A 56398-nucleotide genomic window follows, 5' to 3' on the forward strand; every position below is an offset into this window, starting at 1 on the left:
CAGCTACCGGCCGGTGCACACCGAGACGCTGCTCAAGGAGGCAGACGGCGGCATCAATCCGGCCAAGATTGCGCCGAAGGCGAGAGTGTATTGACGATGGCGCTGGCGGTTGCGGGATATTCCGGCATGCCCCTTCCAGCCAAGCTCGGCCTGAAGGACGGGATGATTGCCGCCTTCGTCGCCTTGCCGGCCGAGCTGGACGACCTTGCCGAAGCCGTGGACTTTGCCGAGCTCGACCGGCTGGCTGACTGGTCGGCGATTTCGGGCGTTCATGAGAAATATGATGCCGTACACGCTTTCACCCGGCAGCGTGTCGAGATCGAGGACCGTCTTGGCGACATCGAAGCAGCGATCAAGCGGGACGGCATGGTCTGGGTCTCTTGGCCAAAAAAGGCATCGAAAGTGCCGACCGACGTCACCGAGGACGTTATCCGCACAGAGGCGCTGAAGCTCGACCTCGTCGACGTCAAGGTCGCCGCCGTGAACGAGATCTGGTCCGGGCTGAAGCTCGTCATCCGAAAGGACCTGAGGTAATGGTCGAACTGACGCTTCCGAAAAACTCGAAGATCATGGCCGGAAAAACCTGGCCGAAGCCGGAGGGTGCCACCAATCTGCGCGAATACCGCATCTACCGCTGGTCGCCGGACGATGACGAGAACCCGCGCATGGATACGTATTTCGTCGACATGGACGATTGCGGGCCGATGGTGCTCGACGCGCTGCTCTGGATCAAGAACAAGATCGACCCGACGCTGACCTTGCGCCGCTCCTGCCGCGAAGGCATTTGCGGCTCCTGCGCCATGAACATCGATGGGTCGAACACGCTGGCCTGCACCAAGGGCTGCGACGACATTGCCGGCGCGATCAAGGTCTATCCGCTGCCGCACATGCAAGTGGTCAAGGACCTGGTGCCCGACCTCACCAATTTCTACGCCCAGCATGCCTCGATCGAGCCGTGGTTGAAGACGGTGTCGCCCGAGCCGGCCAAGGAATGGCTGCAGAGCCATGAGGACCGCGAAAAGCTCGACGGGCTCTACGAGTGCATATTGTGCGCCTGCTGCTCGACCTCCTGCCCGAGCTACTGGTGGAACGGCGATCGCTATCTCGGCCCGGCGACGCTTCTGCAGGCCTATCGCTGGCTGATCGATTCCAGGGACGAGGCGACGGGCGAGCGGCTCGACAATCTCGAAGACCCGTTCCGGCTCTATCGCTGCCACACCATCATGAACTGCGCCCAGACCTGCCCCAAGGGGCTCAACCCGGCCAAGGCGATCGCCGAGATCAAGAAGATGATGGTGGAGCGACGGGTATAAGGGGGCTGGCGGCTTTGCCGATCGTGTTGTCCGTAGCGATCCTTCGCGCCCCCCTCTGTCCTGCCGGACATCTCCCCCGCAAGGGGGGAGATTGGCCGTCATCTTGGCTTTCGCTAATCTCCACCATTGCAAGAATGGACGCACAGCGTTGAAGCTGCCGATCTCCCCCCTTGCGGGGGAGATGTCCGGCAGGACAGAGGGGGGTGCTGTCCCTCCGGCCTCAGAAGGATAGCCGATCCAATGACCGACTCCGACCTTCCCATCCTCTCTCCCATCGAAGCGCGCGTCCTCGGCTGCCTGATCGAGAAGAAGGAACTGACGCCGGACGTCTATCCGCTGACGCTCAATGCAGCACATGCGGCGGCCAACCAGAAAACGGCGCGCGAGCCGCTAATGTCGGTCGAGGTTGGCGAAGTCAGACGGGCGCTTGGCCAGCTCGAGCAGAAGGGCCTCGTCAGGCAGGTGTTCGCGTCGCGCGTCGAGCGCTATGAGCATGTCGTGGCACAGCGCTTTTCCCTGACCTCGGCGCAGATCGCGCTGCTCGGCCTGTTGTTGCTGCGCGGCCCGCAGACGGCCTATGAATTGCTGGCGCGAAGCGAGCGCCTGGCGCGGCTGCCGTCGATCGACGAGCTTCGCGGCAATCTCGATCTGCTGATCGGCCGAAGGCCGCCGCTGGTGCAGCAGATCGATCGCGGCCCCGGCCAGCGCGAGGATCGCTATGTCCATCTGCTCAGCGGGCCGGTGCAGCTGTCGACTGCAGCAGCGCCCCTGCAATCGTCCTCGCCGGCCTCGGATATGGAGACGCGCGTGCAGGCCCTCGAGGAGGAGGTTGCGGCATTGCGCGCCCGCCTGGATGCGCTAACCGGCGAAGGCACTACATAGTCACTCGAATGTCGGCGGGACAGCGCCCCCCTCTGTCCTGCCGGACATCTCCCCCTCAAGGGGGGAGATTGCGCTGTCATCTCCACTTTCGCCAATCACCAAGGTTGAAGGACGAGAGCCGTCGCCAAAACTGCCAATCTCCCCCCTTGAGGGGGAGATGCCCGGCAGGGCAGAGGGGGCGCGAAGGATCGCCGACGTTCGTTTGGCGGCTCACCCGAGTCTGGCGTCGAGCGATACCTTGATGGCGCCGAGCGCCTTCGAGACCGGGCATCCGCCCTTGGCTTTTTCGGCTAGTTCCTGGAATTTGGCGGCATCGATGCCCGGTACCTTGCCGACCAGCGTGATCGCGCTGCCGGTGATGCCGGTGCCGGGGACCAGTGTCACCACGGCCTTGGCGTCGAGCTCGGTAGCCGGAGTGCCGTTCTCGGCAAGAAGATGCGCAAGTTGCATGGCAAAGCAGCCGGCATGGGCGGCGGCGATCAGCTCTTCCGGGTTGGTGCCGGATTTGCCGCTCTCGTCCTCGAAACGCATCTTGGCAGAATAGGGCGTGCCTTTCAGCGTCCCGCTCTGGGTATCGAGCGTGCCTTTGCCTTCCTTGAAACTGCCTTTCCAAACGGCGTTGGCGGTGCGGTCCATCAATTCCTCCTTGATTGTCGTGATTGAGCCCGTAGTCGGCGTCCGGTCGACTATAGCGCGCGCCGGAGCGAAGGCCACCCACGCTTTCGTATCGGCGGCAGCGTGACACATCATGTCGAGCGAAAAAAATTCGAAAAAAAACGCGTGCAAAAATGTCGACTTCCATCTGTCCCGGCCGTCCTGCGGGCGGCCATGGACTTGGTGGCCGGATGGAGGACCACATGAACAATCTGTTTTCTGCTCACCGGACAAGCACCGGCCACGGGGCCGGTGAACAACAAGCCGACTGGTCGCGCCTGCAGCCTTCCGGCTTCGGCCGACTGCTTGCGGCGATTGCCATCATCGGCATTACGGTGTCCTTTCTCGACTATGCAGCGGCCAAAGGCCCAGCTGACGTGTCCGTCGCCTCGCCCTACGGTCGAACCCAGGAATGGAGGTAAAGATGAGATACGTTTGCCTGGTCTATGGTGAAGAAAAAGATCTCTACGCAATGACGCCTGCGAGGCTGGCCAAGCTCGACGCCGATTCGCTGGCCTATGACAGGTCGGTGGCGCAAAGCGGCCGCCTGATCATCGCGCAGGCGCTGCAATCGGTGAAGACATCGAAGACCGTGCGCCGGCGCCAGGGCAAGCGGCTGGTCACTGACGGCCCCTTCGCCGAGACCAAGGAGCAGCTGCTCGGTTTCGTCATGATCGAGGCCGGGGATCTCGACGAGGCGCTGGAGATCGCCGGCGGAATCCCGCTGGCCGAAATCGGCACGATCGAGGTGCGGGCGATCTACAACGTGCCGGGGTCGTAGGGATGTCTCGATAAGATCCTTGGCAAAGTGATGGCGGCCGATGACTGGCGCAGGCTTTCGTTTTCTTCGATCGATGCAACTTTTGCGTGTTGAAGCGAAGCAATACTTCTTCTATCGTCGCCCGAGATTGGGGATCTTGGGGTATGCATATATTGATTGCTGCAATCGGCCTGCTGGGGGCAGCGGCGTTCTGGTGGTACCGGCTGAAGATCATGAACGACGCGGCGCGTGAGGTTGCCGACGTCGTTGGCCGCGTCCAAGGCAATATCCGCCGCAAGAAGCTGCGCAAGCAGGCGGCGCTCTCGCCGCTGACGGCGATCGACGATCCGGTCGTCGCCGCCGCGACGCTGATCACCGCGATTGTTTCCGAGCATGGTCCTGTGCTGCCGCAACGCGAAGCCGCCATTCGATCGGTGATCTCGGAGATCGCGGACAAAAAGCAGACCGATGAAGCCGTGATCTACGCCAAATGGGCGGCATCGCAAATCGACGACGCCACGGTCGTCATCGACAAGCTGGCACCGTTCCTGCGCGAACGGCTCGATGCAGCTGAAAGGAACGATCTGCTGCGAATGGTCAGCCGTGCGGCGGAAGCTGGTGGACAAAACCTGCCGATTCCCGACCAGCGCATGCTCCGGCTGCGCCAGAAGCTAGGCTTTGAGGTCAACTGACCGAACGCTAGTAAACGCGCGCGCTTGCCGGGCCTAGATCGCCTCGCCCTTCAACAGTTTCGGCGTGTCGCCGGACAGACCCGACGCCTGGCGGATGAAGAACCCCTTCAGCCGCGGCATGCGCTCGACAAGGCCGAGGCCGATGTCGCGCAAAGTGCGCAGCGGGCCGAAATCGTTGGAAAACAGCCGGTTCAGCACATCGGTGGTGATGCCCATCTGCACCGTGTCGAAACGCCGCCATTGCTGGTAGCGCTCAAGCACGTCCAGCGCGCCGATGTCCTGGCCGAGCCGGTCGGCCTCAACCACCACTTCGGCCAGCGCCGCCACGTCTTTGAAGCCGAGATTCAGACCCTGGCCGGCGATCGGGTGGATGCCGTGGGCGGCGTCGCCGGCCAAGGCGATGCGCGGCGCGACGAAGGCGCGCGCAATGATCAGCCCAAGCGGCCAGGCACGCGGCTTGTCGGCGATATGGATTTCGCCGAGTTTCAGGCCAAAGCGCTGCTCGAGCTCATATTCCAGGACCAGGGTGTCGCCACTGACCAGCTTGTCGGCATCCTGCGACCGTTCGACCCAGACGATCGACGAGCGGTTGGTGCCGTCCTTGCCCGGCTTGAGCGGCAGCGTGGCAAACGGGCCTGCGGGAAGGAAATGCTCTTCGGCGCGGCCGTTGTGCGGCCGCTCGTGCGCCACCGTGCAGACGATGCCGGACTGGCCATACTCCCATTTCACCGTCTTGATGCCGGCCATGTCGCGCAGCTTCGAATTGACGCCGTCGGCGGCAACCAGCAGCCGCGCCTTCAGCGTCGCGCCGTCGGCAAGATGCACGGTTATGCCGGCGCCGTTGATGTCGAAGGCGCTGACGGCGACGCCTTCGATGATGCCGATGCCGAGTTGTTCGGCGCGCCGGCGCAAGGCGCCGTTCAAATCCTTGTTGGCGACCATATGCGCGAAGGGTTCGCCGGGCGCGACCTCGCCATCGAAAGTGAGGAACACCGGGCGGACCGGATCGGATGTGCGCGAATCAGTGACGATCATTTCGGTGATCGCCTGCGCCTCCGGCGCGATCTCGTTCCAGACGCCGAGCTGGTCGAGCATGCGGCACGCGGCGGCGGCAATCGCCGAGGCGCGGCCGTCCTTCCGCCAGACCCCGGCGGGTGCTGCATCGACGACGGCAACGGCAAGGCTCGGCCGCGCCTGCTTCAGCGATACGGCGGCGGCCAGGCCGACATAGCCGGCGCCGGCGACAAGAACGTCGAGCGAATTCTTGCTGTCCACCATGGCAATTCCTTTCGCAGCCTGACCGTCGCCGGGCTTTCCGCCCTTGACTGCCCGCTGTTCCTGTCGGAAACCGCCATGGTAATTTTGCGGCGAGGTCAAGATGACGGCAGCCATGGACGAGCTTCTCGGCATTCTCGACCTCGAGCAGCTAGAACACAACCTGTATCGTGGTCGCAGCCCCAAGCTCGACTGGCAGCGCATCTTCGGCGGCCAGACCATCGCCCAGGCGCTGGTCGCCGCACAGCGAACGGTCGAGCCCGAGCGCCATGTGCACTCACTGCATGGCTATTTCATGCGGCCGGGCGACACCAAGGTGCCGATCATCTACGAGGTCGACCGCATCCGTGACGGCGGCTCCTTCACCACGCGCCGCGTCGTGGCGATCCAGCACGGCCAGGCGATCTTTTCGCTGGAAGCCTCGTTCCAGCAGGATGAAGTCGGCCTGGAACATCAGGTGCCGATGCCGCAGGACGTGCCGGCGCCCGACACGTTGCTGTCGCAACGCGAATTGCTGGGCAAGTTCGGCGAAGCGGTGCCCGAGGGCATCAAGCGCTATTGGGAGCGCGACCGGCCGATCGAGATGAAGCCGGTGATGCTGAAGCACTATACCAGCCGGGAAAAGCTCGAGCCGAAGCAGAACATCTGGATCCGCACCACCGGTCCGGTGCCGGCCGATCGCGCCACGCGGGCGGCTGTGCTCGCTTACCTCTCCGACATGACGCTGCTCGACACCTCGACCTTCGCCCATGGCCGCGCCATTTTCGATCGCGATATCCAGGCGGCGAGCCTCGACCACGCCATGTGGTTCCATCGCAGCCATCCACTCGACGACTGGATGCTGTACACGCAAGACAGCCCGTCGACGCAAGGATCACGCGGTTTTACCCGCGGCTCGCTGTTTGCCCGCGACGGCACGTTGATCGCCTCGGTTGCCCAAGAAGGACTCATCCGGCTGAAGCGACCGCCTGCGGAGTAGGCATTTTTCGAAATTTGCCTATTTTTTAATCATATGCACTGCCGCGACTGTGAACAGGCAGTCGGCAAACCTTCCCGATTTCGTTGTTTAACAACAGCTTAACACCCTGCTTCGGCAATTGGCACGGAGCTTGAATCCTAGCGGGCACTCTCCGGCTCTCATGGGGATCGGCGAAGTCGTGCAAAACGCGGGGACCCGCAACAGCAAAGGGTGAAACCTTATGAAGATCGTGATGGCAATCATAAAGCCGTTCAAGCTCGACGAGGTGCGCGAGGCGCTTACCGCAGTCGGCATCCAGGGCCTGACCGTCACCGAAGTAAAAGGCTACGGACGCCAGAAGGGGCACACGGAAATCTATCGCGGGGCGGAATACGCGGTCAGCTTCCTGCCGAAGATCAAGATCGAAGTCGCGGTCGCTGTCGACATGGTCGACAGGGCGGTCGAAGCCATCACCGCCGCGGCCAAGACCGGCCAGATCGGCGACGGCAAGATCTTCGTTTTCGGCATCGACCAGGCGGTGCGCATTCGCACCGGCGAAACAGACACCGACGCGCTTTGAGCCGCGGATACGTATTCCAATGGAGAGTTCAATGAATATTCCTTCCACCTTGAAGATAACGGGACGCGCGGCCGTTTTGGGCTCGCTCGCTCTCGCTGCACTGGGCACGGTTGCTGCGTTCGCGCAGGAAGCGGCACCGGCAGCACCGGCTGCCCCTGCGCCCGCGCTCGACACCGGCAACACCGCCTGGATGCTGACCTCGACGGCGCTGGTGCTGATGATGACCATACCGGGCCTGGCGCTGTTTTATGGCGGCATGGTGCGCAAGAAGAACGTGCTCGCCACGATCATGCAGAGCTTTGCCATCACCTGCCTGGTGACAGTGCTGTGGTTCATGTTCGGCTATTCGCTGGCCTTCTCGGATGGCGGCGGCATGAATGCCTATCTCGGCGGCTTCTCGAAGTTCTTCCACAACGGCATCACCACCTCGTCGCTGTGGCTGCCGGGCGTGGCGAACATCCCTGAGTTCGTCTTCTCGATGTTCCAGATGACCTTCGCCATCATCACGCCGGCGCTGATTGCCGGCGCCTTCGCCGAACGCATGAAGTTCTCGGCGCTGCTCATCTTCATGGGGGCGTGGCTGCTGGTGGTCTATGCCCCGATCGCGCACTGGGTGTGGGGCGGCGGCTTTCTCGGCACAGCCGGCGTTCTCGATTTCGCCGGCGGCACTGTCGTTCACATCAATGCCGGTGTTGCCGGCCTGGTCTGCGCGCTGGTTCTCGGCAAGCGTGAAGGCTACGGCACCACCAACATGGCGCCGCACAACCTCGTCTACTCCGTAATCGGTGCTTCGCTGCTGTGGGTCGGCTGGTTCGGCTTCAACGCCGGTTCGGAACTGGCCGCCGACGGCCTTGCCGGTGCCGCGATGCTGAACACCCAGGTTGCCGCTGCCGCTGCGGCGCTCGCCTGGATGTTCGCCGAATGGATCGTCGCCAAGAAGCCGAGCGTTCTCGGCATCATCTCGGGCGCCGTCGCTGGCCTCGTCGCGGTGACGCCGGCTTCCGGCTTCGTCAATCCGACCGGCGCCTTCATCGTCGGCATCGTCGCCGGCGTGCTGTGCTACGTCTCGGCCGTCAAGCTCAAGCACGCGTTCGGCTATGACGACTCGCTCGATGCATTCGGCGTGCACGGCATCGGCGGCATCATCGGTGCATTGCTGACCGGCGTGCTCGCGGATCCGGCGATCAACAGCCTCGGCTCGGGCGCCTCTGTCGGCAAGCAGCTCTACGGTATCGTCTTCACCATCCTGTGGACCGCGATCGCGAGCTTCGTGATCCTCTACATCGTCAAGGCGCTGGTCGGCCTGCGTCCTTCCATCCAGGAAGAGGTCGAAGGCCTCGACATCAGCCAGCACGGCGAAGTGGTGCCGTAAAGGCATTGGCCGGCATCGGCGTTTTGCCGGTGCCGGGAAGATCCCGTCGTGACGCTCCCGAAAGGACTCACGCCTTGAGGCCCGGAAACCTTCCGGGCCTCTTTTTTGCGCGCGGATGGCCGTGATGGCTCGATCGCGGTCGCTTGATCAAGGTGCTCGATCCGCCGGCGGCGTGAAACAGCGGCCGCGGCGGCTCCGAACTGTGGTGGCGGTCGCCCGTTCCGGTGACGCAGAATGCCCATGGTTAATGCGCCCTTAACCTTCCAGCCGCTAGTCTGACAGCCGAATCTGCCGTGTTGCGCGTCCGCGCCCGGCCGGGCAACGACAGACGAGGAAGAGCATGCGTTCAGGGGCTTCAGCACCGCTTGCGCTGGCCGATACGGGGCACGGCATCCGGGCGTTCGCAAGGCGCCAGGTCGGGCGGCTGGTCGGTGCCGGGCTGTTTGCTCTGGTTGGCTTCGGCGTCGCCGCCCTTGCCACCTGGAACGTCGCCGATCCGAGCTTTTCGCACGCCACCGATAATATCGTCACCAATGCAATGGGTTATGCGGGCGCCGTATTTTCCGACATCGCCATGCAGTTCTTCGGACTTGCGGCGGTTGCGGCGTTGGTGCCGGCGGTGATCTGGGGATTTCTGCTGTTTACCGCGCGCGGCGTCGACAGGCTGCCGAAACGGGCGCTCGCCTGGTTCGGGTTTTCGCTGCTTGGCGCAGCAATCGCCGGCTGCGTGGTGCCGCCCAAGACCTGGCCGCTGCCGACCGGCCTCGGCGGCGTATTCGGCGATATGGTGCTCAATATTCCGGGCCTCATCATCGGCGGCTATCCGACCGGCCTCGTCGCCAGCGTGCTCGCCGTGCTCCTGGCAGCGCCGGCGCTGTGGGTATTCTTGTATGGCTCGGCGCTGATTTCGCGCAAGAACGGCTTTGCCGTCCTCGAACAGCCTGCCGTGCCCGATCCGCAGGACGACCTGCTTTTCGACAATGACGAGGACGAGGGCGACGAAGGCATATTGGCGCTTGGCGCCATCACCCACTGGTGGCTGTCGCTGCGGGCCTATCTGCGCCGCCGCGCCGCGCGTCGGCGCGAGCGCGACGATTTCGAACCGGAGATGGAACCGCGCCCCAGCGCCTGGCGGCGGGCGGCCGAACGAGTCGAATCGGCCGAGTTCGCCGAGGCGCGGATGAGCCCGGGCGGGCGCGCCCGCGTCGAGCCGGAATTCTTCGCCGCCATGGTCAACGACCGCAGTGCCTCGATCGACCCCGACGATGCCGACGTCTTCGACAATGACGACATGGATTTCGCGCCCGAGCCGGCCGGCCAGCGCCGCGCCGCGCCGACGGCAAAGGTGCAGAACTTCCGCTCCGACGCGGCGACGCGCGTCGAGGCGCCGGCGCCGCGGCCGGCACCAGGCGCCCGCGTCCAGCGCGAGGCGCAGACGTCGCTGATCGGCTCGGAGAAATTCGAGATGCCGTCGCTGCATTTCCTGTCGGAACCGAAGAACGTGGTGCGCGACGCAAGCCTGTCCAAGGACGCGCTGGAGCAGAACGCCCGCCTGCTCGAGGGCGTGCTGGAGGATTTCGGCGTCAAGGGCGAAATCATCCATGTGCGTCCGGGTCCAGTCGTTACGCTCTACGAGCTGGAACCCGCGCCTGGCATCAAATCGTCGAGGGTCATCGGCCTGTCCGACGACATCGCCCGCTCGATGAGCGCCATCGCCTGCCGTGTCGCCGTGGTGCCCGGCCGCAACGCCATCGGCATCGAATTGCCGAACGCCAGGCGCGAGACCGTCTATTTGCGCGAGATCATGGCCAGCCGCGATTTCGAGACCACCAAGGCCAAGCTGGCGCTGGCGCTGGGCAAGACCATCAATGGCGAGGCGGTGATCGTCGACATCGCCAAAATGCCGCACGTGCTGGTCGCCGGCACCACCGGCTCGGGCAAGTCCGTCGCCATCAACACCATGATTCTGTCGCTGCTCTATCGGCTGACGCCGCAGGACTGCCGGCTGATCATGATCGATCCAAAGATGCTGGAGCTCTCGGTCTATGACGGCATCCCGCATCTTCTGACGCCGGTGGTCACCGATCCGAAGAAGGCGGTGGTGGCGCTGAAGTGGACCGTGCGCGAGATGGAGGACCGCTACCGCAAGATGTCGAAGGTGGGCGTGCGCAACATCGACGGCTTCAACGCGCGCGTGCAGCAGGCCGAGAAAAAGGGCGAAAGGATCTCCCGCACCGTGCAGACCGGCTTCGACCGCCAGACCGGCGAAGCGATCTACGAGACGGAGAACCTCGACCTCGAGCCGATGCCCTACATCGTCGTCATCATCGACGAGATGGCCGATTTGATGATGGTCGCCGGCAAGGACATTGAAGGCGCGGTGCAGCGCCTGGCGCAGATGGCGCGCGCCGCCGGCATCCATGTCATCATGGCGACGCAGCGGCCGTCGGTCGACGTCATCACCGGCACCATCAAGGCGAATTTCCCGACCCGTATCTCGTTCCAGGTGACATCGAAGATCGACAGCCGCACCATCCTGGGCGAGCAGGGCGCCGAACAGCTGCTCGGCATGGGCGATATGCTCTACATGGCCGGCGGCGGCCGCATCCAGCGCGTGCACGGTCCCTTCGTGTCCGACGACGAGGTGGAGAAGATCGTCGCGCATCTGAAGCTGCAGGGCGTGCCGGAATATCTCGACGCCATCACCGAGGACGACGACAAGGATGACGACGAGCCGACGGGCAAAGGCAGTGGCGGCGGCGACGGCGGTAATTTCGAGGATTCCGACGATCCCTACGACCAGGCGGTTGCGGTGGTGCTGCGCGACGGCAAGGCCTCGACCAGCTACATCCAGCGCCGGCTCGGCATCGGCTACAACCGCGCCGCCTCGATCATTGAGAGGATGGAGAAGGAAGGCATTGTCGGCCCGGCCAACCATGCCGGAAAACGCGAAATCCTGGTGCCGACGGAGGACGACAAGTTCTAGAGCGCATCCGCGCCGGCAACTTTGAACCTTTTGGCGCGTTGCAACGATGAGCGCCGTGCGGCCCGCCAAACTTAAGCCCAACTGGGGGGCCAGACCAATATAACGAGCAAGCAATCAGATGATGGTGACCGGCATGAAAAACGCAACTCTCGCCCCAAAAAGGGTTTTTGCCCCAACCCGCCGGCAGGTGCTCGGCCTCGGTCTGGTCCTGGCCGGTGCGGCGGCCGCCAATGTCGTGCCCGGCTTCCAGCTGCTGGCGTCGGCGCAAGCAGCGGTTCCGGCGACGGCGCAGAAGATCGCCGATCATTTCTCCTCGGTCAAATCGATGAGCGGCGAGTTCGTGCAGTTCGGGCCCAAGGGCGAGCAGACCGGCGGCAAGTTCTTTCTGGAACGGCCGGGCAAGATCCGCTTCAATTATGACGGCGCCTCGAACTTCAGGGTGATTTCCGACGGCAAGTCGGTGGTCATCCTCAACAAGAAACTGCGGACCTCCGACCTCTATCCGCTGTCGAAGACGCCGCTGAAGCTGCTGCTCGACGACAAGATCGATCTCTCGGGCGGACGCGTCAGAAGCGTCAAGGAAGAAAACGATCTCACCACCATCCAGCTTGCCGACAAATCAGTGTTCGGCAATTCGAAGATCACCATGATGTTCGATCCGAAATCCTATGAATTGCGGCAGTGGACCATCACCGATGCGCAAGGCAAGGACACAACGGTGATGATCTTCAACACCAAGGAGGGCGTCAGCTTCGCCCCCGACACCTTCGCCATCGATTATACGGCGAACCGCGAGCTGAACACCAAGACGCGGTAACTTTCTACTGCTGCGGGATGGCTTTTGCGCGTTGGTGCGGGCGGCTTGTTTTTGCGGTGCGCGGCTGGCAGTAGTTTCCGCGATTGACTTCCGTCGGAGCCATCCGGCGGATCTTGCGTTGTCCGGAACCCCACATGCCGTTTTCCGTCGCTACCTGGAACATCAACTCCGTTCGGCTGCGCATGCCGATCGTCGAGCCCCAGGTGGTCGAGCACGCGCCCGCACTGCTAAGCCAGCAAGAAAACAAAGTTCCGGACGAATTGTTTCCGGAGAAGGCGTTCCGCAAGCTCGGCTACGAGCACATCGCCTTCCATGGCCAGAAGGGCTATCACGGCGTTGCGACCATAGCGCGCCGGCCGATCGAGGTGGTCGAAAAGCGCCGCTTCTGCGAGATCGACGACAGCCGGCATCTGTCGGTCACCGTCAAGGCCGGCGGCAAAACGATCCTGCTGCACAATTTCTACGTTCCGGCCGGCGGCGATGAGCCCGACCCGGCCGTCAACCGAAAGTTCAAGCACAAGCTCGATTTCGTTGCCGAGATGAACGCCGTGCGGGCCGAGCATGACGAACACTCCGGCTCGATCCTGGTCGGCGACCTCAACATCGCGCCGCTCGAGCACGATGTCTGGTCGCACAAGCAACTCCTCAACGTCGTCAGCCATACGCCGGTCGAGACGGAAAATTTCGAGGCGATGCGGCTCTCCGGCGACTGGGTCGACCTGATGCGGCTCAATGTGCCTTACGAGGAGAAACTCTACACCTGGTGGAGCTATCGCGCCCAGGATTGGCAGGCCTCAAATCGTGGCCGCCGCCTCGACCATATCTGGTCGTCGCCAAACCTGGTGCCGCATTTTGCCGGCTACGAAATCCTGCGGCCGGCACGCGGCTGGGAACGGCCCTCGGACCACGTGCCGGTGATCGGGCGTTTCAACCTCGATTAGCTTTGTCTCGCCTTAACAACTCAACGAAACCTGAAGCTATCCGCGATGTAGTCGGGACGGGCGTTGAGCGCGGCGAAAACGTCGTCCAGGTCAGGCGCCCCCGCCAATATGCCCGACAGGACCAGCGTCGTCGCGATACCGACGCCGTTGCCGCCGGCGATGTCGTGCTCGACGCTGTCGCCGACGCAGACCACGCTGGCGCGCTCCGGGTGACCCACCAGTGCCAGCGCTGCCTCGAATATCTGCGGATTGGGCTTGCCGATGCGCGCCACGCTGCCGCCGAGGCTCTCATAGAGATCGGCGAGCCGGCCGGCGCCGAAGCGAGGGCCGACGGCAGTCAGCATGATCTTGTCGGGATTGGTGCAGAAGCATGGCACCCGGCGCGCCGCCGCCGGACCAAGAAGCCGGCGATAATGGTCGAGGTCGTAGCGATCGCCCTCGCTGGCGGAAATCAGCACCAGTTCTGCATCGTCGCCGTCCTTGGCCAGGACGAAGGGCAGGCCGTCGACAGCCGAACGGTCATTGTCGCGGCGGATCAGCAGGCATTTTGTCTGCGGGCGCAGGGCTCCGGATGCCGCCATTTGATGGAAGGAGCGCCACGCCACCTCGCCGGAGGAGACAAAGTGATCCCAGCTTCCCGGTTCGAAGCCGAGCTTCAATAGGCGGCGCTCATTGGGTTGCGCCCGCTTGCCGGAATTCGAGATCAGCACGATGGTCTTGCCGGCGCGCTTGAGTGCCGACAAGGCCTCGACAGCGCCTGGATAGGCGCTGGTGCCGTCGTGCAGCACACCAAATTGGTCGAGCAGGAATACCTGATAGCGCTCGGCCAGCGCGGCGATGCCGTCGAGGTGTTGAATTGCCTTGGCCGTCATAAAAGCCTCGCTGCGCTAGCGCCCATCAGCGCCAGCCGCGCCGTGCCGGCGGCGGCCTCCTCCGAAAGAGCCGGCACGAGAGCGACGCCAAGCTTGCGCTGCCGGATTGCCGTCCAGGCCGGATTGGCCGCTCCGCCGCCGACGCTCCTGACCGATGTCAGCCGGGGTGCGCCGAGTTCGGCAAGCCGGCGATAGCCGAGCGCTTCGATCGCCGCAATACCCTCGAGCATCGCTTTCAGATAATCGGCGTCGTCGGCGGGCCGCGGCTCGAGGCGCGGCGGCAGCGCCGGATCGGCTATGGGGAAGCGTTCGCCCGGCGCCGGCAGCGGGTAATAGTCGAGACCGGTCTCGGTCGCCGGGTCGATTTTTTTGCTGAGTTCGACAATGCGGGCGACGGGGAAATGCTGGGCCAGAACCTTGCCGCCGGAGTTCGAGGCGCCGCCCGCCAGATAGGTGTCACCCAGCCGATGGCTGTAGATGCCGAATTGCGGCGCCGAGATCGGCCGGTCGGAGAGAATCTTGATGGTCAGCGATGAGCCGAGCGCAGTGACGCCGTCGCCCGCCGCCGTCGCGCCGGTTGCCAGGAACGACGCACAGCCATCGGTGGTGCCGGCGACCACGACCACATCACGCGGCAGGCCGAACATTTTCGCGGCGCTGGCGGTGAGCGTACCCGTGACATCGCCCGGCCGCACGACGCCAGGCAGCAATTCCATGCGCATTCCGGTGGCCGCGATCCAGTCCGGCCAGCGGCGGGTTTCGACATCGTAGCCGGTTTTCAATGCGTTGTTTTCGTCGCTGCCATCGAAGCGGCCGGAGAACTGTCCGGCGATCCAGTCGGCCTGGTGCAGCACAGCGGCGACGCCGGGCAGGTGCTGGAAAGACAATGCCTTGGCGAGACCGGACGTCGCCCCAAGGGCAGCGCTCGTTGCCGGTGCTGCGCCGGCTATTTCACTCAGAATTGTGTGGTCAGCGACCTTGTCGTTGTACATCAGCGGTTCGGCCAGCGGCCGCCCGGCGCCGTCGACCGGCAGCAGCGTACCCGACGTACCGTCGACGGCGATCGAGCGCACTGCCGCGCGATCGATACATTTGAGCAGTTCCGCCAACGTCGCGCCGACCGCCTCCCACCAGATGGCGGGGTCGCGGCCGTTCGGCCCAAATCGCTCGAGGGCAATAGCGTAATGCGCGGCAATGGAAAAGTCCGGGCGCATGGCGACGGCGCGCGCGCCGGATGTACCGATGTCGATGCCGATGGCAAGCGGGCCAGACGAACGCGGCATGTCAGCTGCCTCCCGCATTGAGTTTCTGGCGATATTTTTCGGCGTCCCAGTTGATCAGTTCGTCATTCTCTGCCGCTGTCAGATAATTAAGCTTCGCTGCGACATCGACCCGCGCGGTCACATCGGCGAGGCAGCGCTGCATGGCGTCGGCACCGGCGCCCGCGTCGCCGCGCATCAACACGCCGAGGCCGGGAAACAGGATCGCCGCGGGTGCGGCGCCGCAGCGCTCGATGACGCGCTTCACACCCTCGGCCGGCCTCGCCACGACCGAGCCCTTGCCGAGAAAGATGACGTGGTCGGGGTAGAGGCTGCCGCCCGAAGCCATGCGGCAGCTTTCGGGGTCGATCGCCACCGCGTGCGCCTCGACATCCGCCGGCAATCTGTAGTCGCTGTCGCCGGCGCGCGCCATCAATGCCGCGGTGTCCGGCTCAGCCACCTGGCGCGGCGGCCGTGCCAACAGCCGGGTTACGCGGCGCAGCAGCATGCCTGCCTCAGCGACAGTGTCGGCTGCAACGACCAGGCCGTGGTTGCCGAGGATCAGTATGTCCACGCCTGGCCGCAGGCGCTCGGCGATGCCCTGGGCGAGCGGCAGTCCCGGCCGGCGATAGGGAACATATGCCCATTGGTGGCCGTCGAGCCGCCTGGCGGCCTCGGCCTCGCAGTCGGCCTGCACGGCCAGCGAAATGGTCTCGACACAGTGGACATGCAGAACGATGCGCTGCGGCATCAGCGCATGTACGGTGGTCTCGATCGAGGGGCGCAAGCCGCGCGGATTGAGGGCGCCGACAGCGAAGGCCTGTGGCTGTTCGGCGGTCGGGTCGCGTCGTTCGATGGCGTCGAGCAATGGCGGAATGCTGACCGGCACCATGATGTCCGCGGTGAGCGCGTCCTTCAGCCAGGTGCCGGAGGCCTTGATCCAGAGCGTGCCACCGGCTTTTAGCGAGGTGTTGCCGCCGGCGGCCTGGGTCAGATGCGGGTCGCTGCCAATCTCGGCGGAAAGCGACCGCAGCGCTGCCAATTCCTGCGCATCCGCACTGATCGTCATCGAAATTCCTCCACAAACCGGCCGCGTGGCCACGGCTTTGGACGCCCTGTTGCCGGGACGAAGACCGACGCTGGTATCGCAGATGCGAGTAAGTTACGTCAACAGTGATGTTATCGCGTCAAATCAGGCTTGCAATCCGAGGGCCGTTGAGTAAGTTGCACCAATTGCCGTGCAAAATGGCATGCCGTGCAGTGGCTTGGGAGGCAAGCACATTGGGAGGTAACGGTTGAGCGACTCCGGCCGCCAGCGTCAGATCGTCGAGCTTTTGCGGGACCGGCCTTTCGCATCGGTGCGCGAGCTGCAGGAGCGGCTTGGCGTGTCGGCGGCGACGGTGCGGCGCGACATCGACAAGATCGATGAGGCCGGCGAAGCGCGCAAGGTCTATGGCGGCATCTCGGCGCTCGATGGCGCTTCGCAAGCCGGCGTCGCCTATGCCAGGCCCTATGACGAGAACCGCGACCTCGCCGTCGAGGCCAAGCGGCAGATCGCCGCTCTCGCCGCCACCATGGTGCGCGACGGCGACGCGGTCATCGTGCATGGCGGTTCGACCTGCTTCCATCTCGGCGTCAAGCTCGCCGACCGCAATATCCGGCTTTACACCAACTCGATGCCGCTCGCGGCCTATCTCAGCGATCACGGCCATTGCAGTCTGACCGTTGCCGGCGGCGACCTTTACCGCGAGCCGGGCATCATCCATTCGCTGACGCAGACGGTGCCGTTCTACGCCTCGAAGTTTTTTCTCGGCGCGCAAGGCATCGGCCAGGAAGGCCTTCTGGAATCGCACCCGCTGCTGGTCCGCTCGATCGTCGAGCTCAGCCTCTGCGCCGACCAGATCGTCGTGCTGGCCGACAGCCGAAAACTGTCGATCCACGCGCGCAATGTGGCGCTGCCGCTGTCGCGGATCGGCACGCTGGTCACCGATGACGGCCTGTCCGAGACAGATGCCCGCATGCTCGAAGATGCCGGCGTCACGGTGAGGATCGCCGCTTCCTCGGGAGGCGCCCAGTGAACATCGCGGTCCTCGATTTCGGCAAGACCAATTCGAAGCTGTTCGTCTTCGGCCAGAACGGACAGATCCTAGACGAGCGCCGCACCCAGCCGAGCTGGATCCGCAAAGGCGGCTTCAGCGTGCTCGACGAGGCAACGCTGCACGACTGGGCGGCTCGCGCCATTGATGACGCCGTCGATACGCATGGCGTGGAAGGGCTGATGGTATCCGGCCATGGCTGCACCTTCGCGTTGATCGACGAAGCCGAGCTGACGCATCCGATCCTCGATTACGAGCAGGAACCGCCAGCTGAAATCGCCGCGCAGATCGACCGCCGCATTCCAGATTTTGCCGAGACCTTTTCACCGCGCCTGCCGCTTGGCTTCAACTACGGCCGCCACATGTTGTGGCTGAAGGAGGTGGAGCCCGGTGCCTTCGCCACAGCGACGTCGATCCTCGGCTACCCCCAATATTGGAGCTGGCGATTTGGCGGCCGGCCGGTGTCGGAGGTCTCCTATCTCGGCTGCCATTCGCATCTATGGGCGCCGCGCAAACGCGATTTCAGCTCGCTGGTCGATGCCGAGGGCTGGCGCGGCCAGATGCCCGCCTTCGAGCGTGCCGGCGCGGTGATCGGCGAGCAGCGCTTCAGCCGGGCCGCCAAGCCGGTCGCCGTCCACAACGGCGTCCATGACAGCAATGCTGCGCTCCATGCCTACCGCCGACAGCAGCTCGGGCCGGTGACCGTGGTCTCGACCGGCACCTGGGTGGTCGTGCTCAATCCCGACTGTCCGCTCGATGCACTCGATGGCGAGCGCGACATGCTGGTCAATGTCGATGTCGACGGCGGCCCGGTGCCGACCATCCGCTTCATGGGCGGCCGCGAATTCGCCACGATCAGCGCCGGCTGGCAGGGCGCAATCGCGCCGTCATCGGTACAACGGGTGATCGACGCCGGCATCATGGCGCTGCCGAGCTTCGCGCCCGGCGGCCCGATGCCGCACCGCCGCGGCGAACTGGTCGGGCGTACGCCCAATGCCGAGGAACGCGCGGCCGTGGCGCTGCTCTACGTCGCGCTGATGCTCGATCTGTGCCTCGAGCTGATCCATTCGGACAATACGGTGATCGTCGATGGCGGCCTGAACAATGGCGGGCTGCTTGCCGCGCTGCTGGCGCAATTGCGGCCCGGGCAGGCCTTCCTGCAGGGCGCAACGCTGGAGGGCAGCGCCACCGGTGCTGCCGCACTTGCCTTTGAAAGCGTCGGACGCGAGTTTGCCACCGAGGCGCCGGAGGCGGTGCATGCGGCAAGCTTCAGCGGCCTTGCCGGCTACCGCAACGACTGGCGCGGCCTTGCCGCCGACCGGGGCGTGGCCATGGCAGCCTCGGGAGGGGCACGATGAGCGCCGCCGCTCGGATCGAGACGGTGCGCCAGCCGGTGCTGGAGATGCGCCACATCTCGAAGACGTTCGGGGCGATCCGCGCCTTGCATGATGTGTCGCTGACCGTTCACGCCGGCGAGTTGCACGCGTTGATGGGCGAGAACGGTGCCGGCAAGTCGACGCTGATGAAGGTGCTGTCCGGCGCCTACCGGCCGGACCCCGGCGGCGAAATCCTGATCGACGGCGTACCGGCCGCCACCGGCGACCCGATCAAGGCGCGCGCCGCCGGCATTGCGGTCATCTATCAGGAGCTGTCGCTGGCGCCCAATCTGTCGGTGGCGCAGAACATCTTCCTCGGCAACGAGCCAAGACGGTTCGGCATCGTCGACCGCGAGCAGTGCAACCGGCGCGCCAGCGAGATCATCGCGCGGCTCGGCGTGGCCTTTTCGGCGCGCACCCCGGTCACCAGCCTGTCGCTCGGCGAGCGCCAGCTGGTGGAAATCGCCCGGGCGCTGTCGACCAATGCGCGCATTATCGTCATGGACGAGCCGACCACGTCGCTGACCTCGCGTGAGACCGACCGGCTGTTCGAGGTGATCGCGACGCTGAAGTCGCAAGGCATCGCCATCATCTACATCAGCCACCGCATGGAAGAGGTCTACCAGCTCGCCGACCGCGTCAGCGTGCTGCGCGACAGCGGCTATGTCGGCACGCTCGACCGCGCCGACCTGAACGCCTCGCGCCTGGTATCGATGATGGTCGGGCGCGATCTGTCGACCTTCTACAAGAAGGATCACCGCCCGCCGGACAGCAAGCGCGCCGTCGCGCTGTCGGTGCGCGGCATGTCGGACGGCAATCTCATAAAGAATTGTTCCTTCGACCTCCACAAAGGCGAGGTGCTGGCACTGGCCGGCCTGGTCGGCTCGGGCCGGACCGAACTGGCACGGCTGATCTTCGGCGCCGACAGGCACATCTCGGGCACGCTGGAGCTCGGCGGCAAACCGATATCCCTCGGTTCGCCGAGCGAGGCGCTCGATGCCGGCATCGCCTACCTGACCGAGGACCGCAAGCAACTTGGCCTGTTTCTCGACATGTCGATCTCCGACAACATCAGCATGGGCGTGCTGGCAAAGGACGCGAAGGCCGGCGGTCTGCGCGACTTCGCGGCTGCCGAAAAGCGCGCCGCCAAGGCGGTGTCAGACCTCTCCATCCGCACCAGCTCGGTGCAGGCCAATGCCGGCTTGCTGTCGGGCGGCAACCAGCAGAAGGTGCTGCTCGGCCGCCTGCTGGAAACCGAGCCGCAGGTCGTCATCCTCGACGAGCCGACCCGCGGCGTCGATGTCGGGGCGAAGTCGGAAATCTACCGGCTGATCGACAACCTGGCCAAGAAAGGCATCGCCATCCTGATGATCTCCAGCGAACTGCCGGAGGTGATCGGCATCGCCGACCGCGTGCTGGTGATGCGCGACGGCACCATTGCCGGCGAGGTGACGGCCTCGGAAGGCGAGCCGCTGCGGCAGGAAGCGATCATTGAACTTGCAACGGGAGCGGCTCAGCGATGACCGACAAGGTGGCCGACACGATGAAAGCGGACGACCGGGCGATCGGCAGAGGTACGAGGTGGCGCACCGCCATCGCCGCACTCGGCATGCTGCCGATCCTGATTCTGCTGGCGGTCGGCTTCCAGTTCATCAACCCGCGCTTTTTCACCCAAACCAATCTGCTGATCGTCATGCAGCAATCGTCGATCAACATCGTGCTGGCAGCCGGCATGACCTTCGTCATCCTGACCGGCGGCATCGACCTGTCCGTCGGCTCGATCCTTGCCGCCTCGGCGATGGTGGCGGTGATGGTGTCGCTGGTGCCCGATTGGGGACTGCTGGGCGTGCCGGCGGCCATTCTCGTCGGGCTCGGCTTCGGCATCATCAACGGGCTGCTGATCGCCTATATCAAGCTGCCGCCTTTCATCGTCACGCTGGGGTCGCTGACCGCCGTGCGCGGCGTCGCCCGCCTGCTTGGCCAGGACACTACGGTGTTCAACGCGGACCTGCCGTTCGACTTCATCGGCAACGGTTCGCTGTTCGGCATTCCGTGGCTGGTAATCATCGCGCTGGCGGTGGTGGTGCTGTCCTGGCTGGTGCTCAAGCGCACCGTGCTCGGCACCTGGATCTACGCCGTCGGTGGTAACGCCGAGGCCGCCAGGCTGACCGGCATCAAAGTGCCGCTGGTGCTGCTCTTCGTCTATGGCGTTTCCGGCCTTCTGGCCGGGCTTGGCGGCGCTATGTCGGCGGCCCGGCTCTATGCCGCCAACGGGCTGCAGCTCGGCCAGTCCTACGAACTCGACGCCATTGCCGCGGTCATCCTCGGCGGCACCAGTTTCGTCGGCGGCGTCGGCTCGATCTGGGGCACGCTGATCGGCGGCCTGATCATCGCCGTGCTGTCCAACGGGCTCATCCTCGCCGGCGTTTCGGACATCTGGCAGTACATCATCAAGGGATTGGTCATCATCGTGGCGGTCGCCCTCGACCGTTACCGGCTCCAGGCAGGAGCAAGAACGTGATGGCCCTTAGTCGCCGGCATCCAACGAGCCGGTTTCATGTGTAACGCACCGTGAGAGGCGCGGGGCATCAGGAGGAAAATAAAACAATGAAGACCATCGCTAAACTGCTCTGCGGCGTAGCCTTTGCGGCCGCCGTCATCGCGCCGGCATCAGCCAAGGACCTGAACAAGGTCGGCATCTCGGTCGGCCTGCTCGGCAACCCGTTCTTCGTCGCCACCATCAAGGGCATCGAGGACGCGGCCAAGAAGATCAATCCGAATGTGCAGGTGACCTCGGTATCGGCCGACTACGACCTCAACAAGCAGGTTTCGCAGGTCGATTCCTTCATCGCCGCCGGCGTCGACGTCATCATGCTCAACGCCGTCGATGCCAAGGCGATCGCGCCGGCGGTCAAGAAGGCACAGGCGGCCGGCATCGTCGTTGCCGCCTTCGACGTTTCGGCGCCGGGCGCCGACGTCACCGTGATGACCAACAACGTCAAGGCCGGCGAAGAGGCGTGCCAGTATCTGGTCGATCATACCGGCGGCAAGGGCGACTACGTCATCCTCAACGGCCCGGCCTCGTCATCGATCCTGGAGCGGGTCAAGGGCTGCAAGGACGTGCTGGCAAAACACCCCGACATCAAGATCCTTTCCGACGACCAGAACGCCGAAGGCTCGCGTGACGGCGGCTTGAAAGTGTTCCAGTCGCTGCTGACCCGTTTCGACAAGATCGACGCGGTCTTCGCCATCAACGATCCGACGGCGATCGGCGCCCAGCTTGCGGCCAAGCAGCTCAACCGCTCGGAGTTCATCTTCACCGCGGTCGACGGCGCGCCCGATATCGAGAAGGAACTCGCTTCCGGCACGTCGATGATCAAAGCCTCGGCCTCGCAGGATCCCTATGTGATGGCCGGCCAGTCGCTGACGATGGCGGCTGACCTGCTTGCCGGCAAGAAGCCGGCCGAGCCGACGGTACTGCTCGACCCGAAGCTGATCACGGCCGACAATTTGAAGGATTACAAGGGCTGGACCGCAGCTCGCTAAGCCTCCCAAGCCTGGTGCGGCCGGTAGGGCCGCACCTTTTTATCGGAGCAATGGATTGCCAAAAGCCGATTTGGACTTGGGTCCGCTACTCCTGGAATGACCGGAGACAATCATGTCGCGCATCGGAATCCACTCATTCGTCTGGTCGGCGAGCTCGGCGCAGAGCGACCTCGAGCGGACGCTGGCCAACACCAGGGAGGCCGGCTTCGACCTGATCGAATTCTCTTATCTCGACCCCGCCAATGTCGACATTGACGGCTTGGCCAAGCGGATCGGCGATCTCGGCCTCGGCGTCGCGATCAGCATCGGACTGCCGGCCGACGGCGATATTTCGAGCGCCGACAAAACGATTGCCGCGCGCGGAGTCGAAATCCTGAGACGTACGATCGCGCTGACCCGCGATCTTGGCGGGCAAAAGGTCGCCGGCATCCTCAGCACCAGCCATGGATTGCAGAGCGAGGCGCCGACGCGCGACCAGTGGAACCGCAGCGCCGGCACGCTTGCCGAGGTGGCCGAGACAGCAAAATCAGCCGGCGTCAGCCTCAACCTCGAGATCGTCAACCGCTTCGAAAGCAACCTGCTCAACACCGCCGCGCAAGGCATGGCCTTCATCGCGGACAGCGGCTCCGACAACATCTTCCTGCATCTCGACAGCTTCCATATGAACATCGAGGAGGCCGATGTCGGCTTGGCCATTCGCAACGCCGCAAGCAAGATCGGCTATGTCCATATCGGTGAGAGCCATCGCGGCTTCCTCGGCACCGGCAATATCGATTTTGCCGCGATATTCGACGCGCTGACCGCCATCGGCTACAGCGACGACCTCAGCTTCGAATCCTTCTCGTCGGAAATCGTCGATGAGAACCTGTCGCGGAAAACCGCCATCTGGCGCAATCTGTGGACCGACAATATGGAGCTGGCCAAACATGCGCGCCGCTTCATTGCGCTCGGACTGGAGACGGCGCGGCGCAAGGCCGAGCTTGTTTCCGCAACGCACCGGCCTTGAGAACTCGCAGTTCCGAAATCGATCTGGTTAGACCAGAGGCGCTGTATTAGCCGGCAAAACGCGGCCCAAGTTCCTCGATGCGGCGGATCATCGCCTGGAAGTCCTCCGAGATGCGCTGGTGCAGGTGAACCGCCAGCTCCGGGTATTCCTCAAGGATGCGGCGGAACATCTTGCGGCTGAGCCGCAGCACTTCCGAATCGATTTCGGCAGAGGCGCTGGTCAGCCGGTTGGTATCGGCGATCAGCGCCAGTTCGCTGAGCATGGTGCCGGGGCCGGCGGTGCCGATCGGGATGCGCTCGCCGTCGTGCTCGCGGTAGAGGACGATGCGGCCGCTGATCACGATATAGGCGCAATCGGCCTCGTCGTCCTCGCGGTAAAGCTTGTGGTCGGCTTGCAACCTGGTGGTTTCGGCGCCGAAGGCGAGCAGACGCAGCTGTTCCTGCGTAAAGCCCTCGAAGAGCCTCACGGTGGACAGGATGCGGATGTCGTCATCCAGCGCCATCTAGCTATGTCCCCGAACCGTCAGTCCGACTCCTCCCCTACGAGGCCGATCCAAAACCACCTCCAGCCTCAGGACCGTACCCGAAAAGCGCCCCGCCCGGATCGCTTATTTGAATAATGAAATGTTTAAGGAACCAGCTTGTAGCCGCCGCTTTCTGTCACGAGAATTTCCGCGTTGGAAGGATCGCGCTCGATCTTCTGGCGCAGCCGGTAGACGTGAGTTTCGAGGGTGTGAGTGGTGACGCCGGAATTGTAGCCCCAGACTTCCTCCAGCAGCACGTCGCGGGTCACCACCTTCTGGTCGGCGCGGTAGAGATATTTGATGATCGAGGCTTCCTTTTCGGTCAGCCGTACCTTGGCGCCGCGCGGGTCGATCAGAAGCTTCTGGCTGGGCTTGAACGTGTAGGGGCCGACCGAGAAAGTGGCGTCCTCGCTCTGCTCGTGCTGGCGCAGCTGGGCGCGGATGCGGGCCAGCAGCACGGCAAAGCGGAACGGCTTCGTCACATAGTCGTTGGCGCCGGCCTCGAGGCCAAGGATGGTGTCGGAATCGGTATCGTGGCCGGTCAGCATGATGATCGGCGCCTTGTAGCCGCCCTTGCGCAATATCTTTACCGCCTCGCGGCCATCCATGTCGGGCAGGCCGACATCCATGATGAGCAGGTCGATGAGCCCGCCGCGCGCCGTGGCGACGCCTTTGGCGGCGGTCGCTTCCTGCAGGACATCGAATTCCTCATAAAGCGACAATTGCTCGACAAGGGTGCCGCGCAGGTCGTCATCGTCGTCGACGATCAGAATGGTGCGTGAAGTCATGGATCAATCCGTTGTTTTGAAAAGAGATTTCAGTTGACCGCAGCCTGTTTATGCGGAAGCTGACCGGCACAACAGCCGTTCACAGTGATTTGTTCCGTGGCACGATCATACAAGAAAAAACACGATCGCAATGCAGTCGGCGCAATTTTGCCGAAAGGGCTCGCCGTGCTCACCGTGCGCGCGCGCCCAGGCCATGCCAGCCAAGGCTTTCTGCAGGCCGGCAAACTGGTGTTTCCATGTGCGCTGGGGCATGGCGGCATCTCGGCGGCCAAGCGCGAGGGCGACGGCGCCACGCCGCTTGCCTCGATGCGGATATTGTCGGGATATTTTCGCGGCGACCGTTTTGCCGGCGGCCGCCGGACGCGGCTCGCGATGACGCCGATTGGCCGCGACCTCGGCTGGTGCGAAGTGCCTGGGGACCGCAACTACAACCGCCCGGTCAAAATCCCCTATGGCGCCAGCCATGAGCGGATGCTGCGCACCGACGATCTCTATGACGCCTGCCTGGTGCTGGACTGGAACATTGTGCCGCGGCGGCGCGGGCGCGGCAGCGCCATCTTCTTCCACCTGGCGCGCCCCGGCTTTACGCCGACGCAAGGCTGCGTCGCGGTAACGGCTCGCACCATGGCGCGGCTGCTGCCGCTGCTGTCGGAACGGACGGTGATAAGGGTGGCAAGGTAGGGAAGAATAGTGAGCGAATTGGTCGGGAAGGATATTCGCGGACCCGCCGCTTAGCTTCACTACTCACTACACCGTCCTAGCGCTTCCTCGGCAGCTGCCAACCCGTGTCGAGAAGGCCGAGCCGACCGAGTTCGCGGTCCATGGCGCGTGCGATGTCCTTGCGTTCGCCGCCGATGTCGCGCAGCTGGCGATCAGAGAGATCCTCGACATTCTCGTAGGGAAGATTGACCGCGATTTTTGCGTAGCGAAACCAGTCAAGCACGGCGCGCAGCCAGGCCGGGCGGAGGGTAACAGGGCGCAAGGTGATGTCAGACATGGTGCAATCCGCTTCTCCGGACATCAAATCCGGTTTGATGTTTCTTCGATGACCAGATCATGACCGATTGAAATCAAAACGGGAAACGAGTAGTTTTTTCTGCATCTTCAAGTTTTTTTTGAGAATTGGAATGCTCGACCGAACTCTCCTCGTCTGGCACTAATGGCGCGCCTGCTGCCTGGAACCCGTGCGCTGCGGACGCTGGAGGCAGCGGCCCGGCATCTCAATTTCACCCGCGCCGCCGACGAGCTCGGCCTGACGCCGGCAGCGGTCAGCCATCAGATCAAGGAAATCGAGGATCAGCTCGGCATCGTGCTGTTCACACGCACCAGCCGCACGATCCGGCTGACCGAGGCGGGTGCGGTGCTGTTCGAAGCTTCGACCGATGCGCTCGACCTGCTTGGCCGGGCCGTCTCACGGGCGCAGAAGACGGCACGCGGATCGGCGCTGCTGAAGGTCACCCTCGATGCGCAATTCGCGACGAAGTGGCTGATGCGGCGCGTCGACGATTTTCGCAAGCAGCATCCGGCGATCGAGCTGCGTTTCGACATCAGCTACGAGGTGCGCGACTTCGATCGCGACGACGTCGATCTCGGCATCCGTTTCGGCACCGGCAAATATCAGGGGCTTCGCTCGCACCGGCTGTTCGAAAACGTTATCATTCCGGTCTGCAGCCCGGCCCTGTTGCGGGCCGGGCCGCCGCTCAAGGAGCCGCGCGACCTGTTTCATCATACGCTGGCGCATATCGAGTGGTCGCGCCAGGGCGTCACCTGGCCGAACTGGAGCATGTGGATGGCGGCGGCGGGCGTCGACGATTTCGACGACAGCCGGACCATCGTGTTCGGCAACTCGACGGATGCCGTCCAGGCCGCGCTCGACGGCAACGCGGTCGCGCTCGCCGATTTCGCCATGGTGGCAAACGACCTTTCGGAAGGTAGGCTGATCCGGCCGTTCGAACTCGGCATCAAGGTCGCGCCCGAATTCGCCTATTTCCTGGTCTATCCGGAGACCGCGGCGAATGATCCGCGCATCGTCGCCTTTCGCGATTGGCTTCTCGAGGAAATCGCCAGGACCCCGAGCTGACGGTCAGCCCGCCGCCGCGCCGAACCAGCCGATCACCGCGCCGATGAGAAGCAGCACGCCGAGCCAGTGACCAACATCGATGAGCGTCAGATCCCAGCCGAAACCTTCGTAGCGATGGTTGACCGAAAGCGTGGTGGCGACGAACCCCAGCCAGAGAACGAAGCCGAAGATCACCCCGGCAAGCAGGCTCGGCTCGCCGCCGGTCACGGCGCCGATGATCAGCGACATGACCAGCGCCATGACGAGCTCCGCGATGAAGGAGACGACGAAGGGCAGCATCGATTTGCTCATCGTCGCCGGATCAAGCTTGGCGGCCTTCAGCCACGGCTTGCTCAAGCCCATGTACCAGGCCCCGCCGAACAACCACGCCACGACGGCGGCGACGATTACCGCCAGCCAATTGATTGCTGAAAAATCCATGGTTCCCTCCGGTCGATTGCGCGATGGAACGCCTGTTCGGCGATGCCGTCAAGCAAGGCGCCAGACGGTGGTGCGCTTGACCTCGGCGTCCTCCAGCGCCCGGGTCACCGCCACTTCGTAGACGTCAAGCGGCTCCAGCCCGGTCTTCGGCAGATAGGAGCGGCCGGGATCGCCGACGAGAATGTCGGCACCGCGCGCCCTCAGCCGGGCGAACCACGGCATCAGCCTGTCGGCGAAAGTTTTGTCGTAGAAGACGTCGCCGGCCAGCACCACGTCCCAGCCGGCATCGCTGCCGATGCAGTCGCCGATGAGGAATTTTATCTCGGTCCCATTTGCCTCGGCATTGAGGCGGATCGCGGTCGCGCAGAACGGGTCGATATCGGCGGCGATCACCTCGGCAGCTCCGGCCTTCACCGCGGCAATGGCGACAACGCCGGAGCCGGAGGCGAAGTCCAGCACGCGCTTGCCGCGCACCGCCGCCGGATTGTCGAGGATGTAGCGGGCAAGGCCTTGGCCGCCGGCCCAGGCAAAAGCCCAGAAGGGCGGCGGCAGGCCGATTTCGGTCAGCTCGTCCTCGGTCCGCCGCCACAGTTCGTGCGCCTCGTCGGCCAGGTGCAGGCGGATCTCCGGCACATGTGGCGGCGCCATCAGCGCCGTGTTGTCGAGGATGAATTTCCTGGCGCTGTCCGGCGTCAGCGCCGTCATGGCGCCGGCGTCAGGCCGCCCATGCGGCAAACCTCTTGCCATTCGGCCGGCGTCACCGGCTGCACAGACAGCCGCCCGAGCCGCACCAGCGCCATGTCGGCCAGCTTTTGATTGGCCTTGGCTTGCTCCAGCGTCACCGGCTTCGGCATGGCCTTGAAGGCGCGGATGTCGACGCACTCCCAGCGGGGATCGTCGGTGGTGCTGTCCTGATGGGCCAGAGCGCAGACTTCGGCGATGCCGACGATGTCCAGCCCGTCATTGGAATGGTAGAAGAAGCCGAGATCGCCGATCTGCATCGCCTTCATGTTGTTGCGCGCCGCATAATTGCGCACGCCGTCCCATTGCGTGCCGGCCTTGCCCTTGGCCTTGAGGTCCTCGAAGGAGAAGACCGAAGGTTCGGATTTGAACAGCCAGTAGTTCATTGTGTTGCTCCTCCTCAGGTGCCGCCGCGACTAAAAGCGCGTCGCGTTCGACCGGCCTCATGCGACGCGCTTTAGGTTCTTGTTGTATGCATGTCGCTATCACAAAACCGCTGCACACTTTTGCGCGACATGCATCAGATATCCGCCGGCTTGTTGAAACTCCAGTTCCACTGCCGGATTTCGACGCTTTCGAACAGCCCTGCCTTGGTATAGGGGTCGGCCGCCGACAGGGCTTTTGCCGCAGCCAGATCAGGCGCCTCGACAACGGCGAGAGTGCCGTTCGGCTTGCCGTCGGCGTCGAGGAACGGGCCGGCGAAGGCCAATTTCTTGTCGCCGTTCAGCCCTTCCAGGAAGGCAAGGTGCTTGGGCCGCGTATCGAGCCGCACCTGCAGCCTTCCTGGCTTGTCCTTGCAAATCAACGCAAACAGCATCTTTCCATCTCCGCAATCGTTCGCGATCACATGTCGGTTTCGGTCTTGAGTGGCCTTGTCATCAACGCCGACACAGCCTGGTCTATGGTTATGGTGCCGTCCAGTATGGCGGCGACGGCGGCGATGATCGGCGCGTCGATCCGGCGCTCGCCGGCGATGCGGGCGGCGATTGCCGCCGTCGGCACGCCTTCGGCCAAAGGCAAGCCGGCAAGCGGCTTGCCTTGCCCCAGCGCCAGCCCATAGGCGAAATTGCGCGACTGCGCGGACGAGCAGGTGAGCAGCAGGTCGCCGAGGCCGGAAAGCCCCATCAGCGTCTCCGGCTTGGCGCCAAAGGCGGCGCCGATGCGGCGCAATTCGACGAAGCCGCGCGTCACCATCGCCGCCTGGGCGCTGGCACCGAGCCCGGCGCCGGTGACGGCACCCGCGGCAATGGCAAAGACGTTCTTCAGCGCGCCGCCGATCTCGACGCCGATTAGATCGTCGCTCGAATAACAGCGCAGATTTTCCGCCGAAAAGCGGGCGGCAAGGTCGGTGGCCAGAGCCTCGTCGCGGGCGGCGACCACGACGGCCGTCGGCAGGCCCCTGGCGACGTCGGTGGCAAAGCTTGGGCCGGACAAAGCGGCGACCGGATTTGCCGGCAGTATTTCCTCGGTGATGGACGATAGCAGCGCGCCGGTGTCGCGCTCGATGCCCTTGGCGCAGAGGACCAGCGGGACGCCTTTCGGCATATGGCTGGACGCGGCCGTCAGCATAATCCGCAACGATTGCGCCGGCGCTACCGCCAGAACGCAGTCGGCACCGTCGAGCGCCGCCTCGATGTCGCTCGTCGCCACGATGCCGGGATCGAGCGCGATGCCCGGCAGATAGCGCGGATTTTCGCCACGGTCGACCGCCGCGACGGTCTCCGGGTCGCGCGCATAGAGGCGGACGAAATGACCGGCGCGCAGCGTGGCCAGCGCCAGCGCCGTGCCCCAGGCGCCGCCGCCGAGCACGGCGACGCGCCAGCCGCTTGGCGCCTTGTGCTCGCTGCCGGTCATGCCTTGGCCCCACGCCGGCCCGAGCCGACCATCGGGGCCGAGATGCTGTCCAGCGGCCAGCGCGAGCGCGGCACGAGATCGGCGGCGTTTTCACCTGATATGCCGGCGCGCAGGCGCTCGATGCCGGCCCAGGCGATCATCGCCGCATTGTCGGTGCAGAGGTTGAGCGGCGGCGCGACGAAGCTGAACCCGGCCTGCTCGCAAAGACTCTGCAATGTCGCCTTGATGGTCCGATTGGCGGCCACGCCGCCGGCGACAACCAATGCAGGCTCGGCTTTGTCCGGGAATTGCTGACGGAACCGGGTCAGCGCCCGCGCAACACGGTCGCCCAGCGCATCCGCCACCGCCGCCTGGAACGAGGCGCAGATATCGGCAACATCCTGATCGCTCAGCGGGGCGATCGCGGTTGCCGCCTGGCGCACCGCGGTCTTGAGGCCGGAGAAGGAAAAATCGGGCTGCACCGAGCCCTTCATCGGGCGCGGAAAGGCGAAACGCGTCGCGTCACCGGTTGCCGCCGCCTTCTCGACATTCGGTCCGCCCGGATAGGGCAGGCCGAGCATCTTGGCCGTCTTGTCGAAGGCCTCGCCAAGCGCGTCATCGATCGTCGTCGCCCAGCGCTGGTAGTCGCCGACGCCGCGTACGGCGACGATCTGGGTATGACCGCCGGAGACCAGCAGCAAGAGGTAGGGAAAGTCGAGCCCGTCGATCAATCTGGCCGTCAGCGCGTGACCTTCGAGATGGTTGATGGCGATCAGCGGTTTTTTGGCTGCCGCGGCGATTGCTTTGGCCGTCATCAGGCCGACGATCAGCCCGCCGACAAGACCGGGACCGGCGGTGGCGGCAATCGCATCGATATCGGCGAGGTCGACGCCGGAATCGGCGAGCGCTGCTTCGATGATGCCGTCGAGCGCCTCGACATGGGCGCGCGCGGCGATCTCCGGCACGACGCCGCCGAAAGCGGCATGCTCCTCGATCTGGCTGAGCACGATGTTCGACAGGATTTGCGGCGTGCTGCGACCGTCCAGCGCCACCACGCTGGCGGCGGTCTCGTCGCAACTCGTCTCGATGCCCAGAACGCGGATCAATTCGTCGCTGTCCAAAAATCGTACAGATTGTACTGTCGGCCTTTCCCCGATAGGAGAAAACCCGAAAACCTGCCGGGGGTTATCACGGACGGCGCGTCATGCAAACAACCTTGAAAATCGGAACACGCGGCAGCCCGCTGGCGCTGGCGCAGGCGCATGAAACGCAGGCGCGACTGATGGCGGCGCATGGCATGCCGGCGGAAGCTTTCGAGGTGGTCGTCATCTCGACCAGCGGCGACCGCATCCAGGACCGGCCGCTGTCGGAAGCCGGCGGCAAGGGCCTGTTCACCAAGGAGATCGAGGAGGCGCTGCTGGCGCGCCGCATCGACATCGCCGTGCATTCGTCGAAGGACATGCCGACGCTGTTGCCCGAGGGGCTGGAACTGTCCGCGTTCCTACCGCGCGAAGACGCGCGCGATGCCTTCATCGGCAAGGCGGCGCGAACGATTGCCGGCCTGCCGCAAGGCGCCAGGGTCGGTTCGTCGTCGCTGCGGCGCCAGGCGCTGATCCGGCGGATGCGGCCGGACGTCGAAGTGGTGATGTTTCGCGGCAATGTGCAGACGCGGCTGCGCAAGCTCGACGACGGCATCGCCGACGGCACCATCCTCGCCTATGCCGGGCTGAAGCGGCTCGGGCTCGAAGACGTGGTCACCGACCTGATGCCGCTCGAGGTCTTTCCGCCGGCGCCGGGGCAAGGCGCGATCTGCATCGAAAGCCGCATCGGAGACCGCGACGTGGAACAGATGCTGGCAGCGATCCACGACGGGCCGACCGGCGAGGCGCTGGCCTGCGAGCGCGCCTTCCTGGCGGCGCTCGACGGGTCCTGCCGCACGCCGATCGCCGGACATGCGACGATATCGGGCGGAACGGTTTCCTTTGCCGGGCTGATCATCTCGCCCGATGGCACGCAGTCGCATGAAGTCAGGCTGCAAGGGCCGGCGCAGGAGGCGGCGCGCATTGGCGCGGAAGCCGCGGCGACCGTTCGGGCCAGGGCCGGCGAAACATTCTTCGATGGCTGGACCTGACATGCTCCGCGTCCTTGTGACGAGGCCCGAACCGGGCGCGTCGCGCACGGGGCGCCGGCTTGCGGATGCCGGCTTTCAGCCGATCCTGCTGCCATTGACCGGAACCGTGGCGCTGCCGGTCGATGCCGGCGCGCTCGCTGACGCCGCGGCGGTCGCGGTCACCAGCGCCAATGCCGTTCGCCATGCGCCGAAAGAGGTCATCGCGGCGCTCGCCGGCTTGCCGTGCCACGCCGTCGGCAGGAAGACGGCGGAAGCCGCCCGCGCTGCCGGGTTTCTGTCGGTCAGCGAAGGCCCGGGCAATGCCGAGGCGCTGGCCGATGCGCTTGCTGGCGGTTACGCGGGGCAGACGATCGTCTATCTCTGCGGGCGAGTGCGATTTCCCGGCTTCGAGGAAGGGCTGTTGGCGTCGGGCGTTCAGGTCCGCGCCGTCGAGACCTACGACACCGTTGTCCTGGATTACTCCGACGAGGCCGTTCTTGCGCGCCTGTCCGCCCAGCCGGTCGAGGCGGTGCTGCTCTATTCGGCCAAGGCGGCCACCGCTATGCAGGCCCTGGCTAGCCGGCCGGCGCTGCGTGGTGTTTTTGAAAAAACGCGCTTTTTCGGATTATCGGGGCGCATCGCCGCGGCGTTGGGCGACGTCGCCGAGATCCGGATTGCGCCTGAGCCCAGCGAGGATGCGCTGCTGGGACTTTTGCAGGCGCCGCGCTGACCGGCATCCGCCGCTGCTCTGTGCCAGCTTGTTCCAAACGTTGGCGCCGCCCCTCACCTGCCTGCCGGCATCCTCTCCCCGTATAGTGACGGGGAGAGGGTGCCTTCGCCGAGGATTTCGCCAACCTCCAGCGTTGCAGAAGAAGCGTCGAGACTCGTGAGAGCCCTTCTCCCCGTCACTGTACGGGGAGAAGGGCCCGGCAGGGCGATGAGGGGCAGTGCCAACGTGGATGACTGCGCTCGGGGCACATTTTGTTCTTGCTTTGTGCCGGCAGCTATGCTACTAATTTGGTTATGGTGCTAATTGGCTCCAACGACCCGCCCGCCGAGGCGGGTTTTTTGTGTGCCGAGCATGGGCCTTGGCTTGACACGTGGATTCGGCCCTGCGGCGTTTTGCCAAAACTGAACTCCAAGCCGTGGCGTCATCACGCCGCCCCTTTTCACCGCTTGGTGATGTGCTAGACCCTTCAAACCATCCCGAAGCGAATTTTGCGGAGCCCGAGCATGGTCAAGACGCCGAAGATGCGGCATTCCAAGAGCCGCCGTGAGCCGGTGACCATCGAGCTTGAGCCTGGCGCCGTCTCGCGAGTCGCCGACGAACAGGATGCCGTGACCTCGCAGACCGACGAGGCGCGGGCCGAGGAAGCGGCGAACGCCTCGCAGCCGGAGCCACCTGAAGAGCCGGTGCATGCGGACCAGACCGATCTCGAGCCATGGGAACATGCCGACGCAGCCGCGCCGGCCGGCACGCAAGAGCCGGCGGACGCCGGCGTCGATTCTGCCAGGGAAGCGGAAACCCCTTATCCCGCCGGTTCGGATGCGCCGGCCGGGCGCTCCACGGTTTCCGACTACAGTTTCGAAGATGCATCCAGAGGAACCGGGGCCAACGAACCGGGGATCCCAGGTTCCGGCGAGAAGACAGCTGAGACGAGGGACGACCATATGGCAGCGCAGCCGAAGCGAAGCGGCATCAACGGCATCGCCGCCGGTATTATCGGCGGCGTCATCGCCCTCGCCGCGGCCGGCGGGCTGCAATTTGCCGGCCTGCTCGGTGCGCCGGGGTCGGGCGGCGTGTCGCTCGACGCGGTCAATGGTGAGATCGTTTCGCTGAAACGCGAGGTCGCGGACCTCAGACAGGCCGGCGCCAACAATGACGCATCGGCCAAGGTGGACGGGCTGTCGGCGGCGCTGGATCAGGTGAGGGCGGACGTTGCGACGTTGAAGTCGGCGGTCGAGCAAGGCGGTGCCGGCGACAATGCCGGCCTGGCGGCACTTGGCGACAAGGTAAGGCAGATCGAGACGGCGGTTGCGGCCCTCGGCAAGGCCGGCGGCACGGCGCCGGTCGATCTCGGCCCGCTCAACGAAAGGCTGGCCGCGCTCGATGCGCTGGTGAAATCGGCCGGCGACACGGCAAAGGCGCAGGAAGGCCGGCTTGCGGCCCTGGAACAGTCGGTTTCACAGATCTCGGGCAAGGTCGATGCACAGGCTTCGCAGCCGAAGATCGCACTGGCCATTGCCGCTTCGGCGCTCAAGGCAGCGCTCGACCGTGGTGCACCGTTCGCCGCCGAACTCGAAACCTTTGCCGCGATCTCACCCGATGCACCCGAGATCGCGACGTTGCGCACCTATGCCGAAAAGGGCGTCCCGATGCGCTCCGAGATTGCCGCCGAAGCGGACGCCGCCGCCAACGCCATGGTCGCTGCCGCGACGCCCATCGACCAGAATGCCGGCATCCTGCAGAAGCTGCTGTCCAGCGCCGAATCGCTGGTCAAGGTCAGGCCGATCGGCGCCGTCGAAGGCACTGGCGTTCCGGAAACCGTCGCGCGCATGGAGGTCGCGGTCAACCAGGGCGACTACGCCAAGGCGCTCAGCGAATACGAAACCCTGCCTGAGGCGGCCAAGGCCGCCGGCGCCGACTTTGCCGGCAAGCTGAAAGCGCGGATGGAGGTCGAGACGCAGATCGATTCGCTCATCGCCGGCGCGATGAAGGCATGAGGAACCCAATGATCCGCATCCTCGCCTTCCTTGCCGCCGTCTTTGCGCTCGGGCTCGGCTTCGCCTGGCTGGCCGACCGGCCGGGCGAAATGCTCGTCACCTTCAACGGCTATCAATACCAGGTCAGCCTGATGGTCGCCGCGGTGGCGGTCGTTGCCGTGGTTGCCGCGGTGATGATCGTCTGGTGGCTGGTCAAGGCGCTGTGGAACAGCCCCTATACGATCTCGCGCTATTTCCGCGTGCGTCGCCGCGACCGCGGCTACCAGGCGCTGTCGACCGGGATGATCGCCGCCGGCGCCGGTGACGGCGCGCTCGCCCGCAAGAAGACCAAGGAAGCGGCAAAGCTGATCCGCTCCGATCAGGAGCCACTGATCCAGCTGCTCGACGCGCAGGCCTCGCTGCTCGAAGGCGACCATGAAGGCGCCCGCGAAAAGTTCGAGACCATGCTCGATGATCCCGAAATGCGGCTGCTCGGCCTGCGCGGGCTTTATCTCGAGGCCGAGCGGCTCGGCGACCGCAACGCAGCCCGCCACTATGCGGGCCGGGCCGCGGCGGTGGCGCCGCAACTGGCCTGGGCGGCCGAATCGACGCTGGAAGACCTGACCGGGCGTGGCGACTGGGATGGCGCGCTGAAACTGGTCGATGCCCAGAAGTCGACCCGGCAGATCGAGCGCGATGCGGCCAACCGGCGTCGCGCCGTGCTGCTGACTGCCAAGGCGCAGGCGCTGATCGACAGCGATGCCAATGCTGCAAGGGCGGCGGCGCTCGAAGCCAACCGGCTGCGGCCGGATTTCGCACCGGCGGCGGTCGTCGCGGCGAAATTGCTGTTTCGGCAGAACGACGTGCGCAAAGGCTCGAAAATCCTCGAGGCGGCGTGGAAGGCCGAGCCGCACCCGGAGATCGCGGAGCTCTATGTCCATGCCCGGCCGGGCGATGCCGTGCTCGACCGGCTGAACCGGGCAAAGAAGCTGCAGGAGCTGAAGAAGAACCATGCCGAGGCCTCGCTTGCCGTGGCGCGCGCCGCGCTCGATGCGCAAGATTTTGCAACCGCCCGCCGCGAGGCGGAAGCCGCCATCCGCATGGATCGCCGCGAAGGCGCCTATCTGCTGCTGGCCGACATCGAGGAGGCCGAGAGCGGTGACCAGGGCAAGGTGCGGCAGTTGCTGTCGAAGGCGGTGAGAGCGCCGCGCGACCCGGCCTGGGTCGCCGACGGCGTCGTCTCCGAACGCTGGGCTCCGGTATCGCCGATCACCGGCAGGCTCGACGCATTCGAATGGCGGGCGCCGATGGAGCGGCTCGGCCAGTTGATCGACAGCCATGAAGAGACTCCGGAGGGACCGATGCCGGCCATCGCGGCTCCAGCCAAACCGGTACAGGAAACAGCCGAGGCGATCGAGCACACAGCCGTTGCTGCCGAGACACCGGGCACAGCGACCGAAGTGAGGACGGAAAACCGTGCCGCCGAGGATCATGTGACACCAATTACCGCGGCGGCGTTTGCCCAAGTGCCGGAAGATGCCGAAGCCGTCGAGCCGGCGCAGGAGCTGACGCGGCTGCCCGACGATCCCGGCGTCGATCCCGACGACGCGGCGGACAAATCGACGCGCCGGTTTCGTTTGTTCTGATAAGGGTCGAGTGGACCCGGGCTTATTGGGAATGATTTAATGTTCGAACGCGTTTTGTCGTTTCTAAGGGATCTGCCGTCCGGTGGTGGCGCCAGCCCCAGCGCCGACGATCCGCGCGTTGCCGCGTCCGCCCTGCTTTTCCACGTGATGAACGCCGACGGGGTGCGCCAGGATACCGAATGGGAGCGGTTCAAGAAGGTGCTGGCGGAAAGCTACTCGATCAGCGGCGACGAACTCGACGCGTTGGCGGCTGCCGGCGAGCGGGCCGACAATGAGGCGATCGACCTCTACGCCTTCACCAGCGTGCTCAAGCGCCATCTCGACGCCGAGGCGCGAAAGGCCTTCATCGGTCTGATGTGGGAGATCGTCTATGCCGATGGCGAGCTGCACGAACTCGAGGACAATACCGTCTGGCGGGTCGCCGAGCTGATCGGCGTCGAACGTCGCGACCGTGTCGAGGCGCGCCTCAAGGCGGCCGCCGCGGCTCCTGGTGCTGCCGGAACGTCAAGCGACGAATAGACAGGGTCCAGCCTTCCAATGCCGCCCAAGCCAAGCCCGAGACCAAAGATCCTGATCGTGCTGCATCAGGAGCATTCGAGCCCCGGACGGGTCGGCCATATGCTTATCGAGGAAGGCTTCGACCTCGACATCCGCCGACCGCCGCTCGGCGAGGCCTTGCCGCAGACGTTGGATGGCCATGCCGGCGCAGTGGTGTTTGGCGGCCCGATGAGTGCCAATGACGGCGACGAGTTCGTCCGCCGCGAGACCGACTGGCTTAAAATTCCGCTCAACGAGAACCGGCCGCTGCTTGGCATCTGCCTCGGCGCGCAAATGCTGGTCAAGCATCTTGGCGGCAGGGTCGAGGGCCACGGCGAGGGCCTCGTCGAAATCGGCTGGTATCCGCTTAAGGCGACCGAAGCGGGCAGCAGGCTGATGCATTGGCCGGAGATGGTCTATCAATTCCATCGCGAGGGCTTTTCGCTGCCAAAGGACGCGACGCTTTTGGCGACGGCCGAAACCTATCCCAACCAGGCCTTCCGCTATGGCGACAATGCCTGGGGCATCCAGTTCCATGGCGAATTGACCCGGGCGATGATGCAGCGCTGGGTGGTGCGCGGCGCGCACCGCTTCGAACTGCCCGGCGCACAGCCCGGCCGCGACCATCTCGGCGGCCGGCTGATCTGGGACATGCACCTCAAGCGCTGGCTCGGCGAGTTCCTGCCGATGATTTTCGGCAAGCCGGCGCTGCGGTAATCAGTTTCGCCCCCTGAGATGACGCACCTTGCGCAGCTGCGGGAACAGCACCGCCCATAGCCCGGCAACAGCGATCGCCCCGACACCGCCGACCACCACGGCCGGAACCGTGCCGATCAGCGCGGCCATGGTGCCGGCGCGGAATTCGCCGAGCTCATTGGAGGCGCCGACAAACACCTGGTTGACGGCGTTGACGCGGCCGCGAACGTCGTCCGGCGTCCACAGTTGGATCAGCGTCTCGCGGATATAGACGCTGAACATGTCGGTGGCGCCAAGCAAGGCGAGAGCAGCGATCGACAGCCAGGTGATGGTCGAGAGGCCGAACAGGACGGTGAACGCGCCGAACAGCGCAACGAAGCCGAGCATGACAAGGCCGGCATGGTTGCGGATCGGGTGTCCGGCCAGCCAGATGGCGACGCAGATGGCGCCGACGCCGGGCGCCGAGCGCAACAGGCCGAGCCCCCACGGGCCGAGTTCGAGGATATCGCGCGCGTAGACCGGCAGCAGCGCCGAGGCGCCGGACAGGAGCACCGCGAACAGGTCGAGCGAAATCGCGCCGAGCACGATCTTTTCGCTCCAGATATAGCCGAAGCCGGCGAACAGGGTCTGTACCGTCGGCCTGTCGGTCCTGCTGCGCTGGGCAGGTTTCGGGATGGTGAAGATCAGCACGGCGGCAATGAGCATCAGCACGGCCGCTGTGGTGTAGGCAGCTTCGGCCGAAAGCCCGTAGAGCAGGCCGCCGGCGACCGGCCCGACGATGGTTGCCGTCTGCCAGGCGGAAGAGTTCCAGGCGATGGCGTTGGCGAAATCCTCAGGCGGCACCAGATTGGCGAACAGCGATGACGAGGCCGGCCCGAAGAAGGCGCGCGCAATGCCGAACATGGCGAGCACGATGAAGACCGGCATCGGCCCGGAGAGGCCGCGCAGCGTCAGCAGCAGGAGGGCCAAGGCGCAGCCCGCCTCGACCAGCACCGCCAGCGCCATGATCAGCCGGCGCCCGAAACGGTCGGCAACGTCGCCGGTGACCAGCACCAGCAGCAGCGAAGGCAGGAACTGGACGATGCCGACAAGGCCGAGGTCGAACGGGTCGCGGGTCAGATCGTAGATCTGCCAGCCGACGGCGACCGACACGATCTGGGTGGAGAATGTCGAGAGGAAGCGCGCCGCCCAATAGCTCAGGAACGGCCGGTGGCGAAAGGCGGCATAGCGCTGGTCGGATGGTACTTGGGATTCTGCGGTCATGGAATAAGGCCCCGTGGCGGCGATGTCGGCCGGCGGGGCACTTCCACGATGGGCGCTGGTCCGGCCAAAAAAGCCTTTAACGCAGTTCGGCCGGAGGCGCGCGCAAAAATCCGGCCTGGATCAACAATTTCGTTCTTGCAGATAACAAGCGGATGGCGGCGGATCGCAGATCGCAAACTTTCGAGATTAGCCGAAACACCTCTCGTTTCGTCATCCCAGGGCGGAGCAAGGAGCGAAGCGACGCGGCGCAGACCCTGGGATCCATGCCATTGCATCTGCCGAAGAATGCAACGGTTCAGAACGGCACTTGCGTCGGCACCGGCGCCAGCTACCCTTCAACCATGACCGGCTATACCTATATGACCGCAAGCCAGAAGCGCGGCACGATCTATATCGGGGTTACGAATGATCTCGGCCGCCGCATGCCGGAGCACAAATCCGGCGAGGGCTCGCGGTTCACCAGCCGCTACGGTGTGCAGCGTCTGGTCTGGTATGAGGAACATTTCGACATTGTCGACGCCATCCAGCGCGAGAAGTCGCTGAAGCGCTGGCCACGCCGATGGAAGATCGAGCTGATCGAGAAGACCAACCCTGAGTGGTTCGAGCTTTTTCGCGGGACGGGGTGGTAGCGTACGGTTCCGGTCCGCAGGCGCACTGCCGCGAGGTAACGGCATGGATCCCAGGGTCTGCGCCGCGTCGCTTCGCTCCTTGCTCCGCCCTGGGATGACGAACGGAGGGTGTTCGGCTAATCTCGAAAACTTGTAATTCGCCATCAATCGTCGTCCGATACACCGGACGCGCTGCCACTCTCCGACATCAGCGATTAGCCTTCAGCCATCCTACCTTCGTCCTAGGGCCGAGCAAGGAGCGAAGCGACGCGGCGCAGACCCTAGGATGCCATGCCGTGAGCTTCGAGCGTCGCAGCTTCCGCCGAACACAAACAGACCGACCAGCGGAACGCGTTCAATGTGCATCCCGCTCGATCTAACGGTATCAAACCGTCGCCTTGGCCTTCCTGCTCCGGCTCTTGACGGGCGCGGGCGGGGCGGCTTTGCGGCCGAGGCCGATCGCCTTGGCCAGCTGCGAACGCGAGGCCGCGTAGTTGGGAGCGACCATCGGGTAGTCCGACGGCAGGCCCCATTTGGCGCGGTAGGCGTCTGGCGTCAGCCCGAAATGAACGCCGATATGGCGCTTCAAGGATTTGAACTTCTTGCCGTCCTCGAGACAGATGATGTAGTCCGGCGTCACCGATTTCTTGGGATTGACGGCAGGCGTCAGCGGCGCGGCGACCGGCACTGCCGGTTGCCCCAGCCCACCTATGGAAGCGCTGACGCTGGCGATGAGATCGCCGAGGCCGGAAGCCGGCAAGCGGTTCTTCTCGACATATGCGGAGACGATATGGGCGGTCAGCTCGAGCAGGTCGATGTCTTTGCGAGCGTTGTTGTTGTCGTCGGTCAATCTATCTCTCCGTCCGTGGGGGTCGCAGAAATTCCTAGTCGGCAAATCTGCGCAATGCAATGACGCCGCGCCACGTCACACATTATTTTGAATAATAATACTAACGGCAGCGCGGGATTAACAACCCTGAGCCGGTGCTCGATAATATCAGACAATCAGCAATATCAGATAATCAGGGATTTGTCGCGCCACAGTCGAAATCCGCCTTCGAAGGCGCGTGTGTTGTCGCCGCGTCTGCAATCGGCGGGCAAGTCGGTGAGTTCATCGACATTGCCGCCGCCGATGACCACGTAATCCGGCTGCATGGCGGTGCGAAGCCGGTCGACGACGTCGAAGACGTATTTGCGCCATTTCTTCTTGCCGCGCTTTTGCAGCCCGCGTTCGCCGACATAGTCTTCGAAACTGCCGCGCTTCTTGTAGGGAAGATGGGCAAGCTCCATCGGCTGGGCGACGTTATCGACGATCATCGCGGCCCCCAGGCCGGTGCCGAGGCCAAGGAACAGCATGCGGCCGCCTTCATAACTGCCGACGGCCTGCATCAGCGCATCGTTGACGACCTTCACAGGCTTGCCGAACTCAGCGGCGAAATCGCAGCCGACCCAGCCCTTGCCGAGATTGGCCGGTTCGGTCAAAGGCCGGTTGTGGTGCACGGGACCCGGATAGCCCATCGAGACGACATCGTAGTGCAGCCCTTCGGCGAGCGTCTTCACCGCAGCGACCATCTGCTGCGGCGTCAGCTCCGGTCCGGAAGCGGTCTTGCGCTCCTCTGCGCCGGCGCTGGTGCGGATCTTGACGTGCGAGCCGCCGATGTCGATCGCAAGCACGATCTGTTCAGCGTCGGGTGCCGGTCGCTTCACCGCTTTGGCCATCGCTTTCGCCTCCCAGAAATCATTTCGCTGGATTGATCCAGCCGTTCGGCGGCCCGAATCCAGCCATGGCTTCGGCCGGCCCCCACGTCTTTGGCGCGTAGACAGGGGGTGGCGTGGTGTCGCCGAGCACCGGACCGACGATGCGCCAGGCGAGTTCGCTGGCGTCCTGGCGGGTGAACAGCTGGCCGTTGCCGTTCATGGCGTCGCCGATCAACCGCTCGTAAGGCGGCATGTCGCCCTTGCTGTCGTCCAACGCGGTGAGCTCGACCTGTTCGCCGACCATGTCGTCGCCGGGTGCCTTGCGCCGGGCTCCGATCGAGATCGCCACTTGCGGATCGATGCGGAAACGCACGTGATTGCATTCGCCGGGTTTGATCGGATCGAAGACGTCGAGCGGCGGCCGCTTCAGCCGCACGATGACCTCGGTGGCGTGCACCGGCAGGGATTTGCCGGCGCGGATGAAGAACGGCACATCCTGCCAGCGCCAGGTATCGACGAAAAAGCGCACCGCCGCGAAGGTCTCGACCGGCGAGTTCGGCGCCACGCCCGGCTCGTTGAGATAGCCGTCGAACTGCCCGCGCACGACATCGTCCCTGGTCAGCGTCCGAATCGCCCGCAGCACCTGCACCTTCTCGTCGATCAGATCGTCGGCCGAGCGGCCGACCGGCGGCTCCATGGCGAGCAGCAAGAGGATGTTGAGCAGGTGGTTTTCGATGACGTCGCGGATGCAGCCGACCTCGTCATAGAAGCGGCCGCGCCCCTCGACACCGAAATCCTCGGCCATGGTGATCTGCACGCTCTCGACGTAATTGCGGTTCCAGATCGGCTCGAGGAAGGAATTGGCGAAGCGGAAATAGAGCAGGTTCTGGATCGCCTCCTTGCCGAGATAATGGTCGATGCGGAAGATCGACTTTTCGTCGAAGACCAGATGCAGCACCCGGTTCAGCCAGCGCGCCGATTGCAGATCGTGGCCGAACGGCTTTTCGACCATCAGGCGCGCGCCCTGGGCGGCGCCCGACTGCTCCAGCCCCTGGACGACGACCTCGAACATGGCCGGCGGCACCGCCAGATAGTGCAGCGGCCGCTCAGCGCTGCCCAGCGCGGTCTTCAGCTTCTCGAAGGTCGCAGGCGCCCGGTAGTCGCCGCTGACATAGCGAAGCAGCGAGGCAAGCCTGGCAAAGATCTTCTCGTCGATGCTGCCGATGGCATTGACGATACCGTCGCGGGCGCGCGCCTGCAGCTTGGCGAGGTCCCAGGGATCGAAGGCGACGCCGATCACCGGCTCGTTCAGCGTTCCCTTGGCCACCATGGCGTAGAGGGCGGGAAAGATCTTCTTGTGGGCGAGATCGCCGGTGGCGCCGAAAAGCACCAGCGTGTCGGACCGTTCCTGGCTCATGGGCGTGCCTCCCTGTCGCCCGTCACGAGCCGGCCTTCGGTTTTTCGACATGACCGCCAAAGGCATAGCGCATGGCGGACAGAAGCTTGTCGGCGAATTCGGATTCGCCTTGCGAGGAGAACCTGTCGAACAGCGCCGACGACAGCACCGGCGCCGGCACGCCGGTGTCGATCGCCGCCTTCAGCGTCCAGCGGCCTTCGCCGGAATCCGATACCCGTCCGCCGAACTGCGTCAGCGCCGAATCGGCCTTCAACACGCCTGCCGTCAGGTCGAGCAGCCACGAGCCGATGACGCTGCCATGCCGCCAGACCTCGGCCACTTCGGCGATGTCAATGTCGAACTGGTAATATTGCGGGTTTTCCAGCGGGCTGGTTTCGGCGTCGGCGGTGCGCTGCCGTTTGCCGGCATTCGCCGACTTCAGGATGTTCATGCCTTCGGCATAGGCGGCCATGACACCATATTCGATGCCGTTATGGACCATCTTGACGAAATGGCCGGCGCCGCTTGGCCCGCAATGCAGATAGCCGAAGGGAGCGGTTCCGGCGTCCTTGCCGGGGGCAGGCGAAGCGGCGTCGGCGCCGGGCGCCAGCGTGGCGAAGATCGGATCGAGATGCTGGACCGCGCTGTCAGGGCCGCCGATCATCAGGCAGTAGCCGCGCTCGAGGCCCCAGACGCCGCCGCTGGTGCCGACATCGACATAGCTCAAGCCTTTCAAGGCCAGGCGCGCGGCGTGGTCGACGGCCTCATGATAATAGGAGTTGCCGCCGTCGATGATGATGTCCCCGGGCTCCATCAGGGCGGCCACCTGGTCGACGATCCGGCCGGTGATCGCCGCAGGCAGCATCAGCCAGGCGCTGCGCGGCTTCGTCAGCTTGCCGACGAAGTCCTCCATCGAGGCGGCTCCGACCGCGCCGGCGGTCACAAGCGCCGCGACGCTCGCCGGGTTGATGTCGTAGACGACGCATTCGTGGCCATCGCGCAGCAGGCGCCGAACCATGTTGGCGCCCATCCTGCCCAGTCCCATCATTCCTATCTGCATGGTCTCGTCCTGCCTTACTTGAGGGATCGATGATCTAGTGGCTGTGACGCATCGTCGATACCAACGGAAAAGTCGACATTCTCCCAACGGCTGGCATCGGACCAGAAGAATGTGAAGACAATGCTATTGCCCGGAGCGGCGTCGGCAACCGGCAACTCCGCGAGATAGATGCCGAAAAGGTTCGCGGCGGTCCCGGTGTCATGGACGGTAGCCCAATTGTCGCTGCTCCAATGAACCACCGCCCGGGCCAGAACTTCGATGCGCAGCGCCTTGCCTGCCGGGATGGTACGGATCTTGTGGTTGAAGCGCCATGCCCTGAGGCGCGACACCGTTCTGCCCTCGATATAGCGCTTGACGCCTTGTGGCGGCATGTCGAAGACGGCGCCGTCGCGGAGCGAACGCAGCAGCTTGATGTGCTCGGAATGCGCCCAAACCAGCGGCTTGGCGCTGCCGGAGGGGCCGCCATGCCGCAATTCGCGCTCCGGCATGTCTGGACCATCCCAGACCTGCTCCGGCAGCAGGCCGCCCGGCCCGGCGGAGCCCTCAAACGTCGCGAGCAGGCTTGCCGCTTTGTCCTTGCGCCCCGCCGCCAGCTCGTAATGCGCGCGCTCGCCGACCAGCAGCGGCCCGGGCCGGCCCTGGCCGGTTCCATCGAAGGGCGCGCCGTCCGCATGCTCACCGTAGCCGTCGCCGTTGTAGCGGTACCAGAGCGGCCCCTGCGGCAGCTCGCAACGCAATTGCGCGTCGATCACCTTGACCGTGTCGAGGATGCGCGGATCGTCGGCCGCCCTGAGGCCGAAACGGACCAGCGCCAGCGCGTCGGGGCTGACGATCGCCTTGGCCGGCCGGTCCGTATCGGCCGGCGGGCGGTTCTTGATCGGGACGTAGCCGTCTTTCGGCGATGCCGCGCCGGCTTTGTCGGGCGGCGCAATGCGGACATAGTAGCCCTCGACGCCGGCTTCATCGCCCGAGGAGCTACCGGCGACGTAGGTCCAGCGCTCGATCTGATCGTTCCAGACATCGGCGGTTTCGCGCAGGTAGTTTGCCGGCTCTGTTTTGCTGGCGGCATCGAACATGTCCGCAGCCGCTAGCAATGCGGCGATCTCGACGGCAAGCGTGAACGGGCTGTAGCCGGCGTCCTCTTCCCAGCGGTCTTCGCCGGTGACGGGGCCGTTGCGCACGATTAGGAGGCCGCGCGCTCGATCATCGGCATGAAGGAGGAGAGTACCGCAGGCGGCAAATGCCCGGCGCGGCGCAGCGCGTCGGCGAGCAGCAGCGGGAAGGCGCATTCGTCCATCTGGATGCCCGGCCAATAGGCCGAACCGTCGAGCCAGGCGTTCTGCGGCCAATGCCCGTCCGGCTGCTGGATCGAGCGCAGATAGCCAAGGATGCGCAAGGCTTCCGCCGGGTCGCCGGCGGCGAGGAAACCGCCGGCGGTTTCGACCAGATCGCGCGGCCAGACCAGGTGATAGCCGCCCAGATCGTCGTCGCCCTTGTTGAAGCCCCACGGGATCGACAGGCTGGCGACGGCTGCTCCGGTCGACGAGCGGTGTGCCGCCAGCACCGCAGTGCTGATGCGGTAGGGATTGAGGCCGAACGCCGCTTGCCGGTCCAGCGGCAGCAAACCGGCCTGCCATTGGCGCCATTTTTGACCATAGGATCTGACCGCGGGCTCAAAACCTTGCCTCAGGCTGGCAAAAGCGGTTTCCGCCGCCTGTTGCGGTGTCGTGCCGAAGCCGAGCGCCAGCAATATTTTTGGATTCGCGGCCGAAAAGCCGATCTCGCCGGTCAGCGCGACATTGCCATCCTCGGCCCTGCGGCAGGCCGGATCGAGCCGGCCGCCTTGACGAAGCTGCTGCCAGCCGTCGGAGGCGCCGACATAGCCGGCCGAGCACGCCTTCCACGGCAGCGACGAGGCGAGCGCCAGGCAGACGCCGCGTCCCGATGCAAACAGGACAGGCTGTCCTTCATGGCCGTCGATCCAGGCGGTGTTGCCCATGCCGGCGTTGACGAGGTGCGGCGCCAGCAGCGCGTAGACGCGGTAGTCGGCGGCCGCGCCTTTGAGCCGCGTGAAAATGATCTCTTGCAGCACGACGGGACGTTCCGGATCCGTAATGATCCGCTTTTGGATCCGATAGCTTCCATCGGCCGCGGTGTTGACCAGCCGATAGGCAGGCACCCCGTCCTCGAGCGGTTCGATGCTGTGCTCGGCGTCTCGCTTTTCTTCCGAGAAATAGCCGTCGGGTCCGGTGACGATCAGCCCCAGATCGCGGGTGCAGGCGCTGTCGAGGCGGGGATAGTAGATCTCGTTGAGAATGCCGTGACTGATGGTGAACCAGATCGGGCAGGCCGGCGAGAGCGCAGTGCCGACGCCGCTCTTGGCGCTCGAGGTCCAGCGCGCCGGAATGCCGGGTGCACCCGGGGCAAGGTTCGCTGCCATTCAAATCGGTCTCCAGTGCCATCCCTAGACCAGGAGCCGAACCGTTTTCAATGATTGCACCGCAAGTTGATCGCCGGCCATGGATTGCTGTTGACAGCTTGTCGCCCATCTGCATTTGTCTGATAATTTCAGCGTAGTGTCGCCCATATCATCATGTTGCGATAAAAAACAGCGTTGTGAGCGTATCAGCCATCAGCCAGCCATTAGCCACCAGTAAGACAGCAACTCACGGGAGGAGTATGACATGAAGAAAATATTCGTTTTGGGCGCCCTTGCGGCGATGCTCGCCTCGGGCACCGCGCTTGCCGACACCAGCGGCAAGAAAATCGCCTTCTCCAACAATTACGCCGGCAATTCCTGGCGGCAGGCGATGCTGGACAGCTACGCCATCGTCACCAAGAAGGCGGTTGCCGACAAGGTGGTCGGCGCCGCGGACGTCTTCACGACGGCCGACAAGGAAGTGCCGACGCAAGCAGCGCAAGTGCAGAACCTGATCCTGCAGGGCTATGACGCGATCGTCATCAACGCGGCGTCTCCGGATGCCCTCAACGGCGCCGTCAAGCAGGCCTGCGACGCCGGCATCGTCGTCGTCTCCTTCGACGGCATCGTCACCGAACCCTGCGCCTACCGCGTCGTCGTCGACTTCAAGGACATGGGCAAGCAGGAAGTCGAGCAGATGGCCAAGTTCCAGCCCAAGGGCGGCAATCTCCTGGAAATCCGCGGTCTCGCCGGCACTTCGATCGACGACGCCATCCACGCCGGCATCCTCGAGGGTGTCGCTGCCCATCCCGAGTTCAAGATCGTCGGCTCGGTGACCGGCGACTGGGACCAGACAACGGCACAGAAAGCCGTCGCAACGATCCTGCCGTCGCTGCCGGATGTTGTCGGGGTGGTCGACCAGGGCGGTGACGGCTACGGCGCGGCGCAGGCTTTCGCCGCCGCCGGCAAGCCGCGCCCGACCATCATCATGGGCAATCGCCAGGACGAATTGCAGTGGTGGAAGGAGCAGAAGGACAAGGACGGTTACCAGACCTGGTCGGCATCGATCGCGCCCGGCGTATCGACGCTTGCCTTCTGGGTGGCGCAGCAGGTGCTCGACGGCCGCACCGACGTGCCGCACGACTTGCTGGTTCCCTATCTTGCCTTCACACAGGATGATTTCGAGGCCGCGCTGCCGAAGATTCCGAAGGGCGGCGTCGCCAGCCACGAATACACGCAGGAAGACGCCATCGCCGCGATCAAGGCCAACATCAAGTGAGCATGGCACTATTGTTGCCGCCACGGATAACCGGGTATCGTTGAGGGATGCCCGAGGCCAATGCAGACATCCTCATGCCGGACGGCGCCGAAAAGCTTTTCGGCGCCGTCAGTTTGGACATCATAAGACTGGACGGAGCCGAAAAACATTTCGGCGCCGTCAAGGCGCTCGCCGGTGTCGATTTCAGCGTTCGTGCCGGAGAATGCGTCGGTCTCGTCGGCCATAACGGCGCCGGAAAATCGACGCTCATGCATATGGTGGCAGGCACGCTTGCCCCCGACAGCGGGCAGATCGCGGTCCGCGGCGGTGTCGAGGCAAGTTATTCGGTGCCGCGCGCACAGCAGCTCGGCATCCGTTGTGTTTTCCAGGAACTATCGCTCTGCCCGAACCTCAGCGTCGCCGAGAACACGCGGATCAACCACGCGTCGCTTAATGGCTTCGGCTGGCGGCGCAAGGCGGCCGATCTGATCGCCGCCAAGCTGGACGAGATATTCCCCGGCCACAGCATCTCGGCATCCGACATCGTCGGTGATCTTTCCATCACCAGCCGGCAAATGGTGGAGGTGGCGCGCGCCTTCACGGTCACGCAGGAGCCGCTCGAACTGGTCATCCTCGACGAGCCGACATCCTCGCTCGATGCGCATACCGCCGGCCAGCTGCTGGCGTTCGTGCGCCGCTTCGTAGCCGCCGGCAAGAGCTGCATCCTGATCTCGCATGTGCTCGGCGAAGTGCTCGGAAATGCCGACCGCATCGTCGTGATGCGCGACGGCAAGGTCGTCGCCGCCGGGCAGGCCGATCAATTCGACCGCGACAGGCTGGTGACGGCGATGGGCGGAGCGGAGGCACGCGAGAAGGCCGCCGCAGAGATTGCGAGCGGCAAGCCGGAGCCCGGTCCGCTGCGGGTCCGGGCGCGGCCGGCGCGACAGCAGGACGGCAACGAGCTCGTCGCCCGTGCCGGTGAGATCATCGGCCTTGCCGGACTTGCCGGGCACGGGCAGACCGATCTTTTGCTGGCTATCTTTGCGGCGGCTTCCCGCGCCAGGACCGGCATCGAGGTCACCGCGCCGGTGGCGCTGGTTGCCGGCGACCGCCAGTCGGACGGGATTTTTCCGCAGTGGTCGATTGCCGAGAACATCGGCATCCGTTCGCTGGCGCGATTGCGCAACGGCCTCCTGATCTCGCCGCAGCGCGAAGCCGAGCTCGCCGAGTTGTGGCAGCGGAAAATCGGCATCCGTACGCCCGACATGAACAACAACATCTTCTCGCTGTCCGGCGGCAACCAGCAGAAGGCGCTGTTCGCGCGGGCGCTCGGCTCCGACGCCAAGATCGTGCTGATGGACGATCCGATGCGCGGCGTCGACATCGGAACCAAGCTCGAAGTCTACGACCTGGTGCGCGAGGAGGCTCGCCATGGCCGCACTTTCCTCTGGTACACCACCGAAACCGAAGAGCTTGACAATTGCGACCATATCTATGTGTTCAAGAACGGCCGGATTGTCGCCAACCTTCGTCGCGACGAACTGACGGAGGAAAAAATCATCCAGTCGTCGTTCGGCGAGGCGGCCTGAGATGACAGCGGCATCTGTCGAGAGTGGGCTAAGATCTTCGGCTCGCGCCACGAGGCGGGCGCGTATGCTGCGCAGCCTGCTGCCGGCACTGTCGCTGGCGCTGGTGCTCATCGCCATCGCGTGGCTCAACCCGCGCGCCATCAGCTATTTCGGCTTCAGCCTGATGCTCAATCTGGCGATCCCGATCGCACTGGCGACGATCGCCCAGATGTTCGTCATCGCCGGCAATGAGCTCGATCTGTCGATCGGCACCTTTGTCGGCTTCGTAGGCTGTGTCACGGCGACGTGGCTGAAGGACGCGCCGCTGCTCGGCGTCGTCATCCTGCTCGGGTCGATCGGCGTCTACGCGCTGCTCGGCGCGCTGATCCATCTGCGCAACCTGCCCTCTATCGTGGTGACGCTCGGCATGAGTTTTGTCTGGCAGGGCCTGGCCATCCTCATCCTGCCGAAGCCCGGCGGCAAGGCGCCGGACTGGCTGCTGGCGCTGATGGCCTTCAAGCCACCCTTCATTCCGTTCCCGATCATCGCGGCATTGCTGATCGCGGCCGTCGTCCACTTTGGCCTGATGCGCACCTCGTATGGCGTCATCCTGCGTGGATCGGGCGGCAATTCAGCCGCACTCAAGCGCGCCGGCTGGTCGCTGCTGCGCACCAAGATCGCGCTGTTTGCGCTGACCGGCCTGTTCGGCGTTTTGTCCGGCATGGCGCTGATCGGCATCACCACCTCGGCCGATGCCAATATCGGCAATGGCTACACGCTGCTTTCGATCGCCGGCGTCATCCTCGGCGGCGGCGAGTTCGTCGGCGGCCGGGTGTCGCCGATCGGCGCCGTCATCGGCGCGCTGACGCTGGCTCTGGCCGCATCGCCGCTCTTGACCTTCATGCACATTCCGCCCGACTGGCAGGTCGCCGCCAATGGCGCCATCCTGATCATCGTGCTGGCAGCGCGGGTGCTGATCAGCCGCAGGGAGAGGTGAGCATGGCTTCGCTGCGGACCCTGCTCGCCAGACCCTGGATCTGGTCATTCTTCGGGGCGCTGCTGGTGTGGCTGGCGACCATCGCCTTCACCGGCGGCTATGGCGGCGGCGGCATGATCACGGCGGCGCTGTCGCTCGCGGTCTTCACCGTCATTGTCGGCGTCGGCCAGATGTTCGTCATCACGCTCGGGCCGGGCAATGTCGACCTGTCGCTGCCGGCCAACATCGGCCTTGCCAGCGCCGTCGCCATGAAGGTCATGGACGGCAACGATGCGATGATCGCGGTCGGGCTGCTGGCCGCGCTTGCCTGCGGCATGGCGATCGGCGCCGTCAACTATCTGCTGATCTGGGCGCTGCGCATTCCACCGATCATCGCGACGCTGTCGGCCAGTTTCGTTATCCAGTCGGTCGATATCAGCTATGGGCGCGGCCTGCAGATCAAGCCGCCGCCGGGCTTTGCCGACTTCACCAACTGGCAGGTGTTCGGCATCCCGGTGCTGGCGATCCTCACCGTGCTGTTCACCATCGGCGCCGGCATCGTTTTGCAGCGCATGATCTACGGACGCTCGGTGCTGGCGATCGGCCAGAACATCCGCGCCGCCTGGCTGGCCGGCGTCAATGTCGGCCGCACCCGCTTCCTCACCTACACGCTGTCGGGCGCGCTCGGCGGCCTCGACGGCGCACTGCTCGCCGGCTATTTCCGCGGCGCCAATGTCGATATCGGCAATGAGTATCTGCTGGCCTCAATCGCGGTCGTCGTCATCGGCGGCACGTCGGTGGCTGGCGGCAAGGCCAATGTGCCGGGGGTCTGGGGCGCGGCGCTGTTTCTCGTGCTGCTGTTGACCATGCTCAACACATTCGGCGTCAGCGTCGGCGTCCGCCTGGTGCTGACAGGGCTGATCATCGTCGGCGTCATCACCGCCGCCGGTGGGCAGAAGGCGCTGCGCTAAGGCGAGGCACCCGGCGGCGAGGGGATAACGATCCGGCCCGCAAAACACGTGGTTCCCATCCGCATGCCAGCGCTGTAAATCCCGTCGCGCTATTGGCCAACATCGTTGTATGAGGTTTGCGTGTCCGATTTCGTCAGCACCACAAGGCATGGCAACGTCGCGGTGGTGATCATCGACAATCCGCCGGTCAACGCGCTGAGCTTTCATGTGCGCGAGCCGTTGATGCGGGCGCTCGTTTCCCTGCGGGACGAGCCGTCGGTCGGAGCAATCGTGATCGCCTGCGCCGGGCGGACCTTCGTTGCAGGCGCCGACATCGCCGAATTCGGCAGACCGGCGCAGCAGCCGGAATTGCGCGCTATTGTCGCCGTGCTGGAAACTATCACCAAGCCGACGGTCGCAGCCATTCACGGCACTGCGCTCGGCGGCGGCCTGGAACTGGCGCTCGGCTGCCATTTCCGTGTTGCCGACCGAACGGCAAGGCTCGGCCTGCCGGAAGTCACGCTCGGCCTGCTGCCGGGCGGCGGCGGCACGGTTCGTCTGCCGCGCCTGGTTGGTACGCTAAAGGCACTCAGCATGATCGTTTCGGGAACGCCGATCGGTGCTGTCGAGGCGCGCGCCGACGGCCTGGTGGATGCCGTCTTCGATGGCGACCTGATCGCGAAAGCGGTGAGTTTCGCCAGCGAAACGGCCGCGAAAGGCGGTCCGTTCACGCCCGTGCGCGACCGCAATGATCGCCTTGACCAGGCCGACTTGCCGGCTTTCGACAAGCAGGCGGCAGCGTTTTCCAAAAAAGCACGCGGCCTCGAGGCGCCGATCGCCTGTGCGCAGTCGGTCCGCAACGCCCTGACGCTGCCCTTCGACGAAGCGCTGGCGGCGGAGCGCGACCTGTTCCTCAAGCTTGTCGCCGGTGACCAGTCACGCGCGCAGCGGCATCTGTTCTTCGCTGAACGTGAGGCGGCAAAGATTGCCGGCAAGGATGTCGTCAGGCGCAAGATCGCCCGGGTCGGCGTCATCGGCGCCGGCACCATGGGCGGCGGCATCGCCATGGCGTTCGCCAACAGCGGTCTTCCTGTGACCTTGCTGGAGACGACGCAGGAAGCATTGCAACGCGGACTGACGACGATCGACAAGAATTATGCCGTTTCCGTTATCCGCGGATCGCTGAGCGAACACGCCAAGCGCGAGCGGCTGGATTTGTTCAGGGGCAGCACCGACTATGCCGACCTCGCCGATTGCGACCTGATCGTCGAGGCCGTATTCGAGGAGATGGCGGTCAAGAAGGATGTCTTCGGCAGGCTCGATGCGGTGGCCAAACCGGGCGCGATCCTCGCCACCAACACCTCCTATCTCGACGTCAACGAGATCGCCGGTTCGACGTCGCGGCCGCAAGATCTTCTCGGCATGCATTTCTTTTCGCCGGCTAACGTCATGAAGCTTTTGGAAATCGTCCGCGCCGACAAGACTTCGCCCGACGTGCTGGCGACCATCGTCGATCTGGCACGGCGGATCGGCAAGGTGCCGGTCGTTGTCGGCGTCTGCCACGGCTTCGTCGGCAACCGCATGCTGGCGGCGCGCGGTGCGGAACTGGAGACGCTTCTGCTGGAAGGCGCCATGCCGCGCCAGGTCGACCAGGTGTTCACCGATTTCGGCTGGCCGATGGGGCCGTTCGAGATGAGCGATCTCGCCGGCCTCGACATAGGCTGGCGCAACCGCAAGGCGCGCGGCCGGACGGCCGTGATCGCCGATGCGTTGTGCGAACAGGGGCATTTCGGCCAGAAGACCGGTAGCGGCTTCTATCGTCATGAGAACGGTTCGCGCACGCCGCTGCCCGATCCCGAGGTCGAGATGCTGATCCGTAACAAAGCTGCCGAACGCGGCATTGCACCGCGGCCAATCGGCGCCGGGGAGATCATCGAGCGGACGCTCTATCCGATGATCAACGAAGGCGCCAGAATCCTCGAGGAAAAGATTGCCGCCCGCGCGTCCGATATCGATGTCGTCTGGGTCAACGGCTACGGCTTCCCGGTCGGCAAGGGCGGTCCGATGTTCTGGGCAAGCCTCGAAGGCGTGGACAAGATTATCCAGCGGCTGGATCACTGGCGCCAGCAGACCGGCAAGGACGTCTTTCGAGTGGCACCCCGGCTCAGACAGATGGCCGAAACCGGTTCCTGGAACAGCGGCTAGTATCAACGCCGGTCAGGCGCTGGTGATCGACGGTGGAGAAAGCATCGGCTGATCCGCCGCTCCCCGCGGGCGGCAGCTGAAATTGTCTTTGGCCTAACGGCCGGCGGCGAGATGTGCTTTCGTCTCAAGGAGAATGCGGCCAACATGGCCGGGCCGGGAAAGGGAAGGCTGCATTATGGCCGAGGCCTATATCTGCGACTACATCCGCACGCCGATCGGACGCTTCGGCGGTTCGCTGTCGGCGGTCCGTGCCGACGATCTCGGCGCTATCCCTTTGAAGGCGCTGGTCGAGCGTAATTCGGGCATCGACTGGGCCGCCATCGACGATGTCATCTATGGCTGCGCCAATCAGGCCGGCGAGGACAACCGCAATGTGGCGAGGATGTCCCTGCTGCTGGCCGGCCTGCCGAAGGAGGTTCCCGGGTCGACCGTCAATCGCCTCTGCGGTTCGGGCATGGATGCGCTGATGATTGCTGCCCGCACTATCAAGGCCGGCGAGGCGGAGCTGATAGTATCAGGCGGCGTCGAATCGATGAGCCGTGCTCCGTTTGTCATGCCGAAGGCGGAGACCGCCTTTTCGCGCAATGCCGAGATTTACGACACCACGATCGGCTGGCGCTTCATCAATCCGCTGATGAAGAAGCAATACGGCGTCGATTCGATGCCGGAGACCGGCGAGAACGTGGCGGAAGAGTTCGCTGTCTCCCGCGCAGACCAGGATGCGTTTGCCGTGCGCAGCCAGGACAAGGCCGTAGCCGCGCAAGCCAATGGTCGGCTGGCGAAGGAAATTACGCCGGTGACGATCGCGCAGCGCAAGGGCGATCCGGTCGTTGTCGACAGAGATGAGCATCCGCGCGGGGGCACGTCGATCGAAGCGTTGGCCAAGTTGCCGACGCCGTTCCGGCAAGGCGGCACGGTTACCGCCGGCAATGCGTCGGGCGTTAACGATGGTGCCGCAGCGCTGATCGTCGCCTCGGAAACCGCCGTGAAAAGATACGGGTTGACGCCGATCGCCCGTATTCTCGGCGGTGCCACCGCCGGCGTGGCGCCGCGCATCATGGGCATTGGCCCGGTGCCGGCCACGCAAAAGCTATGCGCCCGGCTCGGCCTGAAGCCGCGACAATTCGATGTCATCGAACTCAACGAGGCCTTCGCCTCGCAAGGCATCGCGGTGCTGCGCCAACTCGGCATTGCCGAGGATGCGGAGCACGTCAACCCGAATGGCGGCGCCATCGCGCTCGGCCATCCGCTTGGCATGTCCGGCGCGCGCATCACGGGCACGGCTGCGCTGGAGCTGCGCGAACGCGGCGGCCGCTACGGCCTCGCGACCATGTGCATCGGGGTCGGCCAGGGGATCGCGGTGGCGCTCGAGAGATTGTGAGCAAGCAGCTCCGGTCGTTCTAAAGCTGCGATTACACGAACGTTTACAGCAGTTCCGCCCGGCCAAATTTGACCATGTGGACAAAAGCCGGGCACCGTTCCATAGTTCCTCCGCCGATATTCCAGAGAAGAGAGCCGGCTCGACACGGCGCCAATCAGAGGGGCATGCAATGGACAACGGGAAGAGCAGAATCCAATCGAAACGCGAAGGGCTTTCGCGACGCAACGTGCTGGAGCTGGGCGCGCTCGGCCTGGCGGCGGCGATGCTGCCGGACAGCGCCTTCGCCAAGACCAAGAAGCTGAAAGTGGCGGCGATCTTCGCCACGCCGATCGAGGAGCCGTGGGACAACCAGATCCATGTCGCCCTGCAGAAGGCCGAGAAGGAACTCGGCATCGAATACAAATGGTCGGAGAAGGTGCAGACCGCCGATTTCAGCCGTGTCATGCGCGAATATGCGCAGGGCGGCTATGAGCTGGTGCTGGGCGATGCCTTCGCCGCCGAGCGCGAATCGCGCAGGACCGCCAAGCAATTCCCGAAGACCGCCTTCCTGTTCGGCTCCGGCGCAGGGCCGGCCGAGCCGAATTTCGGGGTTTTCGACAACTGGATCCACGAGCCGGCCTATCTGTCCGGCATGATTGCGGGAAAAATGTCGAAATCGGGCACGATTGGCGCCGTCGCGGCGATGGGCATTCCGGAAGTGAACCGGCTGGTCAACGCCTTCTTTGCCGGTGCCAAGGAGGTCAATCCCAACATCAAGAAGAAGGTCGCCTTCATCGGCTCGTTCTTCGATCCGCCGAAGGCAAAGGAAGCTGCTGTCGCCCAGATCGACGCCGGCGTCGACGTCATCTATGCCGAGCGCTTTGGCGTCATCGAAGCGGCGGTCGAGAAAAAGATCCTCGCTATCTCCAACATGTCGGACCAATCGAGCCTCGGCCCCGACACGGTGATCACCGGGCCGGTCTGGGACATGTATCCGACGGTCGAGCAGGCAATCAAGCTGGTCAAGGCCGGCGTCTTTACGGCGCAGGATTACGGTGATTTCTCGCGCATGGCCAAGGGCGGCTCCTACCTCGCGCCCTATCACAAGTTCGACAAGACGCTGCCGGCCGAGGTCAAGGACTTGGTCGAAAAGAAGAAGGCCGAAATCCTCGACGGCAATTTCCGTGTCGATGTCGATGAGAATACGCCGGTCTCGGACTGAGCGGCGCATCCCTCCCCTCGAGGGGAGGGTGGCCCGCAGGGCCGGGTGGGGTTCTCGGCGACGCGCTCCATCTTTTTCGGTCTAAACGTCGAGGCGGTTGAGACGACCCCTCCCGCCTCGCTTCGCTCGGCACCCTCCCCTCAAGGGGGAGGGATATCGGCGTCAACGCCACCAGGATCCCGCCTTGTCAACGCCTGCCCCTCTCATCGAAATGCGCGGCATCTCCAAGAGCTTTGGCGCCGTCAAGGCGAACGAAGCCGTCGATCTCAGCGTCGCGCCGGGTGAAATCCTCGGGCTGCTTGGCGAAAACGGTGCCGGCAAGACGACGCTGATGAATGTGCTGTTCGGTGCCTATGCGCCCGATGCCGGCGAGATCCTGGTGCAGGGCCGACCGCTGGCGATCAACAGCTCGGCCGATGCGCTGGCCGCTGGCATCGGCATGGTGCACCAGCATTTTCATCTCGCGCCGCGGCTTTCGGTGCTGGAGAACCTCTTGATCGGCATTCCCGGCAGATCGGGCCGGATCGACCGCGCCGGCGGGCTGGCGCGGCTCGCCGAGATCGGCCGCCAGCACGGGCTGACGCTCGACCCGGACCTCCCCGTCTCGGCGCTGTCGGTCGGCGAGCAACAGCGGCTCGAAATCGTCAAGGCGCTGTTTCGCGGCGCAAGGCTGCTGATCCTCGACGAGCCGACGGCGGTGCTGGCGCCGACAGAGGTCGACGGACTGTTTTCGGCGCTTCGCTCGATGGCGGCACAAGGGCTCGGCATCATCTTCATTTCGCACAAGCTCAACGAGGTGCGGGCGCTGACGCATCGCTGCGTCGTGCTCAGGCATGGGCGCGTTGCCGGTCGCGTCGATGCGCCGGCCAGCACGACGTCTTCGGAGATGGCGCGGCTGATGTGCGGCCACGAGATCGTGCCTCCGGCCAGAGGACCGTCGATGCCCGGTGCGG

General features: G+C 64.6%; 55 protein-coding genes and 1 pseudogene (2 of these 56 only partly in view). 36 read left to right on the forward strand and 20 right to left on the reverse strand.

All coding sequences use genetic code 11. The annotated features are described in order from the left end of the window. The 4 genes from sdhA to NKJ12_RS03365 all read left to right on the forward strand — a co-directional run. A protein-coding gene (gene sdhA / locus NKJ12_RS03350) for a succinate dehydrogenase flavoprotein subunit (protein WP_352701260.1) crosses the window boundary here: on the forward strand, window positions 1–94 show its end. Its footprint begins 1745 nt before the window's first position; 94 of the gene's 1839 nt are visible here — the last part of the coding sequence; its start codon lies beyond the left edge, outside the window; the stop codon is at window positions 92–94. A gap of 2 nt (window positions 95–96) precedes the next feature. Further along, on the forward strand, window positions 97–534 hold the full coding sequence (locus tag NKJ12_RS03355; protein ID WP_352701418.1) for a DUF3052 family protein: 438 nt from the start codon (window positions 97–99) through the stop codon (window positions 532–534). Then, window positions 534–1313 (forward strand): succinate dehydrogenase iron-sulfur subunit, encoded by a 780-nt coding sequence (locus tag NKJ12_RS03360; RefSeq protein WP_352701261.1) that lies wholly within the window; start codon window positions 534–536, stop codon window positions 1311–1313. The genes NKJ12_RS03355 and NKJ12_RS03360 overlap by 1 nt, the downstream gene beginning before the upstream one ends. Before the next feature lie 240 nt (window positions 1314–1553). After that, window positions 1554–2195 (forward strand): YceH family protein, encoded by a 642-nt coding sequence (locus tag NKJ12_RS03365; RefSeq protein WP_352701262.1) that lies wholly within the window; start codon window positions 1554–1556, stop codon window positions 2193–2195. Between the two features lie 210 nt (window positions 2196–2405). On the opposite strand, the gene NKJ12_RS03370 is transcribed toward NKJ12_RS03365, so the two are convergent. Beyond that, window positions 2406–2831, reverse strand: a complete 426-nt coding sequence (locus NKJ12_RS03370; protein WP_254817821.1) for an OsmC family protein — start codon at window positions 2829–2831, stop codon at window positions 2406–2408. 221 nt (window positions 2832–3052) lie between these two features. Here NKJ12_RS03370 and NKJ12_RS03375 point away from each other — a divergent pair, with 221 nt between their 5' ends. The 3 genes from NKJ12_RS03375 to NKJ12_RS03385 all read left to right on the forward strand — a co-directional run bounded on the left by NKJ12_RS03375 (window position 3053) and on the right by NKJ12_RS03385 (window position 4301). Continuing rightward, entirely contained in the window at window positions 3053–3271 is a 219-nt protein-coding gene (locus NKJ12_RS03375) for a hypothetical protein (protein WP_352701263.1), read from the forward strand. A 2-nt stretch (window positions 3272–3273) separates the two neighbouring features. Then, window positions 3274–3630: a YciI family protein gene (locus NKJ12_RS03380; protein WP_352479974.1), complete on the forward strand. Its 357-nt coding sequence runs from the start codon at window positions 3274–3276 to the stop codon at window positions 3628–3630. A gap of 143 nt (window positions 3631–3773) precedes the next feature. Beyond that, entirely contained in the window at window positions 3774–4301 is a 528-nt protein-coding gene (locus tag NKJ12_RS03385) for a hypothetical protein (protein WP_352479975.1), read from the forward strand. A gap of 33 nt (window positions 4302–4334) precedes the next feature. Here NKJ12_RS03385 and NKJ12_RS03390 read toward each other — a convergent pair whose 3' ends face one another. After that, the gene (locus tag NKJ12_RS03390; protein WP_352701420.1) at window positions 4335–5579 is read right to left on the reverse strand and encodes a ubiquinone biosynthesis hydroxylase; all 1245 of its coding nucleotides are present in this window, start codon (window positions 5577–5579) and stop codon (window positions 4335–4337) included. A gap of 100 nt (window positions 5580–5679) precedes the next feature. Between NKJ12_RS03390 and tesB the strand changes: the two genes are divergently transcribed. The 6 genes from tesB (at window position 5680) to NKJ12_RS03420 (ending at window position 13230) form a co-directional block, all read left to right on the forward strand. Then, window positions 5680–6555, forward strand: a complete 876-nt coding sequence (gene tesB / locus NKJ12_RS03395; protein ID WP_352479976.1) for an acyl-CoA thioesterase II — start codon at window positions 5680–5682, stop codon at window positions 6553–6555. Between the two features lie 220 nt (window positions 6556–6775). After that, window positions 6776–7114, forward strand: a complete 339-nt coding sequence (locus NKJ12_RS03400) for a P-II family nitrogen regulator (RefSeq protein WP_254817816.1) — start codon at window positions 6776–6778, stop codon at window positions 7112–7114. Between the two features lie 49 nt (window positions 7115–7163). Next, window positions 7164–8486 (forward strand): ammonium transporter, encoded by a 1323-nt coding sequence (locus NKJ12_RS03405; RefSeq protein WP_352701421.1) that lies wholly within the window; start codon window positions 7164–7166, stop codon window positions 8484–8486. Window positions 8487–8826: 340 nt separating this feature from the next. Beyond that, a complete protein-coding gene (locus NKJ12_RS03410) occupies window positions 8827–11472 on the forward strand; it encodes an FtsK/SpoIIIE family DNA translocase (RefSeq protein WP_352701264.1) in 2646 nt (881 codons plus the stop codon). Window positions 11473–11605: 133 nt separating this feature from the next. Beyond that, entirely contained in the window at window positions 11606–12289 is a 684-nt protein-coding gene (locus NKJ12_RS03415; protein WP_352691687.1) for an outer membrane lipoprotein carrier protein LolA, read from the forward strand. Between the two features lie 134 nt (window positions 12290–12423). Then, a complete protein-coding gene (locus NKJ12_RS03420) occupies window positions 12424–13230 on the forward strand; it encodes an exodeoxyribonuclease III (RefSeq protein ID WP_352701265.1) in 807 nt (268 codons plus the stop codon). Between the two features lie 20 nt (window positions 13231–13250). On the opposite strand, the gene NKJ12_RS03425 is transcribed toward NKJ12_RS03420, so the two are convergent. The 3 genes from NKJ12_RS03425 to NKJ12_RS03435 are packed head-to-tail and all read right to left on the reverse strand — an operon-like array spanning window position 13251 to window position 16430. Then, a complete protein-coding gene (locus tag NKJ12_RS03425; protein ID WP_352691691.1) occupies window positions 13251–14102 on the reverse strand; it encodes a TIGR01459 family HAD-type hydrolase in 852 nt (283 codons plus the stop codon). Further along, on the reverse strand, window positions 14099–15385 hold the full coding sequence (locus tag NKJ12_RS03430) for an FGGY-family carbohydrate kinase (RefSeq protein WP_352691693.1): 1287 nt from the start codon (window positions 15383–15385) through the stop codon (window positions 14099–14101). Before NKJ12_RS03430 ends, NKJ12_RS03425 begins: the two co-directional genes overlap by 4 nt. Window position 15386: 1 nt before the next feature. Beyond that, on the reverse strand, window positions 15387–16430 hold the full coding sequence (locus NKJ12_RS03435) for a class II aldolase/adducin family protein (protein WP_352691695.1): 1044 nt from the start codon (window positions 16428–16430) through the stop codon (window positions 15387–15389). Window positions 16431–16656: 226 nt separating this feature from the next. Here NKJ12_RS03435 and NKJ12_RS03440 point away from each other — a divergent pair, with 226 nt between their 5' ends. From NKJ12_RS03440 to NKJ12_RS03465, 6 genes are all read left to right on the forward strand, one after another. Then, entirely contained in the window at window positions 16657–17439 is a 783-nt protein-coding gene (locus tag NKJ12_RS03440; RefSeq protein ID WP_352649392.1) for a DeoR/GlpR family DNA-binding transcription regulator, read from the forward strand. Next, the gene (locus NKJ12_RS03445) at window positions 17436–18815 is read left to right on the forward strand and encodes an FGGY-family carbohydrate kinase (protein WP_352691696.1); all 1380 of its coding nucleotides are present in this window, start codon (window positions 17436–17438) and stop codon (window positions 18813–18815) included. Before NKJ12_RS03440 ends, NKJ12_RS03445 begins: the two co-directional genes overlap by 4 nt. After that, on the forward strand, window positions 18812–20356 hold the full coding sequence (locus NKJ12_RS03450) for a sugar ABC transporter ATP-binding protein (RefSeq protein WP_352701266.1): 1545 nt from the start codon (window positions 18812–18814) through the stop codon (window positions 20354–20356). Before NKJ12_RS03445 ends, NKJ12_RS03450 begins: the two co-directional genes overlap by 4 nt. 20 nt (window positions 20357–20376) lie before the next feature. Further along, entirely contained in the window at window positions 20377–21354 is a 978-nt protein-coding gene (locus tag NKJ12_RS03455; protein WP_502896084.1) for an ABC transporter permease subunit, read from the forward strand. An 86-nt stretch (window positions 21355–21440) separates the two neighbouring features. Then, the gene (locus NKJ12_RS03460; RefSeq protein ID WP_254817805.1) at window positions 21441–22379 is read left to right on the forward strand and encodes an ABC transporter substrate-binding protein; all 939 of its coding nucleotides are present in this window, start codon (window positions 21441–21443) and stop codon (window positions 22377–22379) included. Window positions 22380–22491: 112 nt separating this feature from the next. Further along, entirely contained in the window at window positions 22492–23385 is an 894-nt protein-coding gene (locus NKJ12_RS03465) for a sugar phosphate isomerase/epimerase family protein (RefSeq protein WP_352649396.1), read from the forward strand. 46 nt (window positions 23386–23431) lie between these two features. Here the strand turns inward: NKJ12_RS03465 and NKJ12_RS03470 are convergent, their stop codons facing one another. Both NKJ12_RS03470 and NKJ12_RS03475 read right to left on the reverse strand, forming a co-directional pair. Beyond that, window positions 23432–23887 (reverse strand): Crp/Fnr family transcriptional regulator, encoded by a 456-nt coding sequence (locus NKJ12_RS03470; RefSeq protein ID WP_352690298.1) that lies wholly within the window; start codon window positions 23885–23887, stop codon window positions 23432–23434. A 125-nt stretch (window positions 23888–24012) separates the two neighbouring features. After that, complete coding sequence (locus tag NKJ12_RS03475) at window positions 24013–24696, reverse strand: response regulator transcription factor (RefSeq protein WP_023680479.1); 684 nt, start codon at window positions 24694–24696, stop codon at window positions 24013–24015. Between the two features lie 144 nt (window positions 24697–24840). On the opposite strand from NKJ12_RS03475, the gene NKJ12_RS03480 reads away from it, so the two are divergent. Continuing rightward, window positions 24841–25377, forward strand: a complete 537-nt coding sequence (locus NKJ12_RS03480; protein WP_352509125.1) for a L,D-transpeptidase family protein — start codon at window positions 24841–24843, stop codon at window positions 25375–25377. 76 nt (window positions 25378–25453) lie between these two features. Here NKJ12_RS03480 and NKJ12_RS03485 read toward each other — a convergent pair whose 3' ends face one another. Next, entirely contained in the window at window positions 25454–25693 is a 240-nt protein-coding gene (locus tag NKJ12_RS03485) for a hypothetical protein (protein WP_254817801.1), read from the reverse strand. A 162-nt stretch (window positions 25694–25855) separates the two neighbouring features. Here NKJ12_RS03485 and gcvA point away from each other — a divergent pair, with 162 nt between their 5' ends. Then, window positions 25856–26776 (forward strand): transcriptional regulator GcvA, encoded by a 921-nt coding sequence (gcvA, locus tag NKJ12_RS03490; RefSeq protein WP_352509120.1) that lies wholly within the window; start codon window positions 25856–25858, stop codon window positions 26774–26776. A gap of 3 nt (window positions 26777–26779) precedes the next feature. Here the strand turns inward: gcvA and NKJ12_RS03495 are convergent, their stop codons facing one another. The 6 genes from NKJ12_RS03495 to tsaD form a co-directional block, all read right to left on the reverse strand. Then, window positions 26780–27196 carry a DUF1761 domain-containing protein gene (locus NKJ12_RS03495; protein WP_352509119.1) on the reverse strand — a complete coding sequence of 139 codons (417 nt, stop codon included), beginning with the start codon at window positions 27194–27196 and terminating at the stop codon, window positions 26780–26782. Window positions 27197–27244: 48 nt separating this feature from the next. Beyond that, window positions 27245–27901, reverse strand: a complete 657-nt coding sequence (locus tag NKJ12_RS03500; protein WP_352509124.1) for a class I SAM-dependent methyltransferase — start codon at window positions 27899–27901, stop codon at window positions 27245–27247. Next, window positions 27898–28323: an EVE domain-containing protein gene (locus tag NKJ12_RS03505; protein WP_352456302.1), complete on the reverse strand. Its 426-nt coding sequence runs from the start codon at window positions 28321–28323 to the stop codon at window positions 27898–27900. The genes NKJ12_RS03500 and NKJ12_RS03505 overlap by 4 nt, the downstream gene beginning before the upstream one ends. 134 nt (window positions 28324–28457) lie before the next feature. Continuing rightward, window positions 28458–28754 (reverse strand): YciI-like protein, encoded by a 297-nt coding sequence (locus NKJ12_RS03510; RefSeq protein ID WP_352509118.1) that lies wholly within the window; start codon window positions 28752–28754, stop codon window positions 28458–28460. 26 nt (window positions 28755–28780) lie between these two features. Next, window positions 28781–29791 carry an NAD(P)H-dependent glycerol-3-phosphate dehydrogenase gene (locus tag NKJ12_RS03515; RefSeq protein ID WP_352509117.1) on the reverse strand — a complete coding sequence of 337 codons (1011 nt, stop codon included), beginning with the start codon at window positions 29789–29791 and terminating at the stop codon, window positions 28781–28783. Continuing rightward, window positions 29788–30873, reverse strand: coding sequence for a tRNA (adenosine(37)-N6)-threonylcarbamoyltransferase complex transferase subunit TsaD (gene tsaD, locus NKJ12_RS03520; RefSeq protein ID WP_352509123.1), 1086 nt, complete (start codon window positions 30871–30873; stop codon window positions 29788–29790). The genes NKJ12_RS03515 and tsaD overlap by 4 nt, the downstream gene beginning before the upstream one ends. 101 nt (window positions 30874–30974) lie before the next feature. Here tsaD and hemC point away from each other — a divergent pair, with 101 nt between their 5' ends. The 6 genes from hemC (at window position 30975) to NKJ12_RS03550 (ending at window position 37483) form a co-directional block, all read left to right on the forward strand. Continuing rightward, window positions 30975–31901: a hydroxymethylbilane synthase gene (gene hemC, locus NKJ12_RS03525; RefSeq protein WP_352509116.1), complete on the forward strand. Its 927-nt coding sequence runs from the start codon at window positions 30975–30977 to the stop codon at window positions 31899–31901. 1 nt (window position 31902) lies between these two features. Then, a complete protein-coding gene (locus NKJ12_RS03530) occupies window positions 31903–32610 on the forward strand; it encodes a uroporphyrinogen-III synthase (protein ID WP_352509115.1) in 708 nt (235 codons plus the stop codon). Between the two features lie 503 nt (window positions 32611–33113). Next, window positions 33114–34604: a COG4223 family protein gene (locus NKJ12_RS03535; RefSeq protein ID WP_352701267.1), complete on the forward strand. Its 1491-nt coding sequence runs from the start codon at window positions 33114–33116 to the stop codon at window positions 34602–34604. A gap of 8 nt (window positions 34605–34612) precedes the next feature. Then, the gene (locus NKJ12_RS03540) at window positions 34613–36229 is read left to right on the forward strand and encodes a heme biosynthesis protein HemY (RefSeq protein WP_352509113.1); all 1617 of its coding nucleotides are present in this window, start codon (window positions 34613–34615) and stop codon (window positions 36227–36229) included. 39 nt (window positions 36230–36268) lie between these two features. Continuing rightward, window positions 36269–36748 (forward strand): tellurite resistance TerB family protein, encoded by a 480-nt coding sequence (locus tag NKJ12_RS03545; protein WP_352509112.1) that lies wholly within the window; start codon window positions 36269–36271, stop codon window positions 36746–36748. 18 nt (window positions 36749–36766) lie between these two features. After that, the gene (locus tag NKJ12_RS03550; RefSeq protein ID WP_292657163.1) at window positions 36767–37483 is read left to right on the forward strand and encodes a glutamine amidotransferase; all 717 of its coding nucleotides are present in this window, start codon (window positions 36767–36769) and stop codon (window positions 37481–37483) included. Here NKJ12_RS03550 and NKJ12_RS03555 read toward each other — a convergent pair whose 3' ends face one another. Continuing rightward, window positions 37484–38725, reverse strand: coding sequence for an MFS transporter (locus NKJ12_RS03555; RefSeq protein ID WP_352479996.1), 1242 nt, complete (start codon window positions 38723–38725; stop codon window positions 37484–37486). Between the two features lie 341 nt (window positions 38726–39066). Between NKJ12_RS03555 and NKJ12_RS03560 the strand changes: the two genes are divergently transcribed. Further along, a complete protein-coding gene (locus NKJ12_RS03560; RefSeq protein WP_352509122.1) occupies window positions 39067–39354 on the forward strand; it encodes a GIY-YIG nuclease family protein in 288 nt (95 codons plus the stop codon). A gap of 364 nt (window positions 39355–39718) precedes the next feature. Here NKJ12_RS03560 and NKJ12_RS03565 read toward each other — a convergent pair whose 3' ends face one another. From NKJ12_RS03565 to NKJ12_RS03585, 5 genes and pseudogenes are all read right to left on the reverse strand, one after another. Beyond that, the gene (locus NKJ12_RS03565; protein WP_352509111.1) at window positions 39719–40183 is read right to left on the reverse strand and encodes a Ros/MucR family transcriptional regulator; all 465 of its coding nucleotides are present in this window, start codon (window positions 40181–40183) and stop codon (window positions 39719–39721) included. A gap of 164 nt (window positions 40184–40347) precedes the next feature. After that, window positions 40348–41052 (reverse strand): ROK family protein, encoded by a 705-nt coding sequence (locus NKJ12_RS03570; RefSeq protein ID WP_352509110.1) that lies wholly within the window; start codon window positions 41050–41052, stop codon window positions 40348–40350. A 19-nt stretch (window positions 41053–41071) separates the two neighbouring features. Then, window positions 41072–42448, reverse strand: a complete 1377-nt coding sequence (gene zwf, locus NKJ12_RS03575) for a glucose-6-phosphate dehydrogenase (protein WP_254817787.1) — start codon at window positions 42446–42448, stop codon at window positions 41072–41074. 22 nt (window positions 42449–42470) lie between these two features. Then, window positions 42471–43487: a phosphogluconate dehydrogenase (NAD(+)-dependent, decarboxylating) gene (gene gnd / locus NKJ12_RS03580; RefSeq protein ID WP_352649406.1), complete on the reverse strand. Its 1017-nt coding sequence runs from the start codon at window positions 43485–43487 to the stop codon at window positions 42471–42473. A 14-nt stretch (window positions 43488–43501) separates the two neighbouring features. Continuing rightward, window positions 43502–45927: pseudogene (locus NKJ12_RS03585) on the reverse strand (glucan 1,4-alpha-glucosidase). A 244-nt stretch (window positions 45928–46171) separates the two neighbouring features. Here NKJ12_RS03585 and NKJ12_RS03590 point away from each other — a divergent pair. From NKJ12_RS03590 to NKJ12_RS03625, 8 genes are all read left to right on the forward strand, one after another. Next, window positions 46172–47185, forward strand: coding sequence for an ABC transporter substrate-binding protein (locus NKJ12_RS03590; RefSeq protein WP_352701268.1), 1014 nt, complete (start codon window positions 46172–46174; stop codon window positions 47183–47185). A 74-nt stretch (window positions 47186–47259) separates the two neighbouring features. After that, on the forward strand, window positions 47260–48753 hold the full coding sequence (locus NKJ12_RS03595; protein WP_352701422.1) for a sugar ABC transporter ATP-binding protein: 1494 nt from the start codon (window positions 47260–47262) through the stop codon (window positions 48751–48753). Window position 48754: 1 nt separating this feature from the next. Then, entirely contained in the window at window positions 48755–49729 is a 975-nt protein-coding gene (locus tag NKJ12_RS03600) for an ABC transporter permease (RefSeq protein ID WP_352701269.1), read from the forward strand. 2 nt (window positions 49730–49731) lie between these two features. Beyond that, window positions 49732–50679, forward strand: coding sequence for an ABC transporter permease (locus NKJ12_RS03605; protein WP_023678189.1), 948 nt, complete (start codon window positions 49732–49734; stop codon window positions 50677–50679). 120 nt (window positions 50680–50799) lie between these two features. Beyond that, a complete protein-coding gene (locus NKJ12_RS03610) occupies window positions 50800–52863 on the forward strand; it encodes a 3-hydroxyacyl-CoA dehydrogenase NAD-binding domain-containing protein (protein WP_352701271.1) in 2064 nt (687 codons plus the stop codon). A gap of 175 nt (window positions 52864–53038) precedes the next feature. Then, window positions 53039–54244 (forward strand): 3-oxoadipyl-CoA thiolase, encoded by a 1206-nt coding sequence (gene pcaF, locus NKJ12_RS03615; protein ID WP_352701272.1) that lies wholly within the window; start codon window positions 53039–53041, stop codon window positions 54242–54244. A gap of 169 nt (window positions 54245–54413) precedes the next feature. Then, window positions 54414–55445, forward strand: coding sequence for a BMP family protein (locus NKJ12_RS03620; protein ID WP_352701273.1), 1032 nt, complete (start codon window positions 54414–54416; stop codon window positions 55443–55445). Between the two features lie 211 nt (window positions 55446–55656). Continuing rightward, on the forward strand, window positions 55657–56398 hold the 5' end (the start) of the coding sequence (locus NKJ12_RS03625; protein WP_502905691.1) for an ABC transporter ATP-binding protein. Its footprint extends 743 nt past the window's final position; only the first 742 of its 1485 coding nucleotides appear in the window; the start codon lies at window positions 55657–55659; its stop codon lies beyond the right edge, outside the window.

Source organism: Mesorhizobium sp. M0195 (genome assembly GCF_040322115.1).
GTDB lineage: Bacteria > Pseudomonadota > Alphaproteobacteria > Rhizobiales > Rhizobiaceae > Mesorhizobium.

Coding starts and splice junctions, on each gene's coding strand:
- NKJ12_RS03355 (WP_352701418.1), top strand. CDS start 97: ATGGCGCTGGCGGTTGCGGGATATTCCGGCATGCCCCTTCCAGCCAAG.
- NKJ12_RS03360 (WP_352701261.1), top strand. CDS start 534: ATGGTCGAACTGACGCTTCCGAAAAACTCGAAGATCATGGCCGGAAAA.
- NKJ12_RS03365 (WP_352701262.1), top strand. CDS start 1,554: ATGACCGACTCCGACCTTCCCATCCTCTCTCCCATCGAAGCGCGCGTC.
- NKJ12_RS03370 (WP_254817821.1), bottom strand. CDS start 2,831: ATGGACCGCACCGCCAACGCCGTTTGGAAAGGCAGTTTCAAGGAAGGC.
- NKJ12_RS03375 (WP_352701263.1), top strand. CDS start 3,053: ATGAACAATCTGTTTTCTGCTCACCGGACAAGCACCGGCCACGGGGCC.
- NKJ12_RS03380 (WP_352479974.1), top strand. CDS start 3,274: ATGAGATACGTTTGCCTGGTCTATGGTGAAGAAAAAGATCTCTACGCA.
- NKJ12_RS03385 (WP_352479975.1), top strand. CDS start 3,774: ATGCATATATTGATTGCTGCAATCGGCCTGCTGGGGGCAGCGGCGTTC.
- NKJ12_RS03390 (WP_352701420.1), bottom strand. CDS start 5,579: ATGGTGGACAGCAAGAATTCGCTCGACGTTCTTGTCGCCGGCGCCGGC.
- tesB (WP_352479976.1), top strand. CDS start 5,680: ATGACGGCAGCCATGGACGAGCTTCTCGGCATTCTCGACCTCGAGCAG.
- NKJ12_RS03400 (WP_254817816.1), top strand. CDS start 6,776: ATGAAGATCGTGATGGCAATCATAAAGCCGTTCAAGCTCGACGAGGTG.
- NKJ12_RS03410 (WP_352701264.1), top strand. CDS start 8,827: ATGCGTTCAGGGGCTTCAGCACCGCTTGCGCTGGCCGATACGGGGCAC.
- NKJ12_RS03415 (WP_352691687.1), top strand. CDS start 11,606: ATGAAAAACGCAACTCTCGCCCCAAAAAGGGTTTTTGCCCCAACCCGC.
- NKJ12_RS03420 (WP_352701265.1), top strand. CDS start 12,424: ATGCCGTTTTCCGTCGCTACCTGGAACATCAACTCCGTTCGGCTGCGC.
- NKJ12_RS03425 (WP_352691691.1), bottom strand. CDS start 14,102: ATGACGGCCAAGGCAATTCAACACCTCGACGGCATCGCCGCGCTGGCC.
- NKJ12_RS03430 (WP_352691693.1), bottom strand. CDS start 15,385: ATGCCGCGTTCGTCTGGCCCGCTTGCCATCGGCATCGACATCGGTACA.
- NKJ12_RS03435 (WP_352691695.1), bottom strand. CDS start 16,430: ATGACGATCAGTGCGGATGCGCAGGAATTGGCAGCGCTGCGGTCGCTT.
- NKJ12_RS03450 (WP_352701266.1), top strand. CDS start 18,812: ATGAGCGCCGCCGCTCGGATCGAGACGGTGCGCCAGCCGGTGCTGGAG.
- NKJ12_RS03455 (WP_502896084.1), top strand. CDS start 20,377: ATGAAAGCGGACGACCGGGCGATCGGCAGAGGTACGAGGTGGCGCACC.
- NKJ12_RS03460 (WP_254817805.1), top strand. CDS start 21,441: ATGAAGACCATCGCTAAACTGCTCTGCGGCGTAGCCTTTGCGGCCGCC.
- NKJ12_RS03465 (WP_352649396.1), top strand. CDS start 22,492: ATGTCGCGCATCGGAATCCACTCATTCGTCTGGTCGGCGAGCTCGGCG.
- NKJ12_RS03470 (WP_352690298.1), bottom strand. CDS start 23,887: ATGGCGCTGGATGACGACATCCGCATCCTGTCCACCGTGAGGCTCTTC.
- NKJ12_RS03475 (WP_023680479.1), bottom strand. CDS start 24,696: ATGACTTCACGCACCATTCTGATCGTCGACGACGATGACGACCTGCGC.
- NKJ12_RS03485 (WP_254817801.1), bottom strand. CDS start 25,693: ATGTCTGACATCACCTTGCGCCCTGTTACCCTCCGCCCGGCCTGGCTG.
- gcvA (WP_352509120.1), top strand. CDS start 25,856: ATGGCGCGCCTGCTGCCTGGAACCCGTGCGCTGCGGACGCTGGAGGCA.
- NKJ12_RS03495 (WP_352509119.1), bottom strand. CDS start 27,196: ATGGATTTTTCAGCAATCAATTGGCTGGCGGTAATCGTCGCCGCCGTC.
- NKJ12_RS03500 (WP_352509124.1), bottom strand. CDS start 27,901: ATGACGGCGCTGACGCCGGACAGCGCCAGGAAATTCATCCTCGACAAC.
- NKJ12_RS03505 (WP_352456302.1), bottom strand. CDS start 28,323: ATGAACTACTGGCTGTTCAAATCCGAACCTTCGGTCTTCTCCTTCGAG.
- NKJ12_RS03510 (WP_352509118.1), bottom strand. CDS start 28,754: ATGCTGTTTGCGTTGATTTGCAAGGACAAGCCAGGAAGGCTGCAGGTG.
- NKJ12_RS03515 (WP_352509117.1), bottom strand. CDS start 29,791: ATGACCGGCAGCGAGCACAAGGCGCCAAGCGGCTGGCGCGTCGCCGTG.
- hemC (WP_352509116.1), top strand. CDS start 30,975: ATGCAAACAACCTTGAAAATCGGAACACGCGGCAGCCCGCTGGCGCTG.
- NKJ12_RS03530 (WP_352509115.1), top strand. CDS start 31,903: ATGCTCCGCGTCCTTGTGACGAGGCCCGAACCGGGCGCGTCGCGCACG.
- NKJ12_RS03535 (WP_352701267.1), top strand. CDS start 33,114: ATGGTCAAGACGCCGAAGATGCGGCATTCCAAGAGCCGCCGTGAGCCG.
- NKJ12_RS03540 (WP_352509113.1), top strand. CDS start 34,613: ATGATCCGCATCCTCGCCTTCCTTGCCGCCGTCTTTGCGCTCGGGCTC.
- NKJ12_RS03545 (WP_352509112.1), top strand. CDS start 36,269: ATGTTCGAACGCGTTTTGTCGTTTCTAAGGGATCTGCCGTCCGGTGGT.
- NKJ12_RS03550 (WP_292657163.1), top strand. CDS start 36,767: ATGCCGCCCAAGCCAAGCCCGAGACCAAAGATCCTGATCGTGCTGCAT.
- NKJ12_RS03555 (WP_352479996.1), bottom strand. CDS start 38,725: ATGACCGCAGAATCCCAAGTACCATCCGACCAGCGCTATGCCGCCTTT.
- NKJ12_RS03560 (WP_352509122.1), top strand. CDS start 39,067: ATGACCGGCTATACCTATATGACCGCAAGCCAGAAGCGCGGCACGATC.
- NKJ12_RS03570 (WP_352509110.1), bottom strand. CDS start 41,052: ATGGCCAAAGCGGTGAAGCGACCGGCACCCGACGCTGAACAGATCGTG.
- zwf (WP_254817787.1), bottom strand. CDS start 42,448: ATGAGCCAGGAACGGTCCGACACGCTGGTGCTTTTCGGCGCCACCGGC.
- gnd (WP_352649406.1), bottom strand. CDS start 43,487: ATGCAGATAGGAATGATGGGACTGGGCAGGATGGGCGCCAACATGGTT.
- NKJ12_RS03590 (WP_352701268.1), top strand. CDS start 46,172: ATGAAGAAAATATTCGTTTTGGGCGCCCTTGCGGCGATGCTCGCCTCG.
- NKJ12_RS03595 (WP_352701422.1), top strand. CDS start 47,260: ATGCCGGACGGCGCCGAAAAGCTTTTCGGCGCCGTCAGTTTGGACATC.
- NKJ12_RS03600 (WP_352701269.1), top strand. CDS start 48,755: ATGACAGCGGCATCTGTCGAGAGTGGGCTAAGATCTTCGGCTCGCGCC.
- NKJ12_RS03605 (WP_023678189.1), top strand. CDS start 49,732: ATGGCTTCGCTGCGGACCCTGCTCGCCAGACCCTGGATCTGGTCATTC.
- pcaF (WP_352701272.1), top strand. CDS start 53,039: ATGGCCGAGGCCTATATCTGCGACTACATCCGCACGCCGATCGGACGC.
- NKJ12_RS03620 (WP_352701273.1), top strand. CDS start 54,414: ATGGACAACGGGAAGAGCAGAATCCAATCGAAACGCGAAGGGCTTTCG.